Origin of the sequence: Sphingobium sp. C100 (assembly GCF_000508185.1) — a bacterium.
Classification (GTDB): Bacteria; Pseudomonadota; Alphaproteobacteria; order Sphingomonadales; family Sphingomonadaceae; genus Sphingobium.
The window spans coordinates 1-54,519 of sequence record NZ_AYOY01000101.1; the positions used below are offsets into that span (position 1 = coordinate 1).

60 protein-coding genes and 2 tRNA genes (1 of these 62 only partly in view) are annotated in these 54,519 nt (G+C 65.1%); 28 read left to right on the forward strand and 34 right to left on the reverse strand.

What is annotated here, in order from left to right:
• The 4 genes from C100_RS31970 to C100_RS31985 all read right to left on the reverse strand — a co-directional run.
• A partial coding sequence (locus C100_RS31970; protein WP_024019091.1) for a glycoside hydrolase family 3 N-terminal domain-containing protein occupies positions 1-1,643 on the reverse strand: 1,643 nt, incomplete at its 3' end.
• Positions 1,644-1,736: 93 nt separating this feature from the next.
• Positions 1,737-2,057 carry a DMT family transporter gene (locus C100_RS31975; protein WP_024019092.1) on the reverse strand — a complete coding sequence of 107 codons (321 nt, stop codon included), beginning with the start codon at positions 2,055-2,057 and terminating at the stop codon, positions 1,737-1,739.
• A gap of 88 nt (positions 2,058-2,145) precedes the next feature.
• A tRNA-Lys gene (locus C100_RS31980) sits at positions 2,146-2,221 on the reverse strand.
• A gap of 55 nt (positions 2,222-2,276) precedes the next feature.
• Positions 2,277-2,363: transfer RNA gene (locus C100_RS31985), tRNA-Tyr, on the reverse strand.
• Positions 2,364-2,469: 106 nt separating this feature from the next.
• Here C100_RS31985 and rlmB point away from each other — a divergent pair.
• Positions 2,470-3,210 (forward strand): 23S rRNA (guanosine(2251)-2'-O)-methyltransferase RlmB, encoded by a 741-nt coding sequence (rlmB, locus tag C100_RS31990; RefSeq protein WP_024019093.1) that lies wholly within the window; start codon positions 2,470-2,472, stop codon positions 3,208-3,210.
• 29 nt (positions 3,211-3,239) lie between these two features.
• Positions 3,240-3,998, forward strand: coding sequence for a hypothetical protein (locus C100_RS31995; RefSeq protein ID WP_024019094.1), 759 nt, complete (start codon positions 3,240-3,242; stop codon positions 3,996-3,998).
• A 181-nt stretch (positions 3,999-4,179) separates the two neighbouring features.
• On the opposite strand, the gene C100_RS32000 is transcribed toward C100_RS31995, so the two are convergent.
• Positions 4,180-4,497 (reverse strand): 2Fe-2S iron-sulfur cluster-binding protein, encoded by a 318-nt coding sequence (locus C100_RS32000; protein WP_024019095.1) that lies wholly within the window; start codon positions 4,495-4,497, stop codon positions 4,180-4,182.
• Between the two features lie 77 nt (positions 4,498-4,574).
• Between C100_RS32000 and C100_RS32005 the strand changes: the two genes are divergently transcribed.
• From C100_RS32005 to C100_RS0124305, 3 genes are all read left to right on the forward strand, one after another.
• Positions 4,575-5,192: a DNA-3-methyladenine glycosylase family protein gene (locus C100_RS32005; protein WP_024019096.1), complete on the forward strand. Its 618-nt coding sequence runs from the start codon at positions 4,575-4,577 to the stop codon at positions 5,190-5,192.
• 2 nt (positions 5,193-5,194) lie between these two features.
• A complete protein-coding gene (locus C100_RS32010) occupies positions 5,195-5,413 on the forward strand; it encodes a hypothetical protein (protein ID WP_024019097.1) in 219 nt (72 codons plus the stop codon).
• 97 nt (positions 5,414-5,510) lie between these two features.
• Entirely contained in the window at positions 5,511-5,945 is a 435-nt protein-coding gene (locus C100_RS0124305; protein ID WP_031308976.1) for a response regulator, read from the forward strand.
• On the opposite strand, the gene C100_RS32015 is transcribed toward C100_RS0124305, so the two are convergent.
• Entirely contained in the window at positions 5,893-7,419 is a 1,527-nt protein-coding gene (locus C100_RS32015; RefSeq protein ID WP_024019098.1) for a sensor histidine kinase, read from the reverse strand. The two genes, C100_RS0124305 and C100_RS32015, sit on opposite strands and share 53 nt — an antisense overlap.
• The gene (gene murA / locus C100_RS32020) at positions 7,412-8,695 is read right to left on the reverse strand and encodes a UDP-N-acetylglucosamine 1-carboxyvinyltransferase (RefSeq protein WP_024019099.1); all 1,284 of its coding nucleotides are present in this window, start codon (positions 8,693-8,695) and stop codon (positions 7,412-7,414) included. Before murA ends, C100_RS32015 begins: the two co-directional genes overlap by 8 nt.
• 197 nt (positions 8,696-8,892) lie before the next feature.
• On the opposite strand from murA, the gene C100_RS32025 reads away from it, so the two are divergent.
• Complete coding sequence (locus C100_RS32025; RefSeq protein WP_031308977.1) at positions 8,893-9,627, forward strand: Crp/Fnr family transcriptional regulator; 735 nt, start codon at positions 8,893-8,895, stop codon at positions 9,625-9,627.
• A gap of 40 nt (positions 9,628-9,667) precedes the next feature.
• Here C100_RS32025 and C100_RS32030 read toward each other — a convergent pair whose 3' ends face one another.
• Entirely contained in the window at positions 9,668-10,234 is a 567-nt protein-coding gene (locus tag C100_RS32030) for an HNH endonuclease (protein WP_024019101.1), read from the reverse strand.
• A 95-nt stretch (positions 10,235-10,329) separates the two neighbouring features.
• On the opposite strand from C100_RS32030, the gene gluQRS reads away from it, so the two are divergent.
• The 6 genes from gluQRS (at position 10,330) to egtD (ending at position 15,368) form a co-directional block, all read left to right on the forward strand.
• A complete protein-coding gene (gene gluQRS, locus C100_RS32035; protein WP_024019102.1) occupies positions 10,330-11,235 on the forward strand; it encodes a tRNA glutamyl-Q(34) synthetase GluQRS in 906 nt (301 codons plus the stop codon).
• Positions 11,236-11,244: 9 nt separating this feature from the next.
• Positions 11,245-11,481: a twin transmembrane helix small protein gene (locus C100_RS32040; protein ID WP_024019103.1), complete on the forward strand. Its 237-nt coding sequence runs from the start codon at positions 11,245-11,247 to the stop codon at positions 11,479-11,481.
• Positions 11,482-11,501: 20 nt separating this feature from the next.
• Positions 11,502-12,071 (forward strand): cob(I)yrinic acid a,c-diamide adenosyltransferase, encoded by a 570-nt coding sequence (locus C100_RS32045; RefSeq protein WP_024019104.1) that lies wholly within the window; start codon positions 11,502-11,504, stop codon positions 12,069-12,071.
• A gap of 130 nt (positions 12,072-12,201) precedes the next feature.
• Positions 12,202-13,062: a GGDEF domain-containing protein gene (locus C100_RS32050; RefSeq protein ID WP_031308979.1), complete on the forward strand. Its 861-nt coding sequence runs from the start codon at positions 12,202-12,204 to the stop codon at positions 13,060-13,062.
• Positions 13,063-13,137: 75 nt separating this feature from the next.
• Entirely contained in the window at positions 13,138-14,406 is a 1,269-nt protein-coding gene (gene egtB / locus C100_RS32055) for an ergothioneine biosynthesis protein EgtB (protein ID WP_024019106.1), read from the forward strand.
• Between the two features lie 2 nt (positions 14,407-14,408).
• Positions 14,409-15,368 carry an L-histidine N(alpha)-methyltransferase gene (gene egtD / locus C100_RS32060; RefSeq protein WP_024019107.1) on the forward strand — a complete coding sequence of 320 codons (960 nt, stop codon included), beginning with the start codon at positions 14,409-14,411 and terminating at the stop codon, positions 15,366-15,368.
• On the opposite strand, the gene C100_RS32065 is transcribed toward egtD, so the two are convergent.
• The 3 genes from C100_RS32065 to C100_RS32075 all read right to left on the reverse strand — a co-directional run bounded on the left by C100_RS32065 (position 15,365) and on the right by C100_RS32075 (position 18,583).
• On the reverse strand, positions 15,365-16,069 hold the full coding sequence (locus C100_RS32065; RefSeq protein WP_024019108.1) for an HAD family hydrolase: 705 nt from the start codon (positions 16,067-16,069) through the stop codon (positions 15,365-15,367). The genes egtD and C100_RS32065 overlap by 4 nt on opposite strands.
• A gap of 81 nt (positions 16,070-16,150) precedes the next feature.
• Positions 16,151-17,197, reverse strand: coding sequence for a DUF1176 domain-containing protein (locus tag C100_RS32070; RefSeq protein WP_024019109.1), 1,047 nt, complete (start codon positions 17,195-17,197; stop codon positions 16,151-16,153).
• A gap of 66 nt (positions 17,198-17,263) precedes the next feature.
• On the reverse strand, positions 17,264-18,583 hold the full coding sequence (locus C100_RS32075) for a NupC/NupG family nucleoside CNT transporter (protein WP_024019110.1): 1,320 nt from the start codon (positions 18,581-18,583) through the stop codon (positions 17,264-17,266).
• Positions 18,584-18,755: 172 nt separating this feature from the next.
• Between C100_RS32075 and C100_RS32080 the strand changes: the two genes are divergently transcribed.
• From C100_RS32080 to C100_RS32090, 3 genes are read left to right on the forward strand one after another with little or no spacing between them, the layout of a single operon-like run.
• The gene (locus C100_RS32080; RefSeq protein WP_152536428.1) at positions 18,756-19,655 is read left to right on the forward strand and encodes an intradiol ring-cleavage dioxygenase; all 900 of its coding nucleotides are present in this window, start codon (positions 18,756-18,758) and stop codon (positions 19,653-19,655) included.
• Positions 19,656-19,669: 14 nt separating this feature from the next.
• Positions 19,670-20,440 carry a response regulator gene (locus C100_RS32085; protein WP_235219039.1) on the forward strand — a complete coding sequence of 257 codons (771 nt, stop codon included), beginning with the start codon at positions 19,670-19,672 and terminating at the stop codon, positions 20,438-20,440.
• Positions 20,437-21,759, forward strand: a complete 1,323-nt coding sequence (locus C100_RS32090; RefSeq protein ID WP_037529976.1) for an ATP-binding protein — start codon at positions 20,437-20,439, stop codon at positions 21,757-21,759. The genes C100_RS32085 and C100_RS32090 overlap by 4 nt, the downstream gene beginning before the upstream one ends.
• A 4-nt stretch (positions 21,760-21,763) precedes the next feature.
• Here the strand turns inward: C100_RS32090 and C100_RS32095 are convergent, their stop codons facing one another.
• From C100_RS32095 to typA, 7 genes are all read right to left on the reverse strand, one after another.
• On the reverse strand, positions 21,764-22,252 hold the full coding sequence (locus C100_RS32095; RefSeq protein ID WP_024019114.1) for a hypothetical protein: 489 nt from the start codon (positions 22,250-22,252) through the stop codon (positions 21,764-21,766).
• Positions 22,230-22,649 carry a hypothetical protein gene (locus tag C100_RS32100; RefSeq protein WP_024019115.1) on the reverse strand — a complete coding sequence of 140 codons (420 nt, stop codon included), beginning with the start codon at positions 22,647-22,649 and terminating at the stop codon, positions 22,230-22,232. The genes C100_RS32095 and C100_RS32100 overlap by 23 nt, the downstream gene beginning before the upstream one ends.
• Positions 22,650-22,711: 62 nt before the next feature.
• A complete protein-coding gene (locus tag C100_RS32105; RefSeq protein ID WP_024019116.1) occupies positions 22,712-23,056 on the reverse strand; it encodes a hypothetical protein in 345 nt (114 codons plus the stop codon).
• Positions 23,057-23,122: 66 nt separating this feature from the next.
• Positions 23,123-23,614 carry a response regulator transcription factor gene (locus tag C100_RS32110; protein ID WP_024019117.1) on the reverse strand — a complete coding sequence of 164 codons (492 nt, stop codon included), beginning with the start codon at positions 23,612-23,614 and terminating at the stop codon, positions 23,123-23,125.
• 223 nt (positions 23,615-23,837) lie between these two features.
• Entirely contained in the window at positions 23,838-24,179 is a 342-nt protein-coding gene (locus tag C100_RS32115; protein ID WP_442800310.1) for a DUF805 domain-containing protein, read from the reverse strand.
• Between the two features lie 145 nt (positions 24,180-24,324).
• Entirely contained in the window at positions 24,325-24,537 is a 213-nt protein-coding gene (locus C100_RS32120; protein WP_024019119.1) for a hypothetical protein, read from the reverse strand.
• Between the two features lie 111 nt (positions 24,538-24,648).
• Entirely contained in the window at positions 24,649-26,481 is a 1,833-nt protein-coding gene (typA, locus tag C100_RS32125; RefSeq protein WP_024019120.1) for a translational GTPase TypA, read from the reverse strand.
• Positions 26,482-26,685: 204 nt separating this feature from the next.
• On the opposite strand from typA, the gene C100_RS32130 reads away from it, so the two are divergent.
• Entirely contained in the window at positions 26,686-28,236 is a 1,551-nt protein-coding gene (locus tag C100_RS32130; protein ID WP_031308984.1) for a S10 family peptidase, read from the forward strand.
• 39 nt (positions 28,237-28,275) lie between these two features.
• Here C100_RS32130 and C100_RS32135 read toward each other — a convergent pair whose 3' ends face one another.
• Together C100_RS32135 and C100_RS32140 are read right to left on the reverse strand one after the other, a co-directional pair.
• Positions 28,276-29,976 carry a cation acetate symporter gene (locus C100_RS32135; protein WP_024019122.1) on the reverse strand — a complete coding sequence of 567 codons (1,701 nt, stop codon included), beginning with the start codon at positions 29,974-29,976 and terminating at the stop codon, positions 28,276-28,278.
• Complete coding sequence (locus C100_RS32140; RefSeq protein ID WP_024019123.1) at positions 29,973-30,308, reverse strand: DUF485 domain-containing protein; 336 nt, start codon at positions 30,306-30,308, stop codon at positions 29,973-29,975. Before C100_RS32140 ends, C100_RS32135 begins: the two co-directional genes overlap by 4 nt.
• Before the next feature lie 181 nt (positions 30,309-30,489).
• Here C100_RS32140 and C100_RS32145 point away from each other — a divergent pair, with 181 nt between their 5' ends.
• Genes C100_RS32145 through C100_RS48840 form a run of 3 tightly spaced genes read left to right on the forward strand, consistent with a single transcriptional unit; the run spans position 30,490 to position 32,605 of the window.
• Positions 30,490-31,707, forward strand: a complete 1,218-nt coding sequence (locus C100_RS32145; protein WP_024019124.1) for a toxic anion resistance protein — start codon at positions 30,490-30,492, stop codon at positions 31,705-31,707.
• 7 nt (positions 31,708-31,714) lie between these two features.
• Positions 31,715-32,431, forward strand: coding sequence for a hypothetical protein (locus C100_RS32150; protein ID WP_024019125.1), 717 nt, complete (start codon positions 31,715-31,717; stop codon positions 32,429-32,431).
• An 18-nt stretch (positions 32,432-32,449) separates the two neighbouring features.
• The gene (locus C100_RS48840; RefSeq protein ID WP_024019126.1) at positions 32,450-32,605 is read left to right on the forward strand and encodes a hypothetical protein; all 156 of its coding nucleotides are present in this window, start codon (positions 32,450-32,452) and stop codon (positions 32,603-32,605) included.
• A gap of 45 nt (positions 32,606-32,650) precedes the next feature.
• Here the strand turns inward: C100_RS48840 and C100_RS32155 are convergent, their stop codons facing one another.
• The 3 genes from C100_RS32155 to prfB all read right to left on the reverse strand — a co-directional run bounded on the left by C100_RS32155 (position 32,651) and on the right by prfB (position 34,890).
• Positions 32,651-32,959 carry a PilZ domain-containing protein gene (locus C100_RS32155; RefSeq protein WP_024019127.1) on the reverse strand — a complete coding sequence of 103 codons (309 nt, stop codon included), beginning with the start codon at positions 32,957-32,959 and terminating at the stop codon, positions 32,651-32,653.
• A gap of 78 nt (positions 32,960-33,037) precedes the next feature.
• Positions 33,038-33,763, reverse strand: a complete 726-nt coding sequence (locus C100_RS32160) for a class I SAM-dependent methyltransferase (RefSeq protein ID WP_024019128.1) — start codon at positions 33,761-33,763, stop codon at positions 33,038-33,040.
• Positions 33,763-34,890, reverse strand: coding sequence for a peptide chain release factor 2 (gene prfB / locus C100_RS32165; protein ID WP_024019129.1), 1,128 nt, complete (start codon positions 34,888-34,890; stop codon positions 33,763-33,765). The genes C100_RS32160 and prfB overlap by 1 nt, the downstream gene beginning before the upstream one ends.
• 287 nt (positions 34,891-35,177) lie before the next feature.
• Here prfB and C100_RS48565 point away from each other — a divergent pair, with 287 nt between their 5' ends.
• Together C100_RS48565 and C100_RS48240 are read left to right on the forward strand one after the other, a co-directional pair.
• Positions 35,178-35,324 (forward strand): hypothetical protein, encoded by a 147-nt coding sequence (locus C100_RS48565; protein ID WP_161633903.1) that lies wholly within the window; start codon positions 35,178-35,180, stop codon positions 35,322-35,324.
• Positions 35,325-35,372: 48 nt separating this feature from the next.
• Entirely contained in the window at positions 35,373-35,582 is a 210-nt protein-coding gene (locus tag C100_RS48240; RefSeq protein WP_152536427.1) for a hypothetical protein, read from the forward strand.
• A gap of 48 nt (positions 35,583-35,630) precedes the next feature.
• On the opposite strand, the gene yihA is transcribed toward C100_RS48240, so the two are convergent.
• The 8 genes from yihA to C100_RS32200 all read right to left on the reverse strand — a co-directional run bounded on the left by yihA (position 35,631) and on the right by C100_RS32200 (position 44,085).
• Positions 35,631-36,278, reverse strand: coding sequence for a ribosome biogenesis GTP-binding protein YihA/YsxC (gene yihA, locus C100_RS32175; protein WP_031308986.1), 648 nt, complete (start codon positions 36,276-36,278; stop codon positions 35,631-35,633).
• A gap of 139 nt (positions 36,279-36,417) precedes the next feature.
• On the reverse strand, positions 36,418-38,127 hold the full coding sequence (yidC, locus tag C100_RS32180) for a membrane protein insertase YidC (protein WP_024019131.1): 1,710 nt from the start codon (positions 38,125-38,127) through the stop codon (positions 36,418-36,420).
• A 32-nt stretch (positions 38,128-38,159) separates the two neighbouring features.
• Entirely contained in the window at positions 38,160-38,372 is a 213-nt protein-coding gene (gene yidD, locus C100_RS32185; RefSeq protein ID WP_024019132.1) for a membrane protein insertion efficiency factor YidD, read from the reverse strand.
• Complete coding sequence (gene rnpA / locus C100_RS0124320; RefSeq protein ID WP_031308987.1) at positions 38,369-38,755, reverse strand: ribonuclease P protein component; 387 nt, start codon at positions 38,753-38,755, stop codon at positions 38,369-38,371. The genes yidD and rnpA overlap by 4 nt, the downstream gene beginning before the upstream one ends.
• Positions 38,756-38,790: 35 nt before the next feature.
• On the reverse strand, positions 38,791-38,925 hold the full coding sequence (rpmH, locus tag C100_RS0124325) for a 50S ribosomal protein L34 (protein WP_031308989.1): 135 nt from the start codon (positions 38,923-38,925) through the stop codon (positions 38,791-38,793).
• 170 nt (positions 38,926-39,095) lie between these two features.
• Complete coding sequence (locus C100_RS32190; protein ID WP_052028248.1) at positions 39,096-39,863, reverse strand: DsbA family protein; 768 nt, start codon at positions 39,861-39,863, stop codon at positions 39,096-39,098.
• Between the two features lie 4 nt (positions 39,864-39,867).
• Positions 39,868-41,217: a M48 family metalloprotease gene (locus tag C100_RS32195; protein WP_024019135.1), complete on the reverse strand. Its 1,350-nt coding sequence runs from the start codon at positions 41,215-41,217 to the stop codon at positions 39,868-39,870.
• 123 nt (positions 41,218-41,340) lie between these two features.
• Positions 41,341-44,085, reverse strand: a complete 2,745-nt coding sequence (locus C100_RS32200; protein WP_235219040.1) for an Rne/Rng family ribonuclease — start codon at positions 44,083-44,085, stop codon at positions 41,341-41,343.
• A 513-nt stretch (positions 44,086-44,598) separates the two neighbouring features.
• On the opposite strand from C100_RS32200, the gene C100_RS32205 reads away from it, so the two are divergent.
• The 3 genes from C100_RS32205 to C100_RS32215 all read left to right on the forward strand — a co-directional run bounded on the left by C100_RS32205 (position 44,599) and on the right by C100_RS32215 (position 48,808).
• Positions 44,599-45,876 carry an N-acetylmuramoyl-L-alanine amidase gene (locus C100_RS32205; protein WP_031308993.1) on the forward strand — a complete coding sequence of 426 codons (1,278 nt, stop codon included), beginning with the start codon at positions 44,599-44,601 and terminating at the stop codon, positions 45,874-45,876.
• Between the two features lie 62 nt (positions 45,877-45,938).
• On the forward strand, positions 45,939-48,482 hold the full coding sequence (locus tag C100_RS32210; RefSeq protein WP_024019138.1) for a penicillin-binding protein 1A: 2,544 nt from the start codon (positions 45,939-45,941) through the stop codon (positions 48,480-48,482).
• 23 nt (positions 48,483-48,505) lie between these two features.
• A complete protein-coding gene (locus C100_RS32215; RefSeq protein ID WP_024019139.1) occupies positions 48,506-48,808 on the forward strand; it encodes an alkylphosphonate utilization protein in 303 nt (100 codons plus the stop codon).
• Between the two features lie 6 nt (positions 48,809-48,814).
• Here the strand turns inward: C100_RS32215 and C100_RS32220 are convergent, their stop codons facing one another.
• Positions 48,815-49,366, reverse strand: coding sequence for a 2'-5' RNA ligase family protein (locus C100_RS32220; RefSeq protein WP_024019140.1), 552 nt, complete (start codon positions 49,364-49,366; stop codon positions 48,815-48,817).
• Positions 49,367-49,493: 127 nt separating this feature from the next.
• Here C100_RS32220 and C100_RS32225 point away from each other — a divergent pair, with 127 nt between their 5' ends.
• The 4 genes from C100_RS32225 (at position 49,494) to C100_RS32240 (ending at position 52,737) form a co-directional block, all read left to right on the forward strand.
• Complete coding sequence (locus C100_RS32225) at positions 49,494-49,940, forward strand: pyridoxamine 5'-phosphate oxidase family protein (protein WP_024019141.1); 447 nt, start codon at positions 49,494-49,496, stop codon at positions 49,938-49,940.
• 63 nt (positions 49,941-50,003) lie between these two features.
• Entirely contained in the window at positions 50,004-50,396 is a 393-nt protein-coding gene (locus C100_RS32230; protein WP_024019142.1) for a DoxX family protein, read from the forward strand.
• A gap of 110 nt (positions 50,397-50,506) precedes the next feature.
• Positions 50,507-52,555 (forward strand): carbon starvation CstA family protein, encoded by a 2,049-nt coding sequence (locus C100_RS32235; RefSeq protein ID WP_024019143.1) that lies wholly within the window; start codon positions 50,507-50,509, stop codon positions 52,553-52,555.
• The gene (locus C100_RS32240; protein WP_024019144.1) at positions 52,552-52,737 is read left to right on the forward strand and encodes a YbdD/YjiX family protein; all 186 of its coding nucleotides are present in this window, start codon (positions 52,552-52,554) and stop codon (positions 52,735-52,737) included. Before C100_RS32235 ends, C100_RS32240 begins: the two co-directional genes overlap by 4 nt.
• Positions 52,738-52,906: 169 nt before the next feature.
• Here C100_RS32240 and C100_RS32245 read toward each other — a convergent pair whose 3' ends face one another.
• Together C100_RS32245 and C100_RS32250 are read right to left on the reverse strand one after the other, a co-directional pair.
• On the reverse strand, positions 52,907-53,824 hold the full coding sequence (locus C100_RS32245) for an XdhC family protein (RefSeq protein ID WP_024019145.1): 918 nt from the start codon (positions 53,822-53,824) through the stop codon (positions 52,907-52,909).
• Positions 53,825-53,891: 67 nt separating this feature from the next.
• A protein-coding gene (locus tag C100_RS32250) for a S24 family peptidase (protein ID WP_024019146.1) crosses the window boundary here: on the reverse strand, positions 53,892-54,519 show its 3' portion. 41 nt of this gene lie beyond the right edge of the window; 628 of the gene's 669 nt are visible here — the last part of the coding sequence; its start codon lies beyond the right edge, outside the window — the gene reads right to left on this strand; its stop codon occupies positions 53,892-53,894.

The following is a 54,519-nucleotide window of genomic DNA, read 5'->3' on the forward strand; positions in this document are numbered from 1 at the left end:
CTCGCCACGCCGCCATGCAGGGCCAGCGCGCGGCCGTGGCGCAGCAGCACCGCGACCGGCGCGCCCGCCGCCGCGACGGCGTCGGCCAGCGCCTGTTGCGCGGCGGGGATTTCGATGACGGTGCGCGACTGGGCTTCGCCCGACATCGCCTGCGATTCGCCGATGGCGAGGAGGACGATGTCGGCCGCCTTCGCCGCCGCGACCGCCGCCGCAATGCCGCCGTCGATCGGGCCGCTGATGTCGCAGCCGCGCGTGACGCTGAGCTTTGCGTCGTCGGGCAGCGCGGCGCGCAGGCCGGTGGCGATGTCGACGCCCTTGTCCGGATCGCCGTAGAAGGCCCAGGGGCCGTAAAGATTGGCGCTGTCCTGCGCGAAGGGACCGATCAGGGCGATGCGTGGCCCCTTTGCCGGGTCGATCGGCAAGGCGCCGTCATTTTTGAGCAGGATGATCGAGCGGGTCGCGGCTTCGCGCGCGAGGGCGCGGTGGGCCGGGGTGAAGATGCGGGTCCGCTCCGCATCCGCGTCGAGCGAGCGCCAGGGATTGTCGAGCAGGCCGATGGCGGCCTTTACATAGAGGATGCGGCGCACGGCGACGTCCACCGTCGCCATGGGCACCGCGCCGCTCTTCACCAGTTCCGGCAGGTAGCGGACATAGAGGCCGCTCTGCATCGACATGTCGACCCCGGCGAGAATGGCGAGGCGGGCGGCGTCGCGATCATCCTGCGCAAAGCCATGGGCGACCAGTTCTTCATCGGCGGTGTAATCGGAAAAGACGAAGCCGCGAAACTGCATTTCGCCGCGCAAAATGTCGGTAAGCAATTCGCGGTCGGCGGTGGCGGGGACGCCGTTAATCTCGTTAAAGGCGGCCATGGTGGTGAGCGCGCCGGCAGCGAAGGCCGCGCCAAAGGGCGGCAAATGGGTTTCGCGCAGCGTTTCCTCGCTGATGTCGACATTGCCATATTCAAGCCCGGCGGCGACCGCGCCATAAGCGGCGAAATGTTTGGGGCAGGCGAGCAGGCTATCGTCGCGGCGCAGGTCGCGGCCCTGAAAGCCACGGATGCGGGCGGCGGAGAGGATGCCGGTGAGAGTCGTGTCCTCCCCCGCCCCCTCCACCACGCGGCCCCAGCGCTGATCGCGGGCGACATCGACCATGGGGGCGAAGGTGAGGTGCAGGCCGGCGGCGGTGGCTTCGAGCGCCATGGCGCGGGCGGTGCGCTGGCACAGGTCGGGATCGAAGCTGGACGCTTCGGCTAGGGGGACCGGGAAAATGGTCTTGAGCCCGTGGATGACGTCTCCCGCGAAGAGGAGCGGGATGCCGAGGCGGCTTTCGTTGACCGCGATCTCCTGCGCGCGGCGGGCGCCCGCGACGCCGATGCCGTTGAACAGGCAGCCGACCCGGCCCTTTCGCACTTCCTGCGCCAGGCGCTTTTGATCCTGGATGCCGGCGGCGGGATTGGGCGGGTTGAAGGGGCGGAAACTGTCGGCGAGGCAGGTCATCTGCCCGGCCTTTTCCTCCACCGTCATCTGCGCGATGAGGGTGTCGACGCGATCGACGTCGGCCTGGGCCATGGCGCGGCGGGGCACGCCAAGGGCAAGGACGCCGCCCAGGGTGCGGATCAGGAGGTCGCGGCGGTCAATCGTCATGCAAGGGGGGCGTAACCGGGGAAGGATGATGGAACTTGTCCAACTAACGTCCGCCGCGCGCTTTTGTTGCGGTGCGGCAAGGCAGCGCGGCGTTCAGTTGGGGGCGAACAGCTTCGTGCCCATGACGCCGATCACGATCATCACCATGAAGCCGGCCTGGACCAGGTTCACCCGGTCGCCGAACAGGATCATGCCGCCGATGATGACGCCCACCGCACCCAGCCCCGTCCAGATCGCGTAAGCGGTGCCGGCGGGAATGTCCCGCATCGCCAGAGCGAGCAGGCCCATGTTGAGGAAGCTCAAGGCGATCGGCACGACCGACGCCTGCCAACTGCCCAGGGTCGCAGCCCATTTGAGGCTCAAGGCCCAGCAAATTTCAGTGAATATGGCAATGCCAAGGATGAGCCACGCCATCGGGCACTTCCCTTTCGTGTCCGGGCGGGCTCTGCTGGACGACAGGCCGGCCGGAAACCCGAAAGAGGCGGCATGTCGGGGAAGGCTATGGTGGACGCACTTGGGCTCGAACCAAGGACCCGCTGATTAAGAGTCAGCTGCTCTACCAACTGAGCTATGCGTCCACACCGGCCTTTGACCAGTCCCGCAGGGGACAGGGCAGCATCAGACCCGATGCAATGGTGGACAGGGCTGGATTCGAACCAGCGTACGGGAAACCCGGGCAGATTTACAGTCTGCTGCCTTTAACCACTCGGCCACCTGTCCGGTGCCCTGCGCGGAAGAGAAAAAATCATCCCCTGCCGCGCTGGAGGCGGCTCAATGGCGAAAGGAGGCTTGCCTGTCAATGGGGTGATGTGAAAAGAGCGCGATCATGAAAAAAGGTCATCGCTCCGCCAAGCCCAAGGGCGCCTTCCCGCGCTTCTACGGGCGTCACGCCGTCACCGCGGCGCTCGCCAACCCCAATCGCATCGTGCGCAAGATATGGGGCACGCGCGAAGCGCTGGGCGCCCTCGACCTGCCGCCCATATTGCCGATCGTCTATGCCGATGTCGCCGACATGGGCCGGATGGTGCCGTCGGACGCGCCGCATCAGGGCATCGTCGCCGAAGTCGAGCCGCTCGACGATGTGTGGCTGGGCGAGATACTGGAGCAAGGGCAGGACGATAAGCGGCCCATATTGGTGCTGGACCAGGTGACCGATCCGCACAATGTCGGCGCGATCCTGCGGTCGGCCGCCGCCTTCGACGCGCTGTGCATCGTGACGCAGGACCGGCACGCGCCGCCCGAATCGGGCGTGCTGGCGCGCGCGGCGTCGGGCGCGCTGGAAATCATGCCTTGGGTGCGGGTGGTGAACCTGGCCCGCGCGCTCGACGAGATTGCCGAGGCGGGCTATTGGCGCATCGGCCTGGACGGCGACGCCGACACGACCCTGGGCGAAGCGATCGGCGAATCGCGCGTCGCGCTGGTGCTGGGGGCCGAAGGCGAAGGGCTGCGCCACAACAGCATGGCGCATTGCGACATTATCGCTAAGCTGCCGATCAGCCCGCGCATGGAAAGCCTGAACGTCTCCAACGCCGCGGCCATCGCGCTCTACGCCGCCACCAACCGGTAGCGGCGCGCGGGACAAGGGGGAGTGTGCCGATGAAACGCCTGTATCGCAGTCTCGGCGCACTCGCCGGCCTGCTCGCCTTGTCGGCGTGCCTGGTGACGCCGGGCACATTTGAATCGAGCCTGGACATCCGCGCGGATCGCAGCTTCGCCTTCGCCTATAAGGGCGAGATATTGGCGTCGGACATGGGCAAGAACCCGCTGTCCGGCGCAACCGGCGACGATGATGCGGCATCGCAGGACGGCGAAGCGGAGACCGGCCCCACCCTGCTCCAGATCGCGGCGCAGGACGAGGATTTCAGCGATCGGGGCAAACAGGGCGACGACGCCCAGATGCAGGCGATCGCGGCCGCCCTGACGCGGGAGAAGGGATTCCGGTCCGCCCGCTATGTCGGCGACCACAAGTTCGAGATCGACTATGCGATCAGCGGCAGGCTGACCCACAGCTTCCTCTTCCCCTTCAACATCGACGCGCAGATCGTGCTGCCGTTCATCGCGGTGGAAATGCGGGGCGAGGATAGGGTGCGGATGAAAGCGCCCGGCTTTGCCAACGGGTTCGACAAGAGCCAGGGGCCAGCAGGCATGGGCGGCGCGAGCGACGCGGCGGCCAAGGCGCTGAACGGCCGCTTCACCCTGACCACGGACGCCGAAATCGTCAGCCAGAATCAGGAAGAAGGCGCGCAGACCGTGGCGCAGGGCAAGCGGATCGTCTGGACGATCACGCCACTGACCAGCGACGCGCCCATGGCCACGTTGCGGGTGACGACTGATCGGCCGGTAGCGGCCGATTGATCCCCGTCGTCATTGCAAAGCGCGAAGCAATCCAGGCGCATCCCCGGATTGCTTGGCCGCGCTCGCAACAGCGAACCTAAAGCGCGCTGCGTTAAACCGGACGCAGGTCGCGCGCTCCAAGCTTTGTTGTCCCATCGCTTTGAGCGGAAAACCGGTTCCCACTTATCCGCACGATGCTCTATCAGTCTTCCGGCGCAATGGTGACGCGCAGGCCGTCCAGCGCATCGCTCATCACGACCTGGCAGGACAGGCGGCTGGTATCGTTGCGATGGTCCGAACTGTCGAGCAGGTCATTTTCGTCTTCGCTCATCGCCGGCAGCACGTCGGCGAAAGCGGGATCAACATAGACATGGCAGGTCGCGCAGGAGCAGCAGCCGCCGCACAAGGCCAGCAGTTCGTCAAAGCCCTTGTCGCGGATGACTTCCATCACCGACAGGCCGTTATCGCCCTCGACGGTCTGTTCCTCGCCCGCACGGTTGACCACGATCAGTTTCGCCATCTATCCAATCCCCTCGAAATTTTCTCCGCCGCTCTGGCGGAGAGGCGCAGCGAAATCAAGGGCTGGAACGCGATCATATGGTGACGAGTGCAGCGCAATTGCGCGAAAGCCTGGATGCGATCGCCCTGCTGGAGCCGGGATTCGTGGCGGCGATCCATCGCGTGGGCTATCCCGAGCCGCGCGTGCGCGCGCCGGGCTATGAAACTTTGCTGCGCACGATCGTGGGTCAGCAGGTAAGCGTCGCCTCGGCCGCGGCGGTGTGGCGCAAGCTGGAGGCGGAACTGGGCCTGGGCTGCGCACCGCAGGCGCTGCTGGCGCGCGACCATGACGCGCTGCGCGCCTGTGGCCTGTCGCGCCAGAAACAGGGCTATGCCCGCAGCCTTGCCGAACTGGTGGTGTCGGGCGCGCTCGACCTCCATGCCCTGCCCGCCGACGACGAGGAGGCGATCGCGCAGCTCGTCAGGATCAAGGGCATCGGCCGATGGTCGGCGGAAATCTACCTGCTCTTCGCCGAAGGACGGCCGGACATCTGGCCGGCCGGCGACCTGGCCGTGCAGATCGAGATTGGCCGAATCCTGGGCCTGCCCGACCGGCCCAGCGAGGCGCTGACCCGCACATTGGCCGAGCGCTGGAGCCCCCATCGCGGCGCCGCCGCGATCATGGCCTGGCACCATTATAACACCGAGGTTCTGTAATCATGCCCCTGCCCCATGCCCGCTATATCGTCATCGAACATGAAGGCGTCTGGAAGATCAATCTGGACAATAAATATTATGGCCCCTTTCCGAGCCGCCAAGCCGCGGTCGAAGGCGCCACCGCCACCGCGCAAAAGGCGAGTGCCGCCGGCTATCCCGCATCCGTGCTGCTGATGAAGGGGACCGCATTCGACACGCTGTGGACCAGCGTCGCGGAATGACCTGCACTTTGGGGCAATAACGTCATTTTTTTGGCCCATTGGCGGAACGTTGGGGCCAGTGACGGTTTCCATTTGTCCGAATATGACAGGTTGAGGAATGAGCAAGAAAGTTCTGATCGTCGAGGACGAGATATTCGTCGCACTGGAGATCGAGCAGATCGTCGAGGATGCCGGATTCGATGTCGGCGCGATCGCCGCCGACCGGGCGGCCGCGCTGGCCAGCGCCGACGCCTGCGACATCGCGCTGGTCGACCTCAACCTGCGCGATGGTCCGACCGGCCCGCAGATCGGGATGGAACTGGCCAGCCGCCACGGTGTGCGCGTCATCTATATCACCGCCAACCCCGCCCAGATCGGAGAAGCGTCGGTCGCCGCGCTGGGCGTCATCACCAAACCATTTCGCCCGCACAGCGTGGCGGCCGCCCTGAAGCTGGCGGCGGCCGAGAATCCCGAATTGCTGGCGGCCGAAATTATGGGCTTTACGCCCTTCCCGCCGCCCGGCTCATGGAACGGGATGGAATCCAGAGGCTGAGGCACAGGCCTTCGGCCCGCCATTGGCGCGCCAGCCGCCCGCCCAGTTGCCGTTCCACGCTGAGCAGCATCAGCCGACTGCCAAAACCGTCCGCCGTCGCCGGCACGACAACCGGCCCACCTTCTTCGCGCCAGTCGACGCGGACATCATCGCCCTCGCTGGACACATGGAGATGGACCCGCCCCTCGGCGACGGACAGGGCGCCATATTTGGCCGCATTGGTCGCCAGTTCATGGAACAGCAGCGCCAGCGGCGTCGCCGATCGATCGTCAATCGGCGGGTCTTCGCCCGACAGCAGGATGCGCGAACCGTCCGCATTGCGATAGGGCGCGAAAATCTGATCGAGTATGCCCCGCAACCGACCGGCTTCCGTGCCGGGCACGGGCATCGAGTCGGCGCTGTGCGGCCGGACGAAATCATGCGCGCGGCCAAGCGCCAGGATGCGGTCGCGCAGATCGTCCGCGACCGCGCCGATCTGCGGATGCTGGCGGGCGGACAGGCCGATGAGGCCGGCAATGACGGAAAAGATATTCTTGATGCGGTGCGACAGCTCATGCGCGATCATCTCGCGCTCTTCCATCATCAGCTTCTGTTCGTGGATGTCCGTACAGGTGCCGATCCAGCGTGTGACCTGACCCTGCGGGTCGCGGATCGGCAGCGCCCGGCCGAGCGTCCAGCGATAATTGCCGCTATGATGGCGCAAGCGATATTCGATTTCATAGGGTTCGCCGGTCTTGAGGCTGTGGCGCCATTTTTCCCAGGCGGCTGGCTGGTCGTCGGCATGGAACATGCCGTCCCAGGCGTCGCCATGGGTCGAGCCGGCCTCAACGCCCGTATATTCATACCAGCGCGCGTTGAAATAATCATTATAGCCGTCGGGCAGGGCCGACCAGACCATTTGCGGCATGGTGTCGGCCAGCGTGCGGAACATGCGGTCGCTGTCGGCCGCAGCGGCGGCATCCTGCCTCTGCCGGGCGATCATGTCGCGATCGCGCCGCCTTCCCTCCAACTCCACCATCACCTGCCGCGCAAGCAGGGTGAGGCCCTGTCGCTGCAACGGCGTCAGGTCCGCGCGCGGGCGAGGGTCGATGACGCACAGCGCGCCGAGCCGATCGCCATCGCTGCCGATGAGCGGCGCGCCGGCGTAGAAGCGTATATGCGGGCTGCCCGTGACCAGCGGATTGTCCGCAAAGCGCGGGTCACGCGTGGCATCCGGCACGACGAACATATCCGCGCCCAGCATGGCGAGCGCGCAGAAGGACACATCGCGGGGCGTTTCCTCGACATCAAGGCCGGTGCGGGCCAGGAAACGCTGGCGCACATCCTCCACGATGCTGACAAGGGCGATCGGCGCGTCGCACAGATTTGCCGCAAAGGCGGCGATTTCATCCAGGGTGCGAAAGCCGCCGGCGTCAAGATCATACAGCGCCAGCAGCGCCGCCCGGTCCGTCGCCAGCCCGCGCCCCTCAGCCATCGCCGACCCGTTCGATGTCAGCGCCCACGGCCGAGAGCTTTTCTTCCAGCCGTTCATAGCCACGATCCAGATGATAGACGCGGTTCACCTGGGTTTCGCCCTGGGCGGCAAGCCCGGCGAGAATCAAGCTCATCGATGCGCGCAGGTCGGTCGCCATCACCGGCGCGCCGACCAGGCCCGACACACCGCGCACGACAGCAGTGCGGCCGTTGACGGCGATGTCAGCCCCCATGCGCGCCAGTTCGGGCACATGCATGTAGCGATTTTCGAAGATCGTTTCCGTCAGGACCGAAGCGCCGTCCGCCAGCGTCAGCATCGCCATGAACTGCGCCTGCATGTCGGTCGGGAAAGCCGGGAACGGGGCGGTCGATACGGTCAGCGGGCGCAGCTTGCCGTCGGACGACACGCGGATGCCGTCGCGATGGACATCGACCTGGACGCCCGCGTCGCGCAGCGCGGCAAGGATGGCGTGCATGTCGTCAGCATTCGCGCCGATCAGGTCGAGCGAGCCGCCGGTGATCGCCGCGGCGCAGGCATAGCTGCCCGCTTCGATCCGGTCGGGCATGACGCTGTAGGTCGCGCCGTGCAGCCGGTCACGGCCATGGATCACCAGCTTGTCGCTGCCAATCCCCTCTATGTCCGCGCCCATGGCGACCAACAGGTTGCACAGATCGACGATTTCCGGTTCCCGCGCCGCATTTTCGAGCGTGCAGGTGCCGGTCGCCAGCACCGCGGCCATGACCGCATTTTCAGTCGCTCCGACCGAAACGACCGGAAAGGTATAGATGCCGCCCGGCAGGCCGCCATCGGGCGCGCTGGCGCGGACATAGCCGGCGGCAAGGTCGATCTTCGCACCAAAGGCCTCCAGCGCCTTGAGATGCAGGTCGATCGGACGGTTGCCGATGGCGCAGCCGCCCGGCAACGACACCCGCGCTTCTCCGGCGCGGGCGAGCAGCGGCCCCAGCACCAGGATCGACGCACGCATCTTGCGCACAATGTCATAGGGCGCTTCGGTCGAAGTGACGCGACCAGCGCGCATCGTCATGACGCGGCCGAAATCCTCCGGCCTTGCCCCCTCGACCATGGTCGACACGCCAAGCTGGTTGAGCAGATGGCCGAAGCTATCGACATCGGCGAGGCGCGGCAGGTTGCGCAGCGTCACCGGCTCGTCGGTCAGCAGGGCACAGGGCAGCAGCGTCAACGCCGCATTCTTGGCGCCGGAAATGGGAAGGCGGCCGTTCAACGCGTTGCCGCCGCGGATATCAATGCGGTCCATCGCTCAGGGTTAATAGCGGCAAACGCGCCGCGCGCAAGGCGGCTGAACCGGCGTCGTGCAGGCGGGCCGATGCGGTGGAAACATTATTGCAATACAGGCTGCCGAATTGATCGAGGTTAGTGCACGAGGATAAAATGCAGCCAAAAAGCGCTTCAGGCGTTTTGCCATCGTAACGACAATTCTGATCAGAAGGTGATCTGGTGGCAACAAGCTGTTTCGCGGAACAACTGACACGCCATGTGCCGTTGTCCGACGCGGAAAAGGCGGCATTGGCAAGGCTGGAAGAAAATCCCCGCAAGGTAAAGCGCGGTGGGATGATCCAGCGCGTCAACGAGACCATAACCGAACTATTCGTGCTGCGCGAAGGACGGGTGATGAGTTTTGTCATCCTGCCGGACGGTAGTCGGCAGATATTGCGCGTCTATTTTCCCGGCGACTTCATCGGATCGGCCAGCACCATCTACAACCGGGCGCCCGAATCACTGGTAGCGCTGTCGGACGCGGTGGTCTGCCCGTTCGACAAACATGCGCTGCGTCGCCTGCTGGATGAATATCCGCGCGTGGCGGCGCTGCTGTTCCTGTTGTCCAACGCGGAGAGGGTATCGATGACCGACCGGCTCGCATCGCTGGGCCGGACGTCGGCCAAGGCGCGCGTGGCGGCCTTCCTGCTCGACATGTTCGACCGGATACGCGTCACTGACGACCAGATCAGCAACAGTTTCGAACTGAAGCTGACGCAGGAGGAAATCGGCGATTCCGTCGGACTGACATCCGTCCATGTCAACCGGATGATCCGGCAGATGGAGCAGGAGGGGCTGATCAGCCGCTCCAATGGTCGCGTGACCCTGCTGGATCTGGCGCGGCTGGAGGATATCGGCCATTATACCAATCGGCTCAAGGACATGAACCTCGACTGGTTGCCCGTGAGCTGACGATCTGCCGGGCGATATGGGAGCGCGGCACGCACGGCGATCACGCCAGCAGCTCGACGTCCCAATAAAGCCAGTCATGCCAGCTTTCGTGCAGATAGCCCGGCGGGAAGGCGCGGCCATGTTCCTGCAACTGCCAGCTGGTCGGGCGGATCGGCTGCACATGCAGCTGCATATGCGCTTCCTTCGGCGTGCGCCCGCCCTTTTTGAGGTTGCAGGGCGAACAGGCGGTGGCGACATTTTCCCAGGTCGTGCGTCCGCCCGCGCGGCGCGGCACGACATGGTCGAACGTCAGGTCGCTGGTCGCGCCGCAATATTGGCAGGCGAACTTGTCGCGCAGGAACAGGTTGAAGCGGGTGAAGGCGGGATGTTCGGACGGCTTCACATATTGTTTGAGCGCGATGACCGAGGGAATCTTCATCTGAAGACTGGGACTATGGACTTCTCGCTCATAGCTGGCGATGATGTCCACCCGCTCCAAAAAAACCGCCTTGATGGCGGTTTGCCAGGGCCATAGGCTCAGGGGATAATAGCTGAGTGGCGTATAGTCCGCATTCAGAACAAGCGCCGGACAGTTTTCCGGGTGTCGTATCAGGTCGGGATGGTACATAGAAAAGCTTCTACCCCCTTGCCGACGCCGCTGATCCACCAGCAACGTGACATCCGTATGACAGCATTAACGAATATCTTTCGTCAAGGGCCTGTATGACTCAGCCCGTCGCACCACTGCATATGGTGACCCGCTTTGCGCCAAGCCCGACCGGTCGTTTGCATGTCGGCCATGGCTGGTCCGCGCTGCTGGCGCTGGACATGGCGCGGGCGAGCGGCGGCGCGCTGCGCCTGCGGATCGAGGACATAGACGGCACGCGCAGCCGGCCCGAACATGTCGCCGGGATCATCGAGGATCTGCGCTGGCTGGGCGTGGCGTGGGATGGCGAGATCATGTTACAGTCGCAGCGGCTGGCCGCGTATGACGCGGCGCTGGAACGGCTGCGGGGCCAAGGGCTGCTATACCCCTGTTTCTGCACCCGCGCCGACATCCAGGCGAGCCTGACCGCGCCGCATGGACCCGAAGGGCCGCTCTATCCGGGCACATGCCGCACCCTGAACGCGGGCGAACGGGCACGGCGGATCGCGGCGGGCGAAGCCCATGCCTGGCGGATCGACATGGCCCGCGCGGTCGAACGGGCGGGGGAATTGCGCTGGTCGGCGCTGCCCTTCCCACCCGTCCCCGACGCATCAGGCCAGATGGTGGATGCAGCGCCGCTGGCCCATGGCGATGTCGTGCTGGCGCGCAAGGATGCGCCGGCAAGCTATCATCTGTCCTGCACGCTGGACGATGCCGCCATGGGCGTAACCCATGTGCTGCGCGGTGACGATCTGCGCGGTGCGACCGATGTTCACCGGCTGCTCCAGGCACTGCTCGACCTGCCCTCCCCCACCTATCTCCATCATCCCCTGCTGGTCGATGCCGAGGGGAAAAGACTGGCCAAGCGCAGCGGGTCCATCGCCATCGCCGACCTGCGCGCGGCCGGAACCGCGCCGGGCGTATTGGCCGACGCGCTGCGAGCAGGGCGCTTTCCGGTTGGCATCGGCTTCGCGAGCGCCTAGCATCACCTCATGAACACCATCCTCGTCATCGCCCTGATCCTGGCCATGATCGCGACGCTGGTCACGCTGGTCCGCGGCATTATCGCTTTCCTCCAGACGACCAAGGAAGATCTGAACGCGCCCGAGGGGAGCGGCCCCAGCCCCGCCCGCCTGAAGCAGAACAAGATGATGATGAACCGCATCCTGTTCCAGGCGGCGGCAATCATCATCGTCGCCATCCTGCTGATGATGAAGGGCCATGGCTGAGCGCGGAAGGGGCTGACCCGATGGTCAAGCTGAACAAAATCTACACCCGCACGGGCGACGCGGGCACGACCGGACTGGTCGATGGATCGCGCCTGCCCAAGCACGCGCCGCGGATGCAGGCGGTGGGCGATGTGGACGAGGCGAACAGCGCCATCGGTCTGGCCGTCATCGCCATGGGCGCGCGCCCCGAAACGCGCTGGCTGACCGTCATCCAGAATGATCTGTTCGACCTGGGGGCGGATCTGGCCACGCCCATCCCCAAAGGAGCGGACGAACCCTGGGCTCTGCGCATCGTCGCGACGCAGGTGCAGCGGCTGGAGGAAGAAATCGACATGATGAATGCCGATCTCGCCCCGCTCGACAGCTTCATCCTGCCGGGCGGATCGGCCGCCGCCGCCGCCGTCCACCTGGCCCGTGCGATCACGCGCCGGGCCGAACGCAGCGCCACCGCCGCTGCGGCCGAGGTCGCGCTCAATCCGCACGCGCTCGCCTATCTCAATCGCCTGTCCGATCTGTTGTTCGTGCTGGCGCGGCGGCTGAACGACAATGGCGCGGGCGACGTCAAATGGGTGCCGGGCGCTTCGCGCTGACGCCAAAGGCGCTGCGCCGCCGGACTCAGGTGCGGCACGGCCTGGCCTGAAGGCGTGTGTTAACCCTGTTTCTTCAACCGTCGTTTAGGCGCACCCCCGATTCTTGCGCGACGTGAAAAACGGGATCGCCATGCATTTTTACCTCGCCACTTCTTTCATCTTTCCGCGTTCGCTGCGCCTCCGCCTGTTCGCCATCTGTTTCGTCGCCACCCATTTGCCGCTGCTTTGCTATATCGGCTGGGGCGCCGCGACGGGGCGGCTGGCCCTGGGGGAGGTCGTCGCACTGACGTTGGCGACGATGGTGGGCATGGCCCTGGCGCTCCACGGGATCGGCGCCCTGCTGGCCCCGATCCAGGCGCTGGCCGAAACGTTCGACACGAAAGCTGGCGACGGGACGTCGTTGCCGCGCGTGGGCGACGTCATCCAGACACTTTATGCCGGAGTGCACAGGGCCGCCACCGTCACACAGGCGCAGATCGACGAGCTGGCGATCGCCGCGCAGGAAGACCCGCTGACCGGGCTGGCCAACCGGCGCGGCTTCCTGGCGCATATCGCAGCGCTGCCCAGTGCGCAACGCAAGGGCTGCGTCGCGTTGGTCGACATCGATTTCTTCAAGCAGGTCAATGATATGCTGGGTCATGACGAAGGCGATCGGGTGCTGGCCGCCTTTGCCGACCGGCTGGCGGGCCAGGTCCGCCGCGCCGACATGGTGGCGCGATGGGGCGGCGAGGAATTCGCCATCTTCTTCCGCAACGGGCTGGAGGATGAAGCGAGTTGGGCGCTGGCGCGGCTCGCCGAGCAGATGCGCCATGAACCGATCGGCCGGGTCAACGGCCGTGTCATCAGCTTTTCCGCCGGTCTCAGCCGCTGGCAGGGCGGGCCGGTCGAGGAAGCGTTGACGGCGGCCGACCGCGCGCTCTATGACGCCAAGCAGGCCGGTCGCGATCGCATCTGCCGCGCCGGCGGAGCGCTTCCCGCCCCCTGCCCTTAAGGGCAAGGGAACCCTTCGCGGCCTTTATGCGCTTCTTTGTCAAGGAGCGGCGCAAGCATATCGGAAGGGGCATGAATGGCCAGACGCTGGAGCGATGCCCGTCAGAATGATCTGGCGACCTGCTACCGGGACGTAAGGGGCGTGACCCAGGCGATCGCAGCACCGCTGTCGGACGCGGACGCCACTGTCCAGTCGATGATCGACGCCTCCCCCGCCAAATGGCATCTGGCCCATGTCACCTGGTTTTTCGAAACGTTCGTGCTGCGCGATCATGTGCCGGACTATCGGCCGTTCGATCCGCGCTACGCCTATCTGTTCAACAGCTATTATGAAGCCGAAGGCCCCCGCCACGCGCGGCCGATGCGGGGGATGCTGACGCGCCCGGCGCTGAGCGACATCATGGCCTATCGCGCCCATGTCGACGCCGCGCTGGTCGAAGCGCTGCCCATGCTGCCGCCCGCCGCCTGCGCGCTGGTGACGTTGGGCCTGCATCACGAACAACAGCATCAGGAACTGATGCTGACCGATCTGCTCCATCTCTTCTCGCTCAACCCGCTGGAGCCGGCCCTGTTCGAACCGCGCAGCGCCAGCCCGATCGACCTGCCGGGGCCGCTTCACTGGATCGAGGGGCGCGAAGGGCTGACCGAGATGGGCGACGACGGGCAAGGCGGCTTCGCGTTCGATTGCGAAGGACCGCGCCACCGGGCGTTGCTGCACCCCCATGTGCTGGCGCACCGACCCATCACCAATGGGGAATGGATCACCTTCATCGAGGATGGCGGTTATCATACGCCCGCCCATTGGCTGTCCGATGGCTGGGCCTGGGTGCGGGCGGAAGAGGTGGAGGCCCCGCTCTACTGGAAACGGGCCGAACAGGGCTGGACCCGGTTCGGCCTGGACGGCCGCCAGCCGGTCAACCCCGCCGCGCCGGTCTGCCATATCAGCCTGTATGAAGCGGACGCCTATGCCAGTTGGGCCGGCGCCCGGCTGCCGACCGAAGCGGAATGGGAGAGCGCCGCGCAGAATATCGCGCCGGGCGGCGGCAACCTGTTCGACGGATCGACCTGCCCCCGCCCCCGCGCCGCCCCCGACACCGAGGCGCTGACGCAGATGTTCGGCGATGTGTGGGAATGGACCGGCAGCGCCTACCGCCCCCATCCCGGCTTTCGCGCCGCGGCGGGCGCGGTTGGCGAATATAATGGCAAGTTCATGTCCGGGCAATTCGTCCTGAAGGGCGGCAGCTGCGCCACCCCGCGCGGACATGTTCGGGCGAGCTACCGCAACTTCTTTTACCCCCATCAACGCTGGCAGTTCACCGGACTGCGGCTGGCCAAGGATCTGTAAGGATGCTGCTGACCGACGACGCCCCTGCTTCCGCGCGCATGATCGACCCGGCTTTTCGCCGCGCCATATTGGACGGGCTGTCGCGCAGCCCCAAGGCGACGCCGCCGACCTGGTTCTATGACCGGCGCGGGTCGGAACTGTTCGAACAAATCACCGACCTGCCCGAATATTATCCGACGCGAACCGAAACCGCGCTGCTGAAGGCCCACGGCGCCGAATTCGCCGAGGCCGTGGGCGCCGGGCGAGCGGTGGTGGAATTTGGCGCGGGCAGCGCGCGCAAGACCCCGCACCTGCTGCGCGCGATCCGGCCCGCCGCCTATGTGCCGATCGACATCAGCGGCGATTTCCTGCGCGCGAGCAGCGCGGATCTGGCCAGCAGCTTTCCCGACCTGCCGGTGCTGCCGGTGGTGGGTGATTTCAACCAGCCGCTAAACCTGCCCGCGGCGATCGACGGGCTTCCCCGGCTCGGCTTCTTTCCAGGATCGACCATCGGCAATATGGAACCCGATGCGGCGGTCGATCTGCTGCGCGCGATGCGCCGGCTGCTGGGCAAGGACGCGATGCTGCTGATCGGCATGGACCGGATCAAGGACCGCGACCGGATGGTCGCCGCCTATGACGATGCGCAGGGTGTGACGGCCGCGTTCAACCTGAACCTTGTCGAACGGATCAATCGCGAGCTGGAAGGCGACCTGCCGATCGACGGCTTTGCCCATCGCGCGATCTGGAATGACGAGAAGGCGCGGATCGAAATGCATCTGGAAGCGGTGCGGCCGCTGCATTTCCACGTCGCGGGCGAAAGTTTCAGCATGGCGGCTGGGGAAACCATCCATACCGAGAGCAGCCATAAATATGGTGAGCGTGACGAACGGCTGCTGCTGCGCGCGGGCGGTTGGGAGCCGGTGCGCGACTGGACCGATGCGGATGCACCCTTTGCCCTGGTGCTGGCCAAGGCGGATTAGGCGGTGGCCAGGAGCAGGTCGCGCAGGTCCGTGAGGCTGGGCAGCACCTGCGCGCAGGCGAGCGTCAATTCTTCGGTCGGCGGCAACAGGTCGGGGACCATGACCGTGGCGATGCCGGCCGCCGTGGCGGAGCGGACGCCCGCATGGCTGTCTTCGACCGCGACGACCTGCGCGGGGTCGACGCCAAGGCGCCGGGCCGCCAGCAGATAGGGTTCGGGATGCGGTTTGGGCCGCACCACGTCGCTGCGGGTCACGATCACCTCGAAATGATGGAGCAGGCCGCTACGTTCCAGCCGCTGCTGGGCGAAAGGCGCGGCGGTGGAGGTGGCGAGCGCCATGGGGATGCCGCTTTGCGCCAGATGCTCCAGCAACAGCGTCGCGCCCGGACGAAGCGGGATGCCGGCGTCCGCCGCCGCCTCGAACAGCGCGTCGCTGTCGGCATAGAATTGCGCCAGCGGAAAGTCCGGGCCGAGCCGCGCGGCGAGCATCCGTTCATTTTCGTCGCGATGAATGCCGACCATCGAAAGGAGCAGTTCGTCCGACAGGGGCCAGCCCAGCGCCAGTCCGGTTTCGGCAAAGGCCCGGCGATGCGCAGCCTCCGTGTCGATCAGCGTGCCGTCCATGTCGAAGATGACGGCCTGGATGGGATCGGGCAGGACGGCGCCTGCCGATGACGGAGCGGAAAAGGGTCGGGAAGCCATGGACCGGATATAGGCATCGCTGATTGCGATACCATTGCAAAAGGCGACGCGGCGATTGCGCCGGCGCGATGCCCGGTCGGTCTATTCGGTCACCCTGGCCGACCACGTCCTGATCCAGTGCCAGGCGCCGCGACATTCCCCCATGCTGGTCGCATCCGTCAGCCGGAAGCGCGCGCCGTCCCAGACATAGGTTTCGCTGCCGCCACAATCGCCGATGCCGCGCCCCTTGGCGAAGCTCGACAATTCAGACTTTTCCGCGATCCACCCGACATTGACCAGCATCGGCTTGGCTTCTTCCTCGCTCCAGCCGGGCTTATAGTCGAAGTCGGCGAAGTGGAAGGCGCGGCGACCTGCAATGCCGGTCGCGATCACGGGGACGGTCGTGAAATTATAGGCGCCGCTGCCACAGGGGACGAGGACCAGCACTTCATTTTTGGACAGCCGGTGCAGTTCGGGCGGCTGCGCGTCGCGCATTTCATCCGTGCAGCCGGTGAATTTGCCCAATGCAGTCAATTCCTCACGCCAAAGCGTAACTGGCGCAGGTCCACCGGGAATGAGTGCCCGCTTGACGACGGGCGCGGCGGGCGCAGGGCGCACCGCCAGCGGCCCGATCGGTCCGGTCGCCACCAGCGCCGTGCTGGTGCCGGCCCGCGCTTGCCGCGCGTCCATGTAACGCAGCGCCGCGCCCGATCCGGCCAGCGAGGGTCGGCCGAGCAGGCGCGTGCCGGAGCGCACTTCCATCTGGCGGCCACGCGCCATGGCGATGGCGAGCGCCGCGGCCTGCGGCCCGCGCACCGTGGCGTCACCGTCACGGCTCTGGGCGGTCGCGACCTTGCGCCCGTCGATATGGAAGCTGACCGCTCCGCCACCCTTGGCTTCGCGGCTGACCCACACTTCCGTCGGCGCGTCCGGCCCTGCCTCGCGCACGACGCCGACCATCAGCGGATTGTCTGGCCACGCGCCGCCATCGGGCAGCAAGGACACGGCCTCACACCGGTTGCGATTGTCGCAGCCGATCGCCCAGTCGCGATAGGTTTCCAATGCGCCGGGCTTGGGCGCCTGTGCAGCGCCCATGCCCGTCCAGCCCATGGCCGCCAGCGCGGCCAGCAGATAAGTCTTTGCCCCCATTGGTTAACCATAACCGATTTGGCGGCCCAAGGGTAGAGTCCCGTTACGCTATCGTCCCGATCCGGGTCAGAGGCTGAGCATGAACCCGGCCAGCGCGGCGCTCATCAGGTTGGCGAGGCTGCCCGCGACCAGCGCCTTGAGCCCCAGCTTCGCGATCATCGGCCGCTGATTGGGGGCCAGATTGCCGGTGACGGCCATCTGGATCGCAATCGAACTGAAATTGGCGAAGCCGCACAGCGCAAAGGTGACGATGGCGATGGTCGTGGGCGACAGCGCGCCCTGCACCTGGCCCAAATTGATATAGGCGACGAATTCGTTGAGCACGACTTTGGTGCCGAACAGGCCGCCGGCCACCTGCGCTTCCTGCCAGGGGATGTTGAGCAGATACATGACCGGTGAAAAAACATAGCCGAGCAGCATCTGGAAGCTGAGATCAGGATAGCCGAACAGGGCGCCGATGCCGCCGAGAATGCCGTTGGCAAGCGCCACCAGCGCGACGAAGGCCAACACCATCGCACCAACCGCGACAGCGAGTTTGACACCTGTCTGCGCACCCTGGGCGGCGGCCATGATGATATTGGCGGGCCGTTCCTCGTCATGGGTGGCGGGCGGCATCGGTTCGCCCGGCGTCCCTTCGGGCAGCAGCGCGGCGGGGCCGGCGCCGCTGATCCGGGTTTCGGGCAGATGCAGTCCGGGACGATCGCCCAGCGCCAGTTCCGGTTCCCGCTCCGGTTCGTCCGGCATGATGATCTTGGCCATCAGCAGGCCGCCGGGCGCCGCCATGAAACTGGCCGCCAGCAGATAGTCGATCTGGATCCCCATCGAGGCATAGGCGGCCAGGATGGTGCCGGCGACGCCCGCCATGCCGCTGGTCATCACGGCAAAGAGCTGCGTCGGGGTAAGACCCGCCAGATAGGGACGAATGACAAGCGGGCTTTCGCTCTGTCCCACGAAGATATTGGCGGCCGCGCACAGGCTTTCCACTTTGGACACGCCCGTCACCTTCTCGATCCCGCCGCCGACCCAGCGGACGATGAACTGCATGATGCCCAGATAATAGAGGATCGACACCAGGCTGGCGAAGAAGATGATGACCGGCAGCGCCGCGATCGCGAAGCTGGCGCCCCCTATTTCGGGGCGGGCGAGCGGGCCGAAGATGAAGTCCGTGCCCGCCTGGGCATAGCCCAGCAGGTTGGACACGCCCCTGGACATGCCGGCGATGATGGCGCGACCGGCCGGGACATACAGCACCAGCATCGCAATGCCCGCCTGCAACAGGAAGGCCGCGCCCACCACGCGCGGGCGGATGGCGCGGCGGTTGGAGGACAGGGCGAAGGCGATGGCGAGAATGAGGACGATGCCGGCAAGGCCGATGAGAAGATGCATGAAGCGCTTTCGCGGGAGGAGGGCAAACGAGGGGACTATATGGACCACGCCAGCCCGAGGCCAGCCCTTTGGCGCGCTACAAAGCCGCTACATTGGGCAATCGGCCGGAGACATGGCGCCCCTACCCCATGCAGGAGGGTTCGACGAACAAGATGAGAGGCAAGGGTAGATGATCGAGGACGACACCGCGCACGACCACGGGTTGATCCATGACCTGGAACGGATGCGCGCTTTGGCGCGCGAGGAGATCGGGCGGCGGCGCACCTTGCGCCTGCTCTTTTCGGCGAGCGGCGCCGCGCTGATCGGCGCGTGCGGCGGGTCGGGTTCTTCAAGCGGGTCGACGGCGACGGCGACACCCACCCCGACGCCAACTCCGACACCGACGCCGACACCGACGCCGACACCCACCCCAACCGGCACCTGCGTCACCGACCCGGAGGAAACCAACGGCCCCTATCCGGCCGACGGCTCCAACAGCAGCAACGGCAGCCTGATCAATGTGCTGGACGACAGCGGCATCCAGCGCAGCGACATCCGGTCAAGCTTCGGATCGTCGAGCGGCGCCGCGCAGGGCGTGACGACGAGCCTGACCATCACCGTGGTGGACGTGAACAGCGGGTGCGCCGTGCTGGAAGGCTATGCCGTCTATATCTGGCACTGCACCAATGACGGGCTTTATTCGCTCTATACGGTGCCGGGCGAAAATTATCTGCGCGGCGTGGGCGTGACGGACGCCAATGGGCAAGTTACCTTCACCAGCATTTTCCCCGGCTGCTATGACGGGCGTTATCCGCACATCCATTTTGAGGTCTATCCCAGCCTGGCGCGGGCCACGAGCTACAGCAACCGCCTGCTCTGTTCGCAGTTCGCGATGCCGTCGGCCGCCTGCGACATCGTCTACGCCACCAGCGGCTATGAGAGCAGCAAGAGTAATTTCGCCAAGATTTCGACCAGCAGCGACAATGTCTTTGGCGACAACACATCCGCGCAGGTGACGGCGATGACGCCGGTCATGACCGGCGACACGACCAACGGCTTCACCGGCACCGTGACGGTCGGGCTCGCAATCTGACGGGACCGATGCGGATGATTTTGCAGGGAGACCCGATCACCGATATGCTGGCCCCCAGGATGGACGGTTCACGCATTTTGGTCGTCGACGACGATGAGGAGATTCGGACCTTGCTGTCCGATTTCCTGGAACAACATGGCTTTGCCGTGACCGCCGTGGCCGACGGCGCGTCGATGGACCGGGCGATCGCCACCCAGGCGTTCGACATCGCCGTGCTGGACGTGATGATGCCGGGCGAGGACGGGCTGTCGATCCTGCGGCGGCTGGCGGCGCGCGGCGGATTGCCGATCATCATGCTGTCGGCCATCGGCAGCGACATCGACCGGATCGTCGGGCTGGAAATGGGCGCGGAGGATTATCTGCCCAAGCCCTGCAACCCGCGCGAATTGCTGGCGCGCATCCGCACGGTGCTGCGCCGGCATCGACGGCAGGAGGCCGAGACGCCCGATCCCGCCGGCAGGAAGCTGCGCTTTGCGGGATGGCAGATCGACATGGGCGCGCGCCTGCTGATCGATCCCGACAATGTCCTGGTGACGCTGACCGATGGCGAGTTCCGCCTGCTGCGCGCCTTCGTCGAACGTCCGCGCCGGGTGCTGAGTCGTGACCAGTTGCTCGATTATTCGGCCGGCAGCGAGACCGAAAGCTATGACCGGGCGATCGACGTGCAGGTGAGCCGCCTGCGCCGCAAGCTGGAGCGCGGCGCGCGGCGGGAGGGAACCGACGAACTGGTCCGCACCGTCCGCAACGAAGGCTATATGTTCACCGCCGAGGTGCGCCCGGCGTGAGCACACACTTGGACCGGGTCAACCCGTCGATCCTGACCCGCATCGTCGCGCTGGTGGCCGCGACGATGCTGCTGGCGCTGGCGGCGATGATGCTGGTCGCCTTTCGCGGCCCCCCGCCCCATGCCCGGCCGATGTTCCTGACCGAAGCGGCGCAACTGCTGCGCGGCGGCAGCGCCAGCGACGCACCGGGTTCGGCCTGGAGCGTCACGCGCTACCGGTCCGACCGCGCGCCCCCGCCCGAACCGGATCAGGAGGCGGATGCACAGGCGGCGGCGCAGATCGCCAGCTTGCTGGGCCTGCCCGCCGCCGACATCCGCCTGCTGCGTGAGCGGCCGCCGGTGGCGATGCGCGACCCGGCCATCCGGGCCGGGGAGGAGCGGGGGCGAATGCTGCATCGAGCCTTCGTGCTGGCGCGACGCGACAAGGGCGGCTGGGCCATCGTCCAGGCCTGGCAGGGCGCGAATCTGCGATGGTATGCGATCACCCTGTCGCTGATGGCCGGCATCTTCATCCTGCTGCTGCTGCCCGCTTACTGGGTGGCGCGGCGCATCACCCAGCCGATCCGGCGACTGGCCGAGGGCGCGGCGACCGAACGGCCCGAGCGTGGCCGGCCGCTACCGCTGACCGGCCCGCCCGAGGTGCGGGCCGTTGGCGCCGCCTATAATCATATGCGCGCGCGGATCGCGGACTATCTGGGCGAGCGCACCGCGATGCTGGTGGCGATCGCGCATGACCTGCGCACGCCGATGACGCGCCTGTCCTTTCGCCTGGAACAATTGCCCGACGGACCCAGGGCGAAGGCCCAGGCCGATGTCGAGGAAATGCGGGCGATGGTCACGACCCTGCTCGACTTCATGCGCGAGGGTAGCGAGACGATGACGCGGGTGCGGATCGACCTGTCGGCGATCGTCGAGACACTGGCCGACGACCTGGCGGACATGGGGCAGGATGTAACGGTCACGCGCAGCGCCCGCGCGGTCGTTTCGGGCGATGTCGTGGCGCTGCGGCGCTGCATCGGCAATCTGGTGGACAATGCGGTGCGCTATGGCGGATCGGCGCAGATCGCGCTGGATGTCGCGGGCCGGCGCGCCATCGTCATGGTCGAGGATGCCGGGCCGGGCGTGCCCGAAACGACGATCGAGCGGCTATGCGAGCCCTTTTACCGCGGGGAGGCATCGCGAAACCGGGAAACGGGGGGCGTCGGGCTGGGCCTGTCGATCGCCAGGACGATCGCGGACAACCATGGCGGCCGGCTGGCCTTCGCCAATCGCGCGGAGGGCGGCCTGCGCGCCAGCCTGACCTTGCCGCTGGTCGATTGAACCGTCAGCACCCGCCATTCCCTTCTTCCGTGCCGAAGGCGAGCGAAAGCCAGGAGACCATCGCGTCCATCGCCAGCGGGGTGAGGCGCATGACGCGCCGCCGCCGACTATTGTGGGACAATTGATGTTCGACCAGCAGGCCGCGCCGTTCCATCACGCCGACCTGGCCCAGGACCAGGTTCATCGAGAGGCGTGAGGTTTCGCTGAGTTGTTCCAGCGTCACGATCCGTTCCTCCAGTTCCGCCTGGAACAACAGCAGCAACATGTCCCAGGCCGGATCGGCGAACAGGTTATGGCCGAAGATCATCGATCGGGCGCGACGCGCCTCGACATAACGGCCGAGCATCGCGAGCCCGTCGCCATCCTGTCCTTCCAGGACGGGGGGCTCTTCCTGCAAGGCGTGGAAACTGGTGAGGCAGCGTTGCAGCGCCACCACCAGATCGACCGCCTCCTGGCTGGGCAAGGCGCGTTCAGGCGAGATATGCACGGTCATGACGGGATTTCCGGTCGAGTTCGATGCCGACGATGGTGAAGAGCAGCAGGGGAATGACCCAGACGGTGCTGAGCCCCGCATAGATGCGGTCGGTAAATGCCGGCAGCAACAGAGTCACGATATGGGTCAGGACGGTCAGAAGCTGGCTGGCGGCCGCCCATATTGGCCAGTAGCTGGTGCTGCGCAGCATCAGCCAGATGAGGCCACACAGCAGCAGCAGATCGACGATCGCCAGCCAGAACTGGGTGACGTGCCATGATCCCGCCAGTTGCGCGGGAATGGTCAACAGCACGCTGAGCACAAAGATGATGACGAACCATCGCCCTTCCCTGCCACCGAACGCCACCGCAAACAGGCAGGCCATCAGCGTCAGGAGCCAGAAGGAAGCCGCTAGCATCCGAATCTCCGTTTGTGAGAGGGGTCAAACATCGGGTCGAACGCCAGCGACTTCCCACCTGGTCAGGCGACCAGGGCCAGGTGACGCGCGGTTTCACGCTCTTCCAGTTCCAGGCCGATCGGGCAACCAACCGACGTGACGGGAATGGCGCTATGTTCAAGACAGCGGGTCAACAATGCGGTGGCGCGGATCATGTCGCTGCGGCCTTCGATGATCTTGGTCGCGCTGTCGTGAATTTGCTTCAGGATGCGCTGGCTTTCACTGGCGGTGAGGCCCGAGTCCTGCGACGCGGTAAGGAAGGCGGTGGTCAGTTGCGCGGCATCGACGAGCGCATTGTCCAGCGTAGCGAAGGCCTGGCGGGTCTGGTCGGCGACGGCCTGGGTCTTGACGGGATCGAGGTTGAGCACAAATCTTCTCCTTCGCACGGGCGCCGTTGCAGGCGGTGCGTTGTCAGCGTGGCAATCTGGGAAAAATCAGGCCAGAACCCGGAAAGCTCCGGCGAGCAGCAGAAGCAGCGTGACGACACCGACGCCGGTCAGGACGGCTGCCCGGATCATCGCCAATATGCGGCCATCGATACTCAGTTCATTGGTCGATCCTCCTAGCGGCGGGCCGAAGGCGAGGATGCGGCGCAGGAGCGATCTATGCTCCCTCGGTTCATCCGGCCTGTCCGGCTGATCAAGGAATGACGCAGGTTCGGCATCGGAGGCAAGCGGCTCCGGTTGATATATCAATGGCTGATATGTGTCACTTTGGAGCGGCTGCGCGCCGCTCGAAACAAAGATCCGCGCAGCCTCCTTGCGGGAGGGCACGCCGAATTTGCGCAGGGTGGTGCGGACGCGCTGATCGACCGTGTGCTCCGAGATATGGAGCTGGCGCGCGATTTCCTTGGAATTGAAGCCCTGGGCGACCAGCCGCAGGCACTGCTTTTCCCCCTCGCTCAAGGCCGGAAGGGTATCCGCCACTCCGTCATTCCTCCTGCGTGAACCTCTGTCGATGAACGAACGAGGATCGCCCGGTCATCCAGCCACGCACGCTGCTTGCCGAACCACCCGTTACGATTCGGTTCGCGCCAGCGCATGAAGATGACATGATATGCCAAGGAAGGGCAATGCGGCGGGAGGCGGCGGCTGCCCCGACTCGTTGCGCGGGGTGGCGCGAAGACAGCCCGTCCGCCTGCGCCGCCGCCTAACTGAAGATGTCGCCGACGTCCGCGGCCCCGGCCTTGGGATCGGGACCATAACGATTTTCGCCCTTCGTGCCCTCCAGGAACATGAAGACCAGTACGATCAGGCCGCCGACATAGGGAATGAAGTTGAGCAGCACGAACCAGCCGCTCTTGTCCTGATCGTGGAAGCGGCGGACCTGAACGGCAAAAGAGGGAATGATGAGCGCGAGCACCAGCAGGCCGAGCAGGATCATGAACAGCGAAGCGCCGCCGCCCGATGCCGTGCCCGCGGGAAAACCACCCAGGAGGACGCCGACGATGCCGAGCGCGGCCGCCGCCAGCATATAGCCCAAGAAGAACATCCAATATTCCTTACGGCGTGAGCGCCCGGAAAAATCGGCGTACCGCTTTAGCGGCATGAACATATATTCCATCTGCTTTACTCCCCCGTTGTGGAACGGGCAGGATATGGCAGCGGATTGCGTCTGTCCCGCGAAAACGTCGGGTTCAGTCCTGTGGCGGTTCGGCCTGTTTCGCCCCGTCCTGTTTCGCGCCGTCCTGCTTGGCGCCGTCCTGTTTAGCCTTGTGCGCGGCGAGGAGCGCGTCGATTTCGACGATGCGCAGACGTTGGGGGGTGTCCCTGGCCAATCCCTTGAGGCGGCATTCGGCCCAAAGGGCGCGGCGTTCCGACGTGAGCGCCTTGGCATAGAGATCGGCCATATCGGCGGCTCCTTTATAAAGAAAAGGGCGAGAGCGCCACGGCGCCCCTGCCCCTCCACCAGCCTTCGGCTGGTTCCCCTCCCCAAGCAAGCCTGGGGAGGAAGAAATGCATTACGCCGCCTTGGAACGGCTCATGCGCTTGCGCTCGTTCGGGTCGAGATAGCGCTTGCGCAGACGAATGGTCTTGGGCGTCACTTCGACCAGTTCGTCATCATCGATATAGGCGATGGCCTGTTCTAGCGTCATCTTCCACGGCGGGGTCAGGCGGACGGCGTCGTCCTTGCCGCTGGCGCGGAAGTTGGTCAGCGCCTTCGACTTCATCGGATTGACTTCCAGATCGTCAGGCTTGGCATTCTGGCCGATGATCATGCCTTCGTAGAGCGCTTCGCCCACGCCGACCATCAGGATGCCGCGCTCTTCGAGCGGGCCCAGCGCATAGGCATTGGCCTCGCCCGAACCGTTGGAGATCAGCACGCCATTCTTGCGGCCTTCGATATTGCCCTTATGCGGGCCATATTTTTCGAACAGGCGGTTCATGATGCCGGTGCCGCGCGTGTCGGACAGAAATTCGCCATGATAGCCGATCAGCCCGCGCGAGGGCGCGGAGAAGGTGATGCGGGTCTTGCCGCCGCCCGAGGGGCGCATGTCCGTCATCTCGGCCTTGCGGATGTTCATCTTCTCGACAACCGTGCCGGAAAATTCATCGTCCACGTCGATCATGACGGTTTCATAAGGCTCGGTCTTGTTGCCGTCCTCGTCGGTGCCGAACAGCACGCGCGGGCGGCTGATCGACAGTTCGAACCCTTCGCGGCGCATGGTTTCGATGAGCACGCCCAGCTGAAGTTCGCCGCGCCCGGCGACTTCGAAACTGTCCTTGTCGGCCGATTCCGTCACCTTGACGGCGACGTTCGATTCGGCTTCGCGGGCCAGACGGTCACGGATCATGCGGCTCGTCACCTTGGTGCCTTCACGGCCGGCCATCGGCGAATCATTGACGGCGAAACGCATCGACAGCGTCGGCGGATCGATCGGCTGGGCCTGGATCGGTTCGGTCACGGAGGTGTCGGCGATGGTGTTGGCCACGGTCGCGACCGCCAGACCAGCAAGCGAGATGATGTCGCCCGCCTGCGCTTCTTCGACCGGAACGCGCTCCAGTCCGTGGAACGCCATGATCTTCGACGCACGGCCGGTTTCGATCACCTTGCCGTCCATGTCGAGCGCGTGGATCGCCTGGTTCACCTTGACCTTGCCGCTGGTCACGCGGCCGGTGAGGATGCGGCCAAGGAAATTGTCGCGGTCGAGCAGGGTGACGAGGAAGGTGAAGGGCGCGTCCACGTCCAGCGCCGGCGGCGGGACATGGTCCACGATCTTCTGGAACAACGGGGTCAACGTGCCCGAACGCATGGTCGCATCTTCATTGGCGTAGCCGTTGCGGCCCGACGCATAGAGGACGGGGAAATCGAGCTGTTCGTCGGTCGCGTCGAGCGAGACGAAAAGGTCGAACACTTCGTCCAGCACTTCCTGGATACGCTCGTCGGGACGATCGACCTTGTTGACGACGACGATGGGCTTGAGACCGAGCGCCAGCGCCTTGCCGGTCACGAACTTGGTCTGCGGCATCGCGCCTTCGGACGAATCGACCAGCAGGACGACGCCGTCGACCATCGAGAGGATGCGTTCGACTTCACCGCCGAAGTCGGCGTGGCCAGGGGTATCGACGATGTTGATGCGGACGGGTTCGCCGCCTTCGGGCGTCCATTCGACGGAGGTCGGCTTCGCCAGGATGGTGATGCCGCGCTCTTTTTCGAGGTCGTTGCTGTCCATCGCGCGCTCTTCCACGCGCTGATTGTCGCGGAAGGTGCCGGACTGGCGGAAAAGCTGGTCAACAAGGGTCGTCTTGCCATGGTCGACGTGCGCGATAATGGCGATGTTACGCAGAGACATAATGTGCCTTCGGGATATGGGTCCCCCTGGCCAGCACAAGGCCGCGCAGGGGCTTCGGGCGCGCCCCTACAGGAAATGCCGCGTTGCGGCAAGGGCAGGCCGGAAGACATGGTTGATGTGACTTAATCACATGACACTCTTGCACGGGCGTATAACTGTCCTATGGAAGCGACACAGGATCGCCCACAAGAAAGGACATACCCTATGCGGCTGACCGCTTCCCTCGCCTTTGCATCGCTGTTCGCCCTGCCCGCCCCCGCGTTCGCCCAGAAGGACGCACCCGACGCCGCCAAGCAACATGCCGAGAAGATTGCCGACGATGTCGCCGCCAATTGGGCCAGCGCCCCGGTCGAGGAAGTCACCCAGAGCAGCAAGGGCACCGCGCGGGTGGACGGCAAGTCCATCCCCTATACCCAGACCGCCGGCACGCTCACCATTCGCGATGAAAAGGGCAAGCCGGTCGCGAGCATGTTCTACACCGCCTATACGGCGGCGGGGAAGAACCGCCCGGTTACCTTCTTCTATAATGGCGGTCCCGGTTCCGCGTCGCTGTGGCTGCGCATGGGCAGCTTCGCGCCCGAACATGTCCGCACCGGCAATCCCGAAGCGGTCAAGCCCGCCCCCTTCGACGTCGGTCCCAATAATGACAGCCTGATCGGCAGCACCGACATGGTGTTCCTCGATGCCGTCGGCGCGGGCTATTCGCGCCCGATCGGCGACGCCAAGCCATCCGATTTCTACGGCGTCGACCAGGATGTCGATGCCTTTGCCAAGGCGATCATCCGCTACACCACCAAGAATGGCCGCTGGGGCGACCCCAAATATATTTTCGGCGAAAGCTATGGCACGACCCGTTCGGGGGCGCTCGCCTATCAGCTGGAAGATCGCGGGCTGACGCTCAACGGCGTGGTGCTGTTGTCGTCGATCATGAATTACGGCATCCGCCAGTCGGGCTTCGACACCATCCATGTCGGCTATCTGCCCAGCTACGCCGCCACCGCCTGGTATCATAACAAAGTGCCCGGCGGCCGCCCCGCCAGCCTGGAGCAATTTGTCGAGGAAGCGCGCGTGTTCGCCAATGGTCCCTATGCCACCGCGCTGTTGAAGGGGCAGGACATCACCCCGGCCGAGACCGACCAGATCGCGCAGCAGATGAACCATTTCACCGGCCTGTCGGTCGATTATCTCAAGCGCGCGAACCTGCGCGTCAATCTGTCGCGATTCCGCAAGGAGTTGCTGCGCGACGAACATGAGACGCTCGGCCGCTTCGACAGCCGCTATACCGGGATCGACGCCGACACGGCGGGCGAGGAACCGGAATATGATCCGTCGAGCACTGGCATCACCGGCCTCTATGTCGGCAGTTTCCTGGACCAGGTGACGCGCAAGATCGGCTACAAGAACGACCTCAGCTATCGCCTGAGCGCGCGCGAGGGCGGCGATTTCAAATGGGACTGGAGCCACCAGCCACCCGAAGGCGGCAAGCAGAATGTCGCCGATGTGACCGCCGACCTGTCCGCCGCGATGCGCACCAACCCCCATCTGCGGGTGCTGTCCCTGAACGGCTGGTATGACATGGCCACACCCTTCTTTTCGACCGAGCGGGATTTGAAGCACATGATGCTGGAGCCGGGCCTGCGGCAGAATTTGCAGTTCCGCTATTATCCGGCCGGCCACATGGTCTATCTGAACCCGGAGGCGCTGCACCAGATGCGGCTCGACATGGAGCGTTATTACGCCGAAGGCGCGCGCTGAGGATCGGCCGAGGCGGTGGCTATCCACCGCCCCGACTTGTCAATGATCGCTGGCTGCATAGGCGCCGATGCCGGTTTCCGCCCGCACGCGCTGCGCGGCATAGCCCGCCTTGTCCACCGCCGCACGGGATGAGCGATCGAGCCGCGAGATCAGCCAGATGGCGATGAAGCCCGCCGGGACAGAGAAGATCGCCGCCGAACTATAGGGGAAGGGTGCCACGCCGAGGCCGAAGGTCGTGGTCCACACCGCGGGCGACAGCAAAGTCAGGACGAAGGCCGTCAGCAGACCGATCGTCCCGCCCCAGGCCGCGCCGCGCGTGGTGCAGCCGCTCCAGAGCAGAGAGAGGATGAGCACGGGGAAATTGCCCGAAGCGGCCAGCGCGAAGGCGAGGCTGACCATGAAGGCGACATTCTGCTTTTCGAACACCAGCCCGAGCAGCACCGCCAATGCGCCCAGCGCCAGCGTGGTGAGCCGCGATACGCGCAGTTCGTCCGCCGACGTGGCGCGTCCCTGCCTGAACACGGTGGCGTAAAGATCATGGCTGACCGCCGAGGCCGCCGACAGCGTCAGCCCGGCGACCACGGCAAGGATGGTGGCGAAAGCGACGGCCGAGATGAAGCCGAGAAAGGCATTCCCGCCAATCGCATGGGCAAGGTGGATCGCCGCCATGTTCCCGCCGCCCCTTAACGCGCCCTGCCCGTCGAGATAGCTGCCCTGCGTGCCCACCAGCACGATCGCGCCGAAGCCGATGATGAAGGTCAGCACGTAGAAATAGCCGATCCAGCCGGTGGCCCAGAGCACCGACTTGCGCGCTTCCCTGGCATCGGGGACGGTGAAGAAGCGCATCAATATGTGCGGCAGGCCCGCCGTGCCCAGCATCAGCGCCAGGCCGAAGGAGATGGCGGAAACCGGGTCCTTGATGAAATTGCCGGGCGCCATGATCGAGCGGCCGCGTTCGGCGGCCTGCGCCGCGGTCGCGCCGTCGGCCAGCGCAGCCTGCGTCTTCACCTCCACCGCACAGGCGAACAGGGTTTCGAGCGAGAAGCCGGTCTGCGCCAGCACCATCAGCGCCATGAAGCTGGCCCCGCCCAGCAGCAGCACCGCCTTCACGATCTGCACCCAGGTCGTGGCGCGCATCCCGCCGAACAGGACGTAGAGCATCATCAACCCGCCCACGATCAGCACCGCCACCGCATAGGGCAGGCCGAACAGCAATTTGATGAGCTGCCCCGCGCCCACCATCTGCGCGATCAGGTAGAAACTGACCACCAGCAAGGTGCTGACCGCCGCGAAGCTGCGCACCGGCGGCTGGGCGAAGCGATAGGAGGCGATGTCGGCGAAGGTGAAGCGGCCGAGATTGCGCAGCCGTTCAGCCATCAGGAACAGCAAGATCGGCCAGCCGACGAGGAAGCCGGTGGAATAGATGAGGCCATCATAGCCGTCCGTGAAGATCTGCGCCGAAATGCCTAGGAAAGATGCGGCCGACATATAGTCGCCTGCCATCGCCAGCCCGTTCTGGAATCCGGTGATGCCGCCGCCCGCCGTATAGAAATCTGACGCGGTGCGCGTGCGCGCTGCCGCCATCTTTGTGATCCAGAGCGTCAGGCCGACAAAGGCCGTGAACATCGCGATCGCGACCCAGTTGATCGGCTGGCGCTGCGCCTCCCCCTCCAGCGCGGCGGCGAAAGCGGGCGCCGGGGCCAGCAGGGCGAGAATAGCCGCGAGAAGTGGCGCCTTCATGCGCCCGCATCCCCGGGACCATGGTCCTTCAGTATCGCGGCCATCTGCGCATCATAATGACGATTGGCCTGCGCGACATAGATGCCCGTCAGCAGGATGGCGAGCAGGATGAGGCCAAGGCCGATCGGGATGCCCAGCGACATGACGCCCGTGCCGATCGGGGTTGCAAGCCAGGCCCTGTTGAAGGCGATCAGCAGCAGATAGCCGACGAAGGCGGCAAAGATGATGGCCGAGAGCGTCCAGCCGAGCCGGGCGCGGCGCGCGACCAGGGCGACATAACGGGGATCGGCCGACACCGCTGCGGCCAGCGCCTCCTGTTCTTTCCGGCTCATCTGTTCCCCTCACCCTATGTGGCCGGTCCGACCCTTTGAAGACCATGCTAGCCGGACCGCGAGCGATTGCAATGGCGGGGGCGCAGGCTTTATAGCGGCAGCATGGACACTGGGCAGACTTGCGCCCGACTGTTTTATGCACATATGACAGCAAGGGCCGAACTGGCTTTAGGGAGATGACATGGCTTCGACCGCGCCGACCGCTACTGCGACCGCCGACACGTTCAACCTGACGCCGCCCGACCCGGTGCCCGCCGTCGCGCCGGAAAAAGCGGCCGGGCTGGTGCCCATCGACGACGAGAAAAAGTCCAAGCTGGACGAGAAGGTCGATGCCTTTGTCGATGACCTGATCGCGCAGGACGCCAATTCGCCCGAATTCGGCAAGCGGGTCGACCAGTTGACCAATATGGGCCGCAAGGAAATCGCGGAAGCCGCCGGGCACAGCAATCGCTTTCTCGACCGGCCGGTGCGCGCGATGGACAGCGACAACAAGGTGGGCACGGACCTCGCCGAACTGCGCCGCACGGTCGAGGATCTGGACCCCGGCAAGCGCGGCAGCCTGCTGGCGCCCAAGAAGCTGTTCGGCTTCATTCCGTTCGGCAACAAGATGCGCGATTATTTCGACAGCTATAAAAGCGCGCAGAGCCACATCAACTCGATCCTGGGGAGTCTGGCCAGCGGCAAGGACACGCTGATCAAGGACAATGCCGCGATCGACGTGGAACGCCAGAATATGTGGCAGACCATGGGCCGGCTGGAGCAGATGATCCATATCAGCAAGACCATGGATGCGCGGCTGGAAGCGCGAGCGCTGGAGCTGGACGCGACCGATCCGACCAAGGCCAAGGCGGTCCGCGAAAGCGCGCTCTTCTACATTCGCCAGCGCACGCAGGATCTGCTGACGCAGATGGCGGTGACGGTGCAGGGCTATCTGGCGCTCGACCTGGTCAAGAAGAATAATGTCGAACTGGTGAAGGGCGTCGATCGCGCCAGCACCACCACCGTCGCGGCGCTGCGCACCGCCGTCACCGTGGCGCAAGCGCTGGTGGGGCAGAAGCTGGTGCTGGAGCAGATCACCGCGCTCAACACGACCACCGCCAACATGATCGACAGCACCGGCGAGATGCTGAAGAACCAGACCGCGCAAATCCACGAGCAGGCCGCGTCGAGCACGATCCCGATCGAGACGCTGCAACGCGCGTTCCAGAATATATACGATACGATGGACAATATCGACACGTTCAAGCTCAAGGCGCTGGAGAATATGAAGACGACGGTCAATGTGCTGTCGAACGAGGTGGAAAAGTCCAAGGGCTATATCGCCCGCGCCGAAGGCCAGGCCCAGGCGGCGAAGGAAGCGCGCACGGACAATCCGCTGCTGAGCGCGATCGAGGGGTAGCAGGATCATGTCCAGCGACGTCGATCGCTACATCCGCGACCGTATCGAACCGACGCTGCGCCGCCATAGCGAGCGTGGCCGCAGCCTGTCAGCGCGCGCCCGGCAGCGGCGCAACGCGGGGCTGATGCGCAAGGTCAAATATGCCTTTTGGGCGGTGCTTGCCGTGCTGTTGGGCAGCGCGGTCGCGGGGTTCGTCATGCCGTTGGGCGTGACCGGCGTGATGATCGCGCTGGGCGTAATGATCGCAGCGGTGCTGCTGATCGCGCTGCTGCCCGTGGAAGGGCAGGTGAAGCCCGAGGCGCTGGCCGCGACCGAATTGACGGCGCTGCCGCTCAAGACCGAAATCTGGCTGGAAAATCAGCGCAAGGCCCTGCCCGCGCCGGCCGTCACGCTGATCGACAGTATCGGCGTGCGGCTGGAGACGCTGGCGCCGCAGCTTGAGCGGCTGGGCGAGCAGGAACCGGCCGCACAGGAAATCCGCAGGCTGCTGTCCGACCATCTGCCCGAACTGGTGACCGGCTATCAGTCCATCCCGGCGCCGCTGCGGCGCGAGGAACGCAACGGCCGGGTGCCCGAAAAGCAACTGGTCGATGGGTTGGGCGTCATCGACGCGGAGATCGCCCGGATGACCGAGACGCTGGCGAGCGGCGACCTGGACAAGCTGGCGACGCAGAACCGGTTTCTCGAACTCAAATATCAGGAAGCCAAGGAATTGGGGCAGTAGCTCCGTCCTGTTCCTGGCATGATCCACCTCACCCTGATTATCGTCGATTTCCTGACGGGCCTGCTGGCGGCCGGCGCCTGGGCGCTGGCGTCGGCGGGCGGGGTGATCGCCGGGATCGTTGCGAGCGGCTTTGTGGGCGTGTCGCTGATCCGGCGCTGGCGAAAAAAGAACTGACGGCGCGCGTCCGTGGACGAAGCCGAGCAGAGGCGCAATGCCCGATTAGAGCGCCCGCACGACGCGATCCACCACGCAGTCCGCCAGGGGCGTTTCAAAATGGATGCCGAATCGCTTCCCCCGCGTCCACACCACATGGCCCACAATGCCGAGCGCTTCGGCCTCAATCATGACCCGGTCGCCGGTAAACAGTGGCCGATCGCAATGGGCAAGCGCGCCCGTCGCCGACAAATCCAGCAAATGCGCCCGCACCACCGCCCCGTCCAGCCGCAGCATGACCGGTTCGAATAATTTGTGCCTGACCGCCCGTCGCGGAACCGGCGACTGCGCGCCAAGGGAATCACTATCTCGCATCGAGGCCTCCCCGACTCGCAGCCTAGCGCAAGGAGCAGAAGATGCTGCTAACCAATCAGCATCAGTGCGCCATTAACCCTATTGCCCCTGCACGAACACGCAGGGCCGGATGCTGGAGGGTGCAGGACGGGCCGCGATGCGCCGGAAACGCGCGAGGTAGCCGCCGGCGGTCGGCTTGGGGATCAGTTCTTCCATGCGAAAGCCCATGGCCGCCAGTTCGCAGGCCAGCAGGCGCGGCGGCGTGCCATGCTGGTCGGTGGGGCGATCGGCATCGACGACGATCAATTCGCCATCCTTCCGCAGCGCCGGGCTGAGATGCCACAGAAAAGCATAGGGTTCCGCAATCTCATGATACATATGGACCATGAAGATGCGGTCGAAACTGTTTTCGGGCAGACGGGGATCTTCCGGCGCGCCTAGCTTCACGCTGACATTGTCCCATTTTTCGCGGGTGATGCGGCGGGACAGCGCCTCAATCACCTCAGGCAATATATCCTCGGCCAGCACCCGGCCCTGCGGCCCCACCCGATCGGCGAGGCGCACGGTATAATAGCCTTCGCCCGCGCCGATGTCCGCCACGGACATGCCGGGCCGGACATCCGCGCGATCCATGATGTCCTCCGCCTCGTTCACCCGGTCGCGGGCTTCCTCGCTCGACCAGCGGGTCGAGACGATCGGCGCGATCGGCCGGTCGGCACGAGGGAAATCGCGAGCGGCGGACGCGCGTTCGGTCGCGTTGCCGCCGCTCAGTTGGTCACAGGCGGCCAGCAGGACAAGCGCACCCGCCACAACCGCCCGGATCATCAGTCGACATCCTCCACATCGACCTTCTCGCCCGTCACCTTCTGGCTGAGGGCGGCGGCCATGAAGGGATCGAGCGCCCCGTCCAGCACATCGTCGGGCGCGGTCGAGGTGACGCCGGTGCGCAGATCCTTCACCAACTGATAGGGCTGGAGCACATAGGAGCGGATCTGATGGCCCCAGCCGATTTCGGTCTTGGCCTGATAATCGCTCGACGCCGCTTCCTCGCGCCGGCGCAGTTCGGCTTCATACAGGCGGGCCTTGAGCATATTCATCGCGGTCGCGCGGTTCTTGTGCTGCGAACGGTCATTTTGCGAGGCGACGATGATGCCCGAGGGGACATGGGTGATGCGGACCGCGGAGTCGGTGGTGTTGACGTGCTGGCCGCCCGCCCCTGACGCGCGATAGGTGTCAATCTTGAGGTCGCTTTCCTTCACTTCGATATCGATATCGTCGTCGATCACCGGATAGACCCACACGCTGGAGAAGCTGGTGTGGCGGCGCGCCGCGCTGTCATAGGGGCTGATGCGGACCAGGCGGTGGACGCCGCTTTCGGTCTTGGCATAGCCATAGGCATTTTCGCCCTTGAGCAGGAAGGTCGCCGACTTGATGCCGGCCTGATCGCCCGCCTGATAGTCGACCAGTTCCACCTTATAGCCGCGCCGTTCGGCCCAGCGCCGATACATGCGGCTGAGGATTTCGGCCCAGTCCTGGCTTTCGGTGCCGCCCGCGCCCGCGTGAATTTCCAAATAGGTGTCGCTGGCGTCAGCCTCCCCGGCCAGCAGCGCCTTGATCTTGTCCTCGTCGGCGCGGTCGGCCAGCGCCTTCAGGGCGGCAATGGCTTCGCCCACCATCTCCTCATCGCCCTCTGCCTCCGCCATCTCGATCAGGTCGGCGGTATCGGTCTTTTCCGTTTCGATCGCGCGGGTGGCGCTGATCGCGCTGTCGAGGCGGGTGCGCTCACGCATCACCTCCTGCGCCATCTTCGCATTGTCCCACAGGGTCGGATCCTCGACGCGCGCGTTCAGCTCGTCCAGCCGCCGCAGTGCGCGGTCCCAGTCGAGCGACTGGCGCAACAGCGCCAGCGCGGCGTCGATACGGTCGATATATTGCTGCGCTTCGGCGCGCATGATCTTTTCTCCACTCTCCCCGCCGGCGGCGGGAATATTTTCTCTAGGCGTTCGCCCGGATTTTGTCGAACCGCCGTCCTTCCCGAGGAAAAGGCGGTTCGTCAAGCGGCAGGATGCAATCCACGTGTGCAACAGGTGGGCGCGCATTTCCGCCGCCCCGCGTCATCACCCTATACGCCTGAAATTTTCGAGACATAACCGCCCTCTAACAGACTGGCGGCCAGACTCGTTCCCACGCAGAACGCGCGGCCGGACAAAGGGGGACAGGCTCTCAAAAAGGCTATCCCATGACCCATATTTCTTCATCGATCGCGCGCCAGAGCCCGGCCGCGCTTTATCTCTTCCTCGACGCCATGCGGTGCTGGGGGGCTGCCCGGCGCGCGGGGCAGCCCGTGTTGGTCCAGCTTCACATGCGCATGGGCCGCCATGGCTGAGCGCAACTGCTGCCCGCCATCGACAGCCTGCTCGGCCTGACCGAAGCGATGCTGGGCCGACGATTGCGGCTGGGCCGTGGCCCGTCGCTGTCCGAGGACGAAAATATGCTGATCGACCTGCTCCAGGGCCGGCGTATCGCGCCGATCGTCCATATGTGCAGCGAAGCGGTCGCCTGCATCTTTTGCGGCGCGGTGCGATCGGTCCAGATACTGATGGACATGGAATTGGGGCGCCCGGACCAGCAACGGGCGGCCTGAGGTAAGGATTGCGGCCTCCGTTCGCTCCAGCGCGAACGGAGGTTTGCGTCATCCCTGCGTCACGCTTTCCAGCACGGCGGCGCGCAATTCGGGGATGCCCATGCCCTTTTCGCTGGACGTGGCGATGATGTCGGGATGGGCGGCCGGTCGCTTGCGGATCGCGTCGGCCGTGCGCTCCATCACGGCGGCGAGTTCGCTGGCCTTGATCTTGTCCGCCTTGGTCAGGACGATGTAGTAGCTGACCGCAGCGCCGTCGAGCATGTCGAGCATGTCGGTATCGACATCCTTGATGCCGTGACGGCTGTCGACGAGCACCAAGGTACGCTTGAGCGCCGCGCGTCCGCGCAGATAGTCGTTCACCAGGAAGCGCCACCTCTTCACCATGTCCCTGGGCGCCTTGGCATAGCCATAGCCGGGCATGTCGACGAGGCGGAAGCGCAGCGGGTCGCCTACGTCGAAGAAGTTGAGTTCCTGCGTGCGCCCCGGCGTGTTGGACGTGCGGGCGAGGCCGTTACGGTTAGTCAGCGCATTCAGGAGCGACGACTTGCCGACATTGGAGCGGCCCGCAAAGGCGACCTCGTTGACCTCCATATCGGGCAGGAATTTAAGGTCCGGCGCGGACTTCAGGAACGCGATCGGCCCCGAAAAGAGCTTGCGCGCTTCTTCGATAAGGTCGGAATCTTGTTGGTCGGTCATGATCTCTACTTTCATCCTCCCCTGCACAGGGAGGGGGACCGCCGAAGGCGGTGGAGGGGTATCACCCGATCAAGAGCGGGACGCCCCTCCGTCAGGGCTTCGCCCTGCCACCTCCCCTGCGGGGGGAGGATCGTGGGCGTCACTTCGCCGCCGCAGCCGGCGCCGCGGGCACCGGATGCTTGCGATACAGCCACCATTGCTGCGCCATCGACAGGCAGTTGTTGGTGATCCAGTAGACCAGCAGACCCGCGGCGAAGGGCGCCATGATGAACATCATCATCCAGGGCATGATCGCGAAGACCTGCTGCTGCATCGGATCCATCTGGGCCGGGTTCAACTTGAACTGGAAATACATCGAGATGCCCAGCAGCAGCGCCAGCACCCCGATCGCCAGGAAGGATGGTGGGGTGAAGGGCAGCAGGCCGAACAGGTTGAGGATATGCAGCGGATCGGGCGCGGACAGATCCTTGATCCACAGCACGAAGGGCTGGTGACGCATCTCGATCGTCAGCATCAGCACCTTGTAGAGGGCAAAGAAGATCGGGATCTGGATGAAGATGGGCAGGCAGCCGGCGAGCGGGTTCACCTTCTCCTGCTTGTACAGCTCCATCATCTTCATCTGGAGCTGCTGCTTGTCGTCCTTATATTTTTCCTGAAGCGCCTTCATCTTGGGCTGTACGGCGCGCATCGCCGCCATGCTGGCGAACTGGCGCTGGGCGACGGGGAACATCAGCGCACGGACGCAGAAGGTCAGGCAGATGATGGCGACGCCGAAATTGCCGAGCGTTTCGAACAGCCAGTGGAGCAGCGCGAAAATCGGCTGTTCGAACCAGTAGAACCAGCCCCAGTCGATCGCACGGTCGAACAGCGGCACCCCGGCGCGCTCATAGGCCTGGAGCGTCTTCACTTCCTTGGCGCCCACGAACAGGCGCTGCGTCAGCGTTGCCGCCTTGCCGGGCGCGACCATGGTGGAACCGAGCGCGACGTCGGCCTGATATTGGGTGCCGGCGCCTTTACGGAATTGGCCGGAGAAGTCGGCATTGGCGGCCGGAACCAGCGCGGAGAGCCAATATTTGTCGGTGAAGCCGATCCAGCCGCCCTTGGTCTGGAAGCTCTGGGTCGAAGGCCCCTTGTCCAGATCCTTGTAGTTGACGTCATAATTGGCCGCGCCGTTGAACACGCCCATCGGCCCCACATGGATGGTCCAGGTGTCGGGATCCTTGGGGATGCCGTTGCGGCTGATATAGGCATAGGGCTTGACGCCGACTGCGCCCGCACCGGTGTTCGACACCTTCTGCGCGGCGGTGATCATATAGTTTTCATCGACCGACAGGCGGATTTCGAACAGTTGCCCCGCGCCATTGTTCCAGGTCAGGGTGACGGGGCTGGTCGGGGTCAATGCACCGCCTTGCGCGGTCCAGACCGTGTCCTTGTCGGGAGTCCTCAACCCTTCGCCCTGCCAGCCAAAGCCGGCGAAATAGGCGTCCTGCGTGCCGCTGGGGCTGTAGAGGCGGACCGAGGGCGAATCCTTGGCGATGGTTTCCTTGTAGGTCGGCAGCACGATGTCGTCGATGCGCGCGCCCTTGAGGTTGATCGAGCCGGTCAGCTTGGGCGTGCGGATCGGCACGCGCGGGCTTTCCTTGAGCACAAGGGCGCGGTCGCGAATCGCGGCGGCGCTGTCGGCGGCCGGATCAGCGCCTGGATTGGCGATCGGGGTCTGCTTGCCGCCCTCGATCTTCGTCGCCGGCGGATTGGCTGGCGGAAAGAAATAGTTCGAGACATAGGGCCAGCCGAAAAGGATCGCCGCGGTCAGCAGCACCGCCAGGATGATATTCTTCTTGTCGTCCACGCTTTTCGGCTCCGCCGTCTTATATCTCAGTGTCAGGGGACCGGGTCATAGCCCGACCCGCCCCATGGGTGGCATCGCATTAGCCGCTTGAACCCCAGCCAGCCACCCCTGATCGCGCCATATTTGCGCACGGCCTGAATCGCATATTCAGAACAGGAGGGCGCATAACGGCAGGTAGGCGGCAGGATGCGCGAAGGGCCAAGTTGCCAGGCGCGTGCGATCAGGATGAGGAGCCGGGCGATCATCGGCCGGGCTGCTGCGGCGGGCGCGGCGATTTGCGTCGGCCGGGATCGCGCGGCTGGTCCGCCGGGCGAGTCATGATCTTGCCAAGCGCCTTGGTCAGTTCGCCACGCAGCAGGGCGAAGTCGCGCTCTATCCCGCCTTCGCGACCGATCAGCACATGGTCGGCGCCGGCAACGCCAAGCGCTGGCAGCAATTCACGCGCCAGGACGCGAAAACGGCGCTTCATCCTATTGCGGATGACAGCGCCGCCGATTTTCTTCGTGACCGTGATGCCGTAACGCATCGCCGGATCGCCATCGCCGCGTTCGCGCACCAGCAGGACAAAGCCCGGCATGGGGGCGCGGCGTCCGCGATTCGCCGCCAGAAAATCCGCGCGCCGGGCCATGATGGCGGGCGCGACAATATTTTCCGGCGAAGACGTCAGGCGCTCAGGCTCTTGCGGCCGCGCGAACGGCGCGCACGGATGATGTTGCGGCCGCCGGGGGTCGCCATGCGGGCGCGATAACCGTGACGGCGCTTCCGAACCAGATTGCTCGGCTGAAAAGTGCGCTTCATCGTTCATTCCTCAAACAACAAAAAAGAATCGGGCGTGACAAAAAAGGGCCGCCAAAAGGGGCGGCCGCCAGTCAGGGGGCGTCCGATAGGCAAAAGGGGGGTGAAAGTCAACGGTGGAACAGCGAAACCCCTGCCATAAACGCCGGCCACATACGACCGGGACAATCCACCTATTTCCCCCGCGCCGTCGCGACGCCTTCCTTGAGCATGTCATAGCCCACCGCGCCGCTCAGCACCTGCCCCCCGATCACGAAGGTCGGGGTGCCGGTCGCCTGCAATTTCTGAGCGAGCGCGATGTTGGACTGGATTTCCGCGTCATATTTGCTGGACGCGATCGCCGCTTCGGCGTCCGCCTTGCCGATCCCCGCCTTGGCCGCCGCAGCCAGAATCGTGTCGCGCGAAACCCGGCCCGCATCGTAGAGCGCCTTGTGATAAGCCATATATTGCCCGCGCTCGGCCGCGAGCAGCGACACTTTGGCCGCATCGCTGCTGGCTTCCGACAGGATGGGGAGTTCGCGATAGACGATCTTCAGCTTCTTGTCCTCGCCCACCAATTTGGCGAGATCGGGCAGCGAGGCGCGGCAATAGCCGCAGGCATAGTCGAAAAATTCGACCAGGGTGACATCAGCATTGGCCGCCCCTTCCCAGGCGCCGGCATAGGGCGTCTCGATGGCGCTGCGGCTGGCGTCGATCACGCTCGACAGGCGCTTGGCCTGAAGCTTTTCAATGGCTTGGGGGATGATTTCGGGATGGTCGAGAATATAGTCGTGGACGATCTTTTCGATCGCCGTCTTGTCCTGTGCGCCAACCGAGGCGGGCGCCTGCACGGCAAGGGCAGCGCCGGCGGCGGCCGCGATAAAGGCGAAGGCGCCTAGGGTCATCTGCATGGTCCTGTTGGAAAGAGCGGCGCGAAAGTCCGGCCGGCTATGTTGTGTCATATTCTTATCGCTTCTTTCGCTGCTGCTCGATCGCGGCGCGCGATGTCATGGCGATATCCTGCGCGCGGAGATAGTCAACCGTGCCGGGCTTCAAACCCAGCATCGCCGCGTCGGCGCTGCGCAGCGCCATGGGATGTTCGCCCATCATCGCATAACGCTCCGCCGTCGCCAGCGCCGCGCGCGGCGTGTCGCCGCGCCGTTCATAGACGACGCCAAGCTGATACCAGGCGAAGGGATTTTCCCGGTCGCGCTGCACCGCGACGCGCAGCACCTGTTCGGCCTCCTCGAAATTGGCGGGGTCTTCGGTCGCGATCAGGGCGTGGGATAAAAGCACCGAAATCAGTGGCTGGTTGGTCAGCTTCACCGCTTCGCGCAACGGCGCGATGGCGTCGGCCGGCCTGCCGCTTTCGAGCAGGATCTGCCCCTTCAATTCCAGAAAATAAGGATCATGAGGTTCGGCCGCGAGCAGCGCATCCGCCTCATCCAGCGCCTTTTGCGGATAGGCGCTTTTGTGCCAGGCATAGGCGCGCGCATAATGGGCGGGCAGCGACTGGTCGCTTTCGGGATATTTGATCAGCGTCTGGGTGGGTTCGGACACGAAGCCGATCAGCTTCGCCTTGATCCGCTCAAACCGCGCCTCCAGCCTTGGATCGACCGGTTTGTCCCAGGCAGGATCGACCGTATAGACTTCGCGCAGCACATTGATGCGCTCGCCCGACAGCGGATGGGTGCGGCCGTAGCTGTTGTCCTGGGGAATAGCGAGGCGATATTCCTGGTTCTGGAGCTTTTTGAAAAACTCCAGGCTCCCCCGGCCGCTGATGCCGGCGGTGTGGAGATAGCGCGCGCCGGCAAGGTCAGCCGAACTTTCCTGCGCGCGGGAAAAGGCGAGAAATCTGCTCATCGCCGCCTGCTGGCCCAGGCCCATGATGCCCATGCCCGCTTCCGCGCCGCCCGCCGCGATCGCCGCCGCGCCCAGCACCAGGCTCAGCAGGGTCACGCTGGTCGCGTCCTTGATCCCCTCGCCAGAGCGGATAATGTGCCCGCCCTCGATATGGCCCAGTTCGTGCGCGACCACGCCCTGCAATTGGTTCACATTGTCGGCCTGGGCGATCAGCCCGCTATGCACCCAGACATATTGGCCGCCCGCGACGAAGGCGTTGATCTCTGGATCGTTGATGACCATCACCTGGACATTGTTCGGCTCCATCCCCGCGGCCTTGACCAGCGGGCCGGACATGTCCGCCATGAAGGCTTCGGTTTCGGCGTCGCGCAATATTTGCTGGGCGAGCGCGGGGCGCGTCATCAGCGCGAGGGAAGCCAGCGCCAAGGCGAAGAACTGGAGCAAACGCGCCATCGGACCGAGCCGATGCCATGACCGTCCTGAACCCGCCGTGAAGCGACGCCAAAAGAAAAGCGCCGCTGCGCGCCCGTGGGAACCGGGAGAGCAGCGGCGCTTGTTCATCAGAGCGTTTCCGGCTTATTCGCCGAAGGTGCGCTGCCACCAGCCGCGGCGCGGACCGCCTTCATCGTCAGCGCCGGCCTCGACCGCAGCGCCATCGTCCGCGACCGCTGCTTGCACGGGCTCGGCGACAGGCGCTTCGACCGCGGGCGCAGCAGCCACCTGCGCCTCGACGCTCTCAGGCGCAGGTTCGGCAATCGCTTCGGCTTCCGTCGGTGCAGCTTTTTTCCGGCGAGTGCGCTTGGGCTTGGCCGGGGCGGCTTCGATCGCGTCCGCTTCGGCGGCGGGCCCCGCGTCGGGTGCCGCCACAGGCGCCGCGCCTTCGGCTTCGCTTACGACCGGCTTCTTCTTGCGGGTGCGCTTGGGCTTGACCGGCGCCTCAGGCGCAGACTCTTCCGCCGCGACCGGCACATCGGCGGGCGCTTCGACCGAAGCAGGCGCTTCAGCCACGGCATCGGCCTGCGTCCCTTCGGCTTCACCAGCGACGGGCTTTTTGCGTGCGCGCGGACGACGACGCGTCTTGGGCGCGACGTCTTCCTCGACTGCGACAGGCTCAGCGGCAGGCGCTTCTTCCGCCACCGGCTCGGCCGCGGCTTCAGCCTCGACGGGTTCAACCGATTCGGTCGCATCGCCATCTTCGGTTGCAACGGCGTCACCGCCTTCACGGCGACGACGGCCACCCCGGCGGCCGCGACGACCACGGCGGCGGGCACCGCCTTCATCGGCTTCGTCGGAGTCGGCCGTGGCGGCTTCACTCTCGGCAGCCTCATCGTCGTCGGTCGCTACGGCCTGGGCATCGCCCTCCGCTTCGCCCTCATCTTCGCCGGCGCCGTCAGCACGATTCTCTTCGCGCGGGCCGCTCCGACGGCGACGACGACGGCGACGACGGCGCCCGCCATCGCGGTCTTCACGCTCGGCGGCGGTTTCGGTTTCCTCGGCCTCTTCTTCTTCCTCTTCTTCCTCATCCTCGGGAAGGTCGGCGTCATCCTCGTCCTCGGCGAGCGGGGCATAGGTCACGACGCGTTCGGGACGCGGGCCGCCGGCTTCCACCGACATGCGCGCGCCCTCAACCTCGCCATCGGGCAGGATGACGATGGTCACGCCATAGCGCTGCTCGATCTCATCCAGTTCGCGGCGCTTGTTGTTGAGCACATAGAAGGCCGCTTCCTGGCTGGCGCGCAGGGTGATGATGCTGCCGCGACCACGCGCCGCTTCCTCTTCCAGCATCCGCAACGCCGACAGGCCCGCCGACGATGCGGTGCGGACCAGCCCCGTGCCCTCGCAATGCGGGCACTGGCGCGTTGAGGCTTCGAGCACGCCGGTGCGCAGGCGCTGGCGGCTCATTTCCATGAGGCCGAAGCCCGAGATACGGCCGACCTGAATGCGGGCGCGATCGTCCTTGAGCGCTTCCTTCATCGCCTTTTCGACCTTACGGATGTTGGAGTTCACCTCCATGTCGATAAAGTCGATGACGACGAGGCCGGCCATGTCGCGCAGGCGCAACTGGCGGGCGATTTCGCGCGCGGCTTCCAGATTGGTCGCCACGGCGGTCTGTTCGATGCCATGTTCGCGCGTAGACCGACCCGAGTTGATGTCGATCGACACCAAAGCTTCGGTCGGGTTGATGACGAGATAGCCGCCGGATTTGAGCTGCACGACCGGATTATACATGGCGGCGAGCTGGTCTTCGACGCTGGCGCGCTGGAACAGCGACACCGCGTCGGCATATTGCTTCACCCGTCGCGCATGGCTCGGCATCAGCAGCTTCATGAAGTCCTTGGCGGCCTTATAGCCTTCCTCGCCTTCAACAATGACTTCCTCGATATCCTTGTTGTAGATATCGCGGATCGCGCGCTTGATGAGGTCGCTGTCATTATGGATCAGTTCGGGCGCCGCGGCCTCGAGCGTCTTTTCCCGAATTTCGTCCCACAGGCGAGCGAGATAATCGAAGTCCCGCTTGATCTCCGGCTTGGTGCGCTGGAGGCCGGCGGTGCGGACGATGCAGCCCATGGTCGAGGGCAGGCTCATTTCCGAGATGATCGACTTCAACCGCTTGCGATCGGCCGCGTTAGAAATCTTGCGCGAAATGCCGCCGCCATGCGACGTGTTGGGCATCAGCACGCAGTAACGACCCGCGAGGCTGAGATAGGTGGTCAGCGCCGCACCCTTGTTGCCGCGCTCTTCCTTCACCACCTGGACCAGCAGCACCTGGCGGCGCTTGATGACGTCCTGTATCTTGTAGCGGCGGCGCAACGCCATGCGCTTGCGGCGCAGTTCGTCGGCCGCGTCGTCGCCATTTTTCTCGCGCTTGCGGCGGCCGCCCCTGGCGGCTTCGGGCGCCCCGCCCTCGGCATCGGCCTCAACAGGCTCTTCCTCGTCATGATGATGGGTCGCTTCGACAAGCTCGACGCCATCTTCGCCCGATGCGTCTTCATCATCCTCGATCTCGGCGCGCAGCGCGGCCTCTTCCTCGGCGTGCGCGCGCTCTTCCTGCAACAGCGCCTCGCGATCCTCGCGCGGGATCTGGTAATAATCGGGATGGATTTCGCTGAAAGCGAGGAAACCGTGGCGATTGCCGCCATAGTCAACGAAGGCCGCCTGAAGCGACGGCTCTACCCGAGTAACCTTGGCAAGATAGATATTGCCCTTGAGCTGCTTGTGCTCGGCCGATTCGAAATCGAACTCCTCGATCCGGTTACCTTTGACGACCGCGACCCGGGTTTCTTCCCGGTGGCGCGCATCGATCAGCATACGCATTGTCATTTAAGAATCTCCGGCGTGTGCGGGCTGCGGCCAAAAGCCGCGCCGCCACGCGATAGTGAAGGGACGCCTGCCTGCGCGAGCCACTCGGCGCGGCGGGCGGAATCGTCCGGGTTTGAAAGAAAATATGCGTGTCTGCTGCATCGGCAGGGCCGGACAAGGCGCCGGGCCGCACCATCCACACCGCCGCGCCCGTTGCCGGGGTAAGCGTGGATGGAAAATCATGCCTCATGCAGCGTCAACCTGTTCTGTCTCGCCGGCCTTGTTCAGCCGGCGCATCATTTATCCCGCAAGACCGCGAAAATAAGGGCGGTTCTTTCAGGAATATGAATGGGTAGCAGTCAATAACCCAGGGAGCAACGGCTGGTTGAAATAATATGACAAGCATCGCCAGGTGGGAGCCGACTTATCGGCGATCATACTGAAGATGCGGTTAACCCTCTCATTTTACCGGGTCACAAGGGCCTGATGCTTAATCCGATATTCAGCGTGGGGACGCTGGACGGATTGACGGCGATGAAATTTGGCTGGACGGCCGACAAGCGCGCGTTGCACAAGTGGCGCATGTTACAGAGCCTTGCCCTGGCGGGCATCCTGTTTTCCACGCCCGGCAGCGCGGGCGGCATTTCCGGCGTGGACGTGCAGGGCGACCGCGTTGTCGTGCGCTTCGACGACCGGGTGGAGGGCGCATCGGCCTTTCTGCTGGACGCACCCCGCCGGATCGCGCTCGACATTGACGGGGCGCAAATGGGACGGGCGCGCTTTTCCCCCGGCAACGGCGCCATTGCCGCCGTGCGGCAGGGGCAGATCAGCGACGGGACGGCGCGCGTCGTGCTCGACCTCGCCGCGCCTGCAACGCTGGGCGATCCGCAGATCGCCGCCGACGGCAAGTCGCTGAGCTTTTCGATCCGCGGCGTCACCGACAGCCGGTTCCGCACGGAACTGGGCCGCGGCCGCACCCGTTTCGACGCGCCCGCGAATATGGCGGCCCGGCCGCAAAAGCGGCTCCATTCAATCACCGTGCCCATCCCCGCTTCGGCGCGCGGCATCGCCCTGCCCCCGATTGAAGGATCGCATGACGGCGCCCGCCCGCTGGTGGTGATCGACGCGGGTCATGGCGGGCATGATCCGGGCGCCATCAACAAGGATAATGGCAAGCGCGAAAAGGATGTCACGCTGGCCATAGCCCAGGCGATCCGCGATCAGTTGGTCAAGGGCGGGCGCGTCCGCGTCGCCCTGACGCGCGACGACGATCGTTTCCTGGTGTTGCAGGAACGCTTTGGCATCGCGCGCAAGCTGGGCGCGGACCTGTTCATTTCCATTCATGCCGACGCGGCGGAAAATACAGATGCCCATGGCGCGACCGTCTATACATTGTCGGAAACCGCCTCTGACCGCGAAGCTGCGCGGCTCGCCGCGCGCGAGAACAAGGCCGACATCATCAACGGCGTCAATCTGGGCGGTCAGTCCGGCGACGTGTCGTCCATCCTGATCGACCTGACCCAGCGCGAATCGCTCAACATCTCGTCCAGTTTCGCGCGACTGCTCCAGCGCGAGGCGTCGCCTTATGTTCCGTTCCGCAGCGCCTATCACCGCTTCGCCTCGCTGATGGTGCTCAAGGCGCCGGATACGCCGTCCATCCTGTTCGAGACCGGCTATATCAGCAACGAAGCGGACTCGGCCTTCCTGTCCTCACGCGAGGGCCAACAGAAGATCGCGCACGGCGTCGCCCGCGCCATCGAAGTGCATTTCGCGCGCAAGCTGGCGCTGACCGGCATGGCGGCGGGCGGGTGAAGGCGCAGCCCGTCGAAACGCCACTGGTCTTGGCCGCAATTTGACCCTAGAGCCTCTTTCCCATGGAAGAGGCCCATTCCGATACCGCCCCGTCGTCCTTCGCCTATCGCCTGCGCCGCGACGCGGGCGGCTTCATGGACCGGCTCCGCCCCCTCTGGAGCCGGCGCCTGTTCCGCTGGGCATCGATCCTGCTGGGCGGCGTCCTGCTTGCCCTGTTCCTGTTCTGGCTGATCTTCGCGCGCGGCCTGCCCGACGCTGCGACGCTGCTGGAATATGAGCCGCCGCTGCCGACCATGGTACGCGACATCAACGGCCAGCCGGTCCACAGCTATGCGCGCGAACGGCGCGTGCAGTTGCAATATAGCGATTATCCGCCGCTGCTGATCCGCGCCTATCTGGCGGCCGAGGACAAGACATTCTTCGAACATCATGGCGTCGATTTCCCCGGCTTTGCCGGTGCGGTGGTCGATTATGCCAGCAAGCTGGGGTCGGGCCAACGCGCGCGCGGCGGTTCCACCATCACCCAGCAAGTGGCCAAGAACCTGCTGATCGGCGATGAATATTCGCCCACGCGCAAGGTGAAGGAGATGATCCTGGCCTGGCGCATGGAAAATGTCCTGACCAAGCAGCAGATCCTGGAGCTCTACCTCAACCAGATCTTTCTTGGTCGCAACGCCTATGGCGTGCAGGCCGCCGCCCGCGCCTATTTCGACAAGGATGTGGCGGACCTGAAACTGCACGAGATGGCCTATCTCGCCATTCTGCCCAAGGGTCCGGCCAATTACCGCCCCGAAAGCGAGACCGGCCATGCCCGCGCGGTCGACCGCCGCAACTGGGCGCTGGGCGAGATGCAGTCCAACGGCTGGATCACCGCCGCCCAGCGCGACGAGGCCAGGGCACAGCCGCTGGGCACCGTCACGGTGCGCGGCACCAGCTTCGATGCGCGCGCCGGCGGCTATTATATGGAAGATGTGCGCCGCCGTCTGATCGAACGCTTTGGCGAGAAGGCCGAGGACGGGCCGAACAGCGTCTATGCCGGCGGCCTGTGGGTGCGCAGCCCCTATGACCCGGTGGTGCAGGAGCGCACCCAGGACGCGCTGCGCAACGGGTTGCTGCGTTTCGACGCGGGGCGCGGCTGGTCCGGTCCGGTCGGCCATATCGATCCCGACAAGAGCTGGGAACGCGAACTGGCGGCCAGCTATGTCGGCGTCGACTATGCCGGATGGCGGGTCGCGGCCGTGGTCAGCCGATCGACGTCGGAAGCGCAGATCGGCTTTTCCGACGGCACGACAGGAACGCTGCCGGCGGCCATGGCGCAGATGGCCTATCGCCGCACCGGCGCGCCCGCTTTTTCCGCGCTCAAGCCCGGCGACCTGATCGTCGTGGCGAAAAATGGCGCGAACTGGGCGCTGCGCAATGTTCCCGAGGTATCGGGCGGCATGGTGGTAGAGGAAGTTCATTCCGGCCGCATCCGCGCGATGCAGGGCGGTTTCGATTCGCGCCTTTCCTCCTACAACCGCGCCACCCAGGCGCAGCGCCAACCCGGTTCGACGATCAAGCCCTTCGTCTATGGCGCGGCGCTCGACAATGGCATGACCCCCGCGTCGATTATCGTCGACGGGCCGCTTTGCGTCTATCAGGGCGCAGGGCTTGGCCAGAAATGCTTCCGCAACTTCTCCGGCGGCAGCGCCGGGCCGCAAACGATGCGCTGGGGCGTCGAACAATCACGCAACCTGATGACCGTGCGGGCCGCCAGCCAGACCGGCATGGACCGCGTCGTGCGCACCATCAAGGCGATGGGCATCGGCGACTATCAGCCCTATCTGTCCTTCGCGCTGGGCGCGGGCGAGACGACTGTCGAACGGATGGTCAACGCCTATGCCACGCTGGCGAACCAGGGCAAACAAAACCCGCCCAAGGTGATGGACTATGTTCAGGACCGCCGCGGCAAGGTGATCTGGCCCGAGCGCTGGCACCCGTGCGACGGCTGCAACATGCCCAACTGGAACGGCCGGCCGATGCCGCGCTTCGGCTTTGAGGGCAAGCAGGTCATGAACCCGATGACCGCCTATCAGGTCGTCCATATCGCCGAGGGCGTGGTGCTGCGCGGGACCGCGACGGTGCTTGCCGATCTCAAGCGTCCGCTGTTCGGCAAGACCGGCACCACCAACGGCCCCACCAATGTCTGGTTCGTGGGCGGATCGCCCGACCTGGTGGCGGGGGTCTATGTCGGCTATGACCAGCCGCGCAGCCTGGGCGGCTGGGCGCAGGGCGGCCGCATCGCTGCGCCGATCTGGAAGGCGGCGATGGCCCCGATCCTGGAAACCATGCCCAAAACGCCCTTCGTGGCGCCCGCCGGCATCCGCATGGTGACGATCGACCGCCGGTCGGGCAAACGCGTCTATGGCGTCTGGCCGACCAACGACCCCAAGCCGGCGGTGATCTGGGAAGCCTTCAAGCCCGAGACGGAACCGCGCCGTTCGATCCGCAAGGAAGAAGCCGAGGAACAGGCCAAGGCAGCCGCCGCGAAGGCGGCAGCCGCCGTGGCGCGCGGTCGCCAGCGCACCGACGCCGATTTCCTGCAGGACCAGGGCGGCATCTACTGATCGACCGGGGGAAAGACACGGCCATGGCCAGCGACGATTATATCTATGACGAAGCAAGCGGCGAATGGATCAGCGCCGCTGACGCAGCCGCGAAGACCGGCGATGCCGACCAGATCGAGGTGCGGGATTCGGTCGGCAATCTGCTGGCCGATGGCGACCAGGTTACATTGATCAAGGATCTGACCGTCAAGGGCGCGGGCCAGACGCTGAAACGCGGAACGCTCATCAAATCGATCCGCCTGACCGGAGACGCGCAGGAGATCGACTGCAAATATGAAGGCATAAAGGGCCTGGTCCTGCGCGCCGAATTCGTGCGCAAGCGCTGAGCGCGATCAGAAGAGACGATATTGGGCCTCGCCCCGCAGCGGCCAGCGGCCCACAATATCATGCCGGCTATGCCCGACATGGCTGCATATCAGCGTGAATTCGTCCACCCGCCAGCCAAAGCCGTCGATCGGCCGCTGTGCGGGCCGCCCGTCCCGGTAGAATAAAGTCTGGTGCGGGCTGAAGCTCCGGCCAGGCCGGGGGGTCGCCCCTGCCCTTTGCATCGCCTCGGCCACCCGCCGCTGCAACTGTTTCAGTCCAGCGATGCCGTGCGAGGGCCGCAGCGCGACTGAACGGCCTCCCTCGCTCAGCCGATCGAGCCGCAGGTCGAACGGGTCGGCCATGATGCAGGTGGCGATGCGGCGCAAGGCCTTGATCTGTTCATAGGGATAATCCTGCCTGTCGACCGTTATAGCCAGGGTGACATGCTGGTGGGCGAGCAATATCCGCTTCGCGTCGGGGGCGAGCGTCGCTGCAAAATGATCGATCTGGCGCGCGACCCGCTGCGGCGGCTTCAGCGCGAAGAAAATCCGGTACAGGTCTTTGACGTGAGGTTCCATGGCATAGCTTCCGAGTCGATCATCTTGTTCATGATATGTTCTTGTGTCGAATGAGTCGAATCCCTGCGGCGGGGAACCCCATCCCTGTTATGCTGCGTTATCGACCGATGAGGAAAGGAGAGCGACGATGGTGGAGCACACGATGGCCAGCCTGGCCGAAAAGATGCAGCAGATCGATTTCGCCATGCTGTCTACCCATACCGAAGAAGGCCACATCGGCGCGCGGCCGATGAGCAACAACCAGGATGTCGCCCATGGCGGGGACAGCTATTATTTCACCACCGAAGACACGCTGATGGTGAAGGATATAGAGCGCGATCCGCGCGTGAGCCTGTCGTTCCACGGCAAGAGCGGCCTGTTCGGGCATCGTCCGCTGTTCATAGCGCTGGAAGGCCATGCGGACCTGATCCGTGACCGCGACCGGTTTGACGAACATTGGAACCCCGACCTGGAGCACTGGTTCGCCGATGGCGCCGACACGCCGGGCTTGGTCATGATCCACGTCCATGCCGAACGCGCCCATTATTGGGATGGCGAAGATGAAGGCGAACTTGAAATCGACGCGATGCACTGATGGCGCGTTGGACCGGCGATGATCCGACGGGACTGAAGGATGCCAAGCGGATGAGCCGGTGATATGCGCGGTCGGGTGATCGCGCGCCTCGTCCTGGCCGCCGCCTATGCCTTTGCCGGTGCCGCGCACTTGGCCCGGCCGGACGGCTTCGTCGCTATCACACCGGATTGGGTGCCGGCGCCCGCGATCGTCGTCGCTTTGACGGGGATGGCCGAACTGGCGGGCGCGGCGGGATTGATGATCCCGCCCCTGCGCCGCGCGGCCGGCATTGGGCTGGCGCTTTATGCGCTGTGCGTCTGGCCAGCCAATTTCCACCATGCCCTCAACGACATCGCGCTGGGCGGCGTACATCTAAGCTGGTGGTATCACGGCCCGCGGCTGGCGTTGCAGCCACTATTGATCTGGTGGGCGCTGTGGGCGAGCGGCGCCATCGACTGGCCCTGGCGCCGCAGGTAGGCGGTTGTCTTTGAAGCGCAGCGGCTTAGGGTGACGCAGTTCATCCCCGGAGCCGACCCGCAAGCCCGCCCCGCTTTACGGCCAGGTCTCCCAACCATCGACGAGGCGGCGTGACCCGGCACATACCCTGGATTTTGACAGCGGTCGTCGGCCTTGTCGCGCTCACCATCGTGGCCGTGTCACGCGGCGAGGCGGTCAATGCGTTGTGGATCGTGATCGCCGCGGTCAGCTGCTTCCTGGTCGCTTACCGCTATTATGCATTGTTCATCGCGCGCCATGTGATGCAGCTCGATCCGGCGCGGCCGACCCCGGCGCTGCGCCGCGCCGACGGGCTGGACTATGTGGCGACCGATCGCACCGTGCTGTTCGGCCATCATTTCGCGGCGATCGCAGGCGCCGGACCGCTGGTGGGGCCAGTGCTGGCCGCGCAGATGGGCTATCTGCCAGGCACCTTATGGATCATCTTCGGCGTGGTGCTGGCGGGCGCGGTGCAGGATTTCATGATCCTGTTCATTTCGATGCGGCGCGACGGCAAATCGCTGGGCGAGCTGATCCGCCTCGAAATGGGGCAGGTCGCCGGCACCATCGCCCTGTTCGGCGCCTTCATGATCATGGTCATCATCCTGGCCGTACTGGCGCTGATCGTGGTCAAGGCGCTGGCCGAAAGCCCTTGGGGCATGTTCACCGTGGCGGCCACCGTGCCGCTGGCCATGGTGATGGGCGCCTATACACGCTGGGTGCGACCCGGCCGCATCGGGGAGGTATCCATCCTGGGCCTCATCGGCCTGCTGGCGGCGATCGTCTATGGTCAGGCGATCGCGCAATCGCCCCTCTGGGGGCCGATCTTCACCTTCACGCCGGTGCAGCTGTGCTGGATATTGATCGGCTATGGCGCCGTGGCGTCCGTCCTGCCGGTCTGGCTGCTGCTGGCGCCGCGCGATTATCTGTCGACCTTCCTCAAAATCGGTGCGATCGCCGCGCTCGCCATCGGCATCGTCATCATGGCGCCGCCGCTCAAAATGCCCGCCCTCACCCAGTTCGCGGCGGGCGGCGGCCCGGTCTGGGCGGGCGGCCTGTTCCCCTTCCTCTTCATCACCATCGCCTGCGGCGCGGTGTCGGGCTTTCACGCCCTGATTTCCAGCGGCACCACGCCCAAGCTGATCGCCAGCGAAAGCCACGCGCCCTTCATCGGCTATGGCGCGATGCTGATGGAGGCGTTCGTGGCGATCATGGCGCTGGTCGGCGCCTCCATCCTCGACCCCGGCATCTATTTCACGATGAACAGCCCCACGGCAATGATCGGCACGGACGCTGCCAGCGCATCGGCGGCCATCACCGCCATGGGCTTCCCGATCACGCCCGATATGATCGCGCAAACGGCGAAGGATGTCGGCGAACATACGATCATTTCCCGCGCCGGCGGCGCGCCGACGCTGGCGGTCGCCATGGCGGAGATCTTCAGCCATGTCGTCGGCGGCCCGGCGATGAAGGCCTTCTGGTATCATTTCGCCATATTGTTCGAGGCGCTATTCATCCTGACCGCCGTGGACGCTGGCACCCGCGCGGGCCGCTTCATGCTTCAGGACCTGATCGCGCTGGCCGTGCCCGCTTTCAAGGAAACGAACAGCCATGCGCCCGGCGTCATCGCAACCGCGCTCTGCGTCGCGGCCTGGGGCTTTTTCCTGTATCAGGGCGTCACCGACCCTCTGGGCGGCGTCAACACGCTCTGGCCAGTGTTCGGCATTTCCAACCAGATGCTCGCGGCGATCGCGCTGATGCTCGGCACCACCGTGCTGTTCCGCATGAAACGCGACCGATTCGCCTGGGTGACGATGCTGCCCACGACATGGCTGCTGATCTGCACGCTGTCGGCCGGCTGGCTCAAGCTGTTTTCGACCGATCCTAAAGTCGGTTTCCTTGCCCATGCCGCCCGGTATGACGCGGCGGCGGATGCAGGCGCATTACTCGGCCCTGCCAAGTCGATGGCGGAGATGCAGCGCATCATCTTCAACGACCGGGTCGACGCCGCCTTGGTCGCGATCTTTCTAGCCGTCGTGCTGGCGATCCTGTTCTTCACGGTGAAGACCTGCCTGGCGGCCCGCAGATGCGCAGCGCCCACCACCCGTGAAATCCCCGCCCAGATGGTTCCGGCCCAATGAACCGCTTGTTCTGCCTTATCCGCCAGACGGCGCATCTTATGGTTGGCATACCGGATTATGACGCCTATCTGCGCCACATGGCCGATCGCCATCCCGAACAGCCGGTGATGGACCGAACCGCCTTTTTCCGTGACCGGCAGGAAGCCCGTTATGGGGGCCGCAATAGCGGACGTTGCTGCTGATTTTGCAACTTTATTACAATATATTGCAATTTTACGAACGGAAAATTTAGATTTTCGGCGTTTTAGCTATTGCTGTTTCATACACCTCTGATACGGGCCGCCCATCCTTGGTGCCCGACAGCCTGGGGATGTGCCCCCTGCCCGTCCCTTGCGGCAGGGGGCACTCGCTTCATCCCTTTGCGTTGAAGCCAGCCACCATCCCCGCCGTGATCGACAGCGCAATCTCCGCCGGTCCGATAGCGCCAATGTCCAGCCCTGCCGGTCCGTCAATCCGGGCCAGCGCCTGCGCGGAAAAACCCATCGCGCGCAGCCGGTCAAGCCGCGCGGCTTGGCTGCGTCGCGATCCCAGCGCCGCGACATAACCGGTTGGCGCGCGCAGCGCCGCGGCAAGCGCCGGGTCGTCAATCTTGATGTCATGGCTGAGCGTCACGACCGCCGTTGATTCGCCAGGATGCCGCGCCGTGATCGCCTCGTCGGGCCAGCGATCATCCAGTTCGACGCCGGGAAAGCGTTCTGCGGTCAGGAAGCGCCCACGTGGATCGATCACCACTGGCCGGACGCCGATGGCCTGCGCCAGCGGGACAAGCGACTGGGCGATCTGCACCGCGCCCACGATCAGCAGACGCCGCGGCGGATCATAGCGATTGAGGAAGACGCCGTCCCGGACGCCCTCCCGCGTTTCGCCGCTGCTCAGGTCGGTGGCGAGCGTGAGCGCCCGCCCCTGCGCGCTTTCAGCGGCAATGCGATCGAACAGCGCGGGCGCGAAGCCAGCCTCCGCCACCGCCTGCACCAGCACGGCGATCTCGCCGCCACAGGGCAGCCCCGCTTCCCAGGCGTCACCATCGGCCACGCCATAGGTCTGGATATGGGCCGGCCGGCCGGCGATTACGGCAGCCGCGCGCTCAAGCACATCGGCTTCGACGCAACCGCCGGAAATGCTCCCTTCCAGTCGACCGTCCTGATGAACGAGCATATGGCTGCCCCTGGGCCGGGGGGCCGATCCCCAGGTGGAGATGACCGTGGCCAGCGCCATAGGCGCGCCGCGCCATTCGATCGCCTTGCGAATCACCGCGCCATTATCGTTCAATGCCAAACTCCCTGGCCAGCACATGACGCTCTTCACGTCGCCCGGCAGGAATGGGGATGACGAGCGCCTAGTGCAAGCGCCGGCCGGTCCACACCACCCGGCCGACGATGTCGACCAGCGCAGGATCAATATCGGTCCAGTCGGGATAATGCGCATTGTCGCTCAGCACGCTGAACCGGCCCCGGAGCGGTCCCAGCGCGATCCGCTTCACCATCAGAACGCCATCCAGCCGCAGGACATAGACGCCATCCCGCAACCGTTCGGCGTCATCATCATGATCGACCATGATATCGTCGCCGTCGCTCAAGGTCGGCGCCATCGATTCGCCATCGACGCGAATGATCGATACGCGCTGCGGCCGCACCCCCAGATGGCGCAGCCAGCGCGCGTCGAAGGCCATCACGCCCGCCGCGCGCTCATCCTCGTCCAGCGTGCCGCCGCCTGCCGAGGCACCCAGCGAAAGGCGGGGGACGGACACCACCGCAGGCGTGCCGCGCACCCGCGCGGACACGACCGGCGCGGGCGTTCCGCCGCCGAGCAATTCTTCGGACACCCCGAAATAACGGGCCAGCACGCGCCGGTCGTCCTCATCCAGTTTCCGCGGCGTGCCGCGCTTGATGAACTGCTGGATATAGGCCGGGTTGCGGCCGATCAGCCGGGACAGATCGGCGTAATTTTCCCCACGTTCGGCAATC

Excerpts from the sequence above, each read along its gene's own strand:
- C100_RS31975 (WP_024019092.1), bottom strand. The coding sequence starts at position 2,057 with ATGGCGTGGCTCATCCTTGGCATTGCCATATTCACTGAAATTTGCTGG.
- rlmB (WP_024019093.1), top strand. The coding sequence starts at position 2,470 with ATGAAAAAAGGTCATCGCTCCGCCAAGCCCAAGGGCGCCTTCCCGCGC.
- C100_RS31995 (WP_024019094.1), top strand. The coding sequence starts at position 3,240 with ATGAAACGCCTGTATCGCAGTCTCGGCGCACTCGCCGGCCTGCTCGCC.
- C100_RS32000 (WP_024019095.1), bottom strand. The coding sequence starts at position 4,497 with ATGGCGAAACTGATCGTGGTCAACCGTGCGGGCGAGGAACAGACCGTC.
- C100_RS32005 (WP_024019096.1), top strand. The coding sequence starts at position 4,575 with ATGGTGACGAGTGCAGCGCAATTGCGCGAAAGCCTGGATGCGATCGCC.
- C100_RS32010 (WP_024019097.1), top strand. The coding sequence starts at position 5,195 with ATGCCCCTGCCCCATGCCCGCTATATCGTCATCGAACATGAAGGCGTC.
- C100_RS0124305 (WP_031308976.1), top strand. The coding sequence starts at position 5,511 with ATGAGCAAGAAAGTTCTGATCGTCGAGGACGAGATATTCGTCGCACTG.
- C100_RS32015 (WP_024019098.1), bottom strand. The coding sequence starts at position 7,419 with ATGGCTGAGGGGCGCGGGCTGGCGACGGACCGGGCGGCGCTGCTGGCG.
- murA (WP_024019099.1), bottom strand. The coding sequence starts at position 8,695 with ATGGACCGCATTGATATCCGCGGCGGCAACGCGTTGAACGGCCGCCTT.
- C100_RS32030 (WP_024019101.1), bottom strand. The coding sequence starts at position 10,234 with ATGTACCATCCCGACCTGATACGACACCCGGAAAACTGTCCGGCGCTT.
- gluQRS (WP_024019102.1), top strand. The coding sequence starts at position 10,330 with ATGACTCAGCCCGTCGCACCACTGCATATGGTGACCCGCTTTGCGCCA.
- C100_RS32040 (WP_024019103.1), top strand. The coding sequence starts at position 11,245 with ATGAACACCATCCTCGTCATCGCCCTGATCCTGGCCATGATCGCGACG.
- C100_RS32045 (WP_024019104.1), top strand. The coding sequence starts at position 11,502 with ATGGTCAAGCTGAACAAAATCTACACCCGCACGGGCGACGCGGGCACG.
- C100_RS32050 (WP_031308979.1), top strand. The coding sequence starts at position 12,202 with ATGCATTTTTACCTCGCCACTTCTTTCATCTTTCCGCGTTCGCTGCGC.
- egtB (WP_024019106.1), top strand. The coding sequence starts at position 13,138 with ATGGCCAGACGCTGGAGCGATGCCCGTCAGAATGATCTGGCGACCTGC.
- egtD (WP_024019107.1), top strand. The coding sequence starts at position 14,409 with ATGCTGCTGACCGACGACGCCCCTGCTTCCGCGCGCATGATCGACCCG.
- C100_RS32065 (WP_024019108.1), bottom strand. The coding sequence starts at position 16,069 with ATGGCTTCCCGACCCTTTTCCGCTCCGTCATCGGCAGGCGCCGTCCTG.
- C100_RS32070 (WP_024019109.1), bottom strand. The coding sequence starts at position 17,197 with ATGGGGGCAAAGACTTATCTGCTGGCCGCGCTGGCGGCCATGGGCTGG.
- C100_RS32075 (WP_024019110.1), bottom strand. The coding sequence starts at position 18,583 with ATGCATCTTCTCATCGGCCTTGCCGGCATCGTCCTCATTCTCGCCATC.
- C100_RS32085 (WP_235219039.1), top strand. The coding sequence starts at position 19,670 with ATGATTTTGCAGGGAGACCCGATCACCGATATGCTGGCCCCCAGGATG.
- C100_RS32095 (WP_024019114.1), bottom strand. The coding sequence starts at position 22,252 with ATGACCGTGCATATCTCGCCTGAACGCGCCTTGCCCAGCCAGGAGGCG.
- C100_RS32100 (WP_024019115.1), bottom strand. The coding sequence starts at position 22,649 with ATGCTAGCGGCTTCCTTCTGGCTCCTGACGCTGATGGCCTGCCTGTTT.
- C100_RS32115 (WP_442800310.1), bottom strand. The coding sequence starts at position 24,179 with ATGTTCTTCTTGGGCTATATGCTGGCGGCGGCCGCGCTCGGCATCGTC.
- C100_RS32120 (WP_024019119.1), bottom strand. The coding sequence starts at position 24,537 with ATGGCCGATCTCTATGCCAAGGCGCTCACGTCGGAACGCCGCGCCCTT.
- typA (WP_024019120.1), bottom strand. The coding sequence starts at position 26,481 with ATGTCTCTGCGTAACATCGCCATTATCGCGCACGTCGACCATGGCAAG.
- C100_RS32130 (WP_031308984.1), top strand. The coding sequence starts at position 26,686 with ATGCGGCTGACCGCTTCCCTCGCCTTTGCATCGCTGTTCGCCCTGCCC.
- C100_RS32135 (WP_024019122.1), bottom strand. The coding sequence starts at position 29,976 with ATGAAGGCGCCACTTCTCGCGGCTATTCTCGCCCTGCTGGCCCCGGCG.
- C100_RS32140 (WP_024019123.1), bottom strand. The coding sequence starts at position 30,308 with ATGAGCCGGAAAGAACAGGAGGCGCTGGCCGCAGCGGTGTCGGCCGAT.
- C100_RS32145 (WP_024019124.1), top strand. The coding sequence starts at position 30,490 with ATGGCTTCGACCGCGCCGACCGCTACTGCGACCGCCGACACGTTCAAC.
- C100_RS32150 (WP_024019125.1), top strand. The coding sequence starts at position 31,715 with ATGTCCAGCGACGTCGATCGCTACATCCGCGACCGTATCGAACCGACG.
- C100_RS48840 (WP_024019126.1), top strand. The coding sequence starts at position 32,450 with ATGATCCACCTCACCCTGATTATCGTCGATTTCCTGACGGGCCTGCTG.
- C100_RS32155 (WP_024019127.1), bottom strand. The coding sequence starts at position 32,959 with ATGCGAGATAGTGATTCCCTTGGCGCGCAGTCGCCGGTTCCGCGACGG.
- C100_RS32160 (WP_024019128.1), bottom strand. The coding sequence starts at position 33,763 with ATGATCCGGGCGGTTGTGGCGGGTGCGCTTGTCCTGCTGGCCGCCTGT.
- prfB (WP_024019129.1), bottom strand. The coding sequence starts at position 34,890 with ATGCGCGCCGAAGCGCAGCAATATATCGACCGTATCGACGCCGCGCTG.
- C100_RS48565 (WP_161633903.1), top strand. The coding sequence starts at position 35,178 with ATGACCCATATTTCTTCATCGATCGCGCGCCAGAGCCCGGCCGCGCTT.
- C100_RS48240 (WP_152536427.1), top strand. The coding sequence starts at position 35,373 with ATGCTGGGCCGACGATTGCGGCTGGGCCGTGGCCCGTCGCTGTCCGAG.
- yihA (WP_031308986.1), bottom strand. The coding sequence starts at position 36,278 with ATGACCGACCAACAAGATTCCGACCTTATCGAAGAAGCGCGCAAGCTC.
- yidD (WP_024019132.1), bottom strand. The coding sequence starts at position 38,372 with ATGATCGCCCGGCTCCTCATCCTGATCGCACGCGCCTGGCAACTTGGC.
- rnpA (WP_031308987.1), bottom strand. The coding sequence starts at position 38,755 with ATGGCCCGGCGCGCGGATTTTCTGGCGGCGAATCGCGGACGCCGCGCC.
- rpmH (WP_031308989.1), bottom strand. The coding sequence starts at position 38,925 with ATGAAGCGCACTTTTCAGCCGAGCAATCTGGTTCGGAAGCGCCGTCAC.
- C100_RS32190 (WP_052028248.1), bottom strand. The coding sequence starts at position 39,863 with ATGACACAACATAGCCGGCCGGACTTTCGCGCCGCTCTTTCCAACAGG.
- C100_RS32195 (WP_024019135.1), bottom strand. The coding sequence starts at position 41,217 with ATGGCGCGTTTGCTCCAGTTCTTCGCCTTGGCGCTGGCTTCCCTCGCG.
- C100_RS32200 (WP_235219040.1), bottom strand. The coding sequence starts at position 44,085 with ATGACAATGCGTATGCTGATCGATGCGCGCCACCGGGAAGAAACCCGG.
- C100_RS32205 (WP_031308993.1), top strand. The coding sequence starts at position 44,599 with ATGAAATTTGGCTGGACGGCCGACAAGCGCGCGTTGCACAAGTGGCGC.
- C100_RS32210 (WP_024019138.1), top strand. The coding sequence starts at position 45,939 with ATGGAAGAGGCCCATTCCGATACCGCCCCGTCGTCCTTCGCCTATCGC.
- C100_RS32215 (WP_024019139.1), top strand. The coding sequence starts at position 48,506 with ATGGCCAGCGACGATTATATCTATGACGAAGCAAGCGGCGAATGGATC.
- C100_RS32220 (WP_024019140.1), bottom strand. The coding sequence starts at position 49,366 with ATGGAACCTCACGTCAAAGACCTGTACCGGATTTTCTTCGCGCTGAAG.
- C100_RS32225 (WP_024019141.1), top strand. The coding sequence starts at position 49,494 with ATGGTGGAGCACACGATGGCCAGCCTGGCCGAAAAGATGCAGCAGATC.
- C100_RS32230 (WP_024019142.1), top strand. The coding sequence starts at position 50,004 with ATGCGCGGTCGGGTGATCGCGCGCCTCGTCCTGGCCGCCGCCTATGCC.
- C100_RS32240 (WP_024019144.1), top strand. The coding sequence starts at position 52,552 with ATGAACCGCTTGTTCTGCCTTATCCGCCAGACGGCGCATCTTATGGTT.